This window comes from Streptomyces sp. NPDC005931, from assembly GCF_042871235.1.
GTDB lineage: Bacteria > Actinomycetota > Actinomycetes > Streptomycetales > Streptomycetaceae > Streptomyces.
Genome location: NZ_JBIAIG010000023.1, coordinates 1 through 54,790 on the forward strand (window position 1 = coordinate 1; position 54,790 = coordinate 54,790).

Here is a 54,790-nt window from a genome sequence, read left to right on the forward strand (position 1 = left end):
TCGAGTTCTGGGACTGGGTCGGCGGGCGCTACTCCTTCGACTCGGCGATCGGCCTGTCGCTGATGATCGCCATCGGACCGGACCGGTTCCGCGAGATGCTCGACGGCTTCAGGACCGTCGACGACCACTTCCGTACCGCACCCGCAGAGTCCAACGTCCCGCTGCTGCTCGGGCTGTTGGGTATCTGGTACAACAACTTCCACGGCGCACAGTCGCACGCGGTACTGCCCTACTCGCACTACCTGTCGAAGTTCACCGCCTACCTCCAGCAGCTCGACATGGAGTCCAACGGCAAGTACGTCGGCCGGGACGGACGCGAGGTCGAGTGGCAGACGGGTCCCGTGGTGTGGGGCACGCCGGGCACCAACGGCCAGCACGCCTACTACCAGCTGATCCACCAGGGCACCAAGCTGATCCCCGCGGACTTCATCGGCTTCGCCGAGCCGGTCGCCGAGCTGAGCGAGGACCTCAAGGCCCAGCACGACCTGCTGATGGCCAACTTCTTCGCCCAGACGCAGGCGCTGGCCTTCGGCAAGACGCCGGACGAGGTGCGCGGGGAGGGGGTGCCGGAGGATCTGGTCCCGCACAAGACGTTCAAGGGCAACCACCCCACGACCACCATCCTCGCCCGCGAGCTGACGCCGTCGGTGCTCGGCCAGCTCGTCGCCCTCTACGAGCACAAGGTGTTCGTCCAGGGCGCCGTCTGGAACATCGACTCCTTCGACCAGTGGGGCGTGGAACTGGGCAAGGTGCTCGCCAAGCGGGTCGAGCCCGCGCTCACCGAGGGCGCCGAGGTACCGGACCTGGATGCCTCCACCACGGCACTGGTGGCCACGTACCGGGAGCTGCGCGGCCGGCAGTAGGGGACGGGCCGGGGTGCGGGCGGTGACGTCCGCCCGCATCCCGTAAACTCCCCGGCGATCACGGAACCGATCGCTCGGGGGAGCACAACGTGACGAGAACGCACGGGAGTTGGACCGGCGGCACGCTGACTGCCCGGTCCTTCCTGAAACCGAAGTCCGTGGCGTGGGCGGTCTTCCATCCCGCCTGGATCCCCGAGCCGCTCGACCCGTCCGTGGAGCAGCTGAAGCGGCTGAGGGTCGCGGTGGGGGCGATCGCCTCGTTCGGCGTCTACACCTTCATCGAGGGCGGTTTCTCCTTCGACGAGCTGGTGGAGAACGCGCTCACCGCCTCCGCCGTGCTGCTGCTCATCACCCCGCTGACGGTCGGCGTGATGCTCTTCGTCTGGCGGCGCGGCGGCGCCCTTCGGCAGTTGCGGCACCAGCTGTTCAACGCGCTGAAACTGCTGCTGCTGTTCATCGGTTCCGTGGTCCTCACGGTGCTGCTGCTGCAGTCCGCCGGCGCGCTCAGCGGGCTGCTGCTGCTACCGGTCACGCTCATGGCCCTGTGGATGATCGGCTTCGTGGTCGTCGGGGCGATCAGGGTCTCCGGCAACTTCTTCGGCTCGGCCGCCGTCCACCGCTGTCTGCCGCCGCTGCTGGCCATGGTGACGACCTGGCTGATGGCCATCCCCGACCTCGTCACGGGAGACCTGCACGGGCTCAGCCTCACCATGGGGTTCGTGTTCATCCTCGGCGCCCCGATCACGGTCACGGGGATCGCCCTGCTGGAGATGGGCCGGCTGAAGCGCCGGTACGGCATCCGGCTGGGCGCGCACCCGGCGACCCTGCCCCCGGTCCCCGGCCACACCCCGCCGGCACCGCCGACGGGCCGCGTGCACGTCCCCGCACAGGGTCACCCCTACGGCAGCCCGCATCCGGCCCACGCCTACGGCACCCCGTACCCCACGGCGGGCGGCAACCCGTACGCCCCGCCGCAGCCGCCCCATGCTCCCGGCGCCGGGCCGGGGCCCCAGCCCTACGCGCCGCCGAACCCCTGTTCGCCCGGATACGCCCCGCCGCCGGGCCACCCCTACGCGCCGCAGCCGCCGCACACGCCGCAGTATCCCCCCGGCCCCTACGCGGGCTGACCGGCCCTCAGGTCACCGCGCCCAGCGTGTCGGCGAGCCTGCGGCGGGCCGCGCGGGAGGCGGGGAGGGCGGCCAGGCCCGCCGCGCCCACGACGGCAGCGGCGCCGAGCAGCAGCAGGAGCGCCGGGGACGGCCCCTGGGCGATCCCGGCGCCGATGCCGCTCGACCGGCCCTGGGCGTCGATCAGCCAGTGGGCGAGCGGCAGCCCCACGGCCGTCGCGAGGAGCACGGCCGCCAGGGCCGTACCGGCGGTGGCGGCCACCGTGATCGCGGTGATCTGGCGCGGCGACAGGCCGATGGCCTTCAGCGCCAGCAGGTCCCGTTCGCCCTCGCGCACCGTGCCGCCGATCGTGGTGAGCAGCTCGATCAGCCCGATGAGGGCGAGGACCACGATCAGCCCCAGGACGACCGCGCGCAGCGGGGAGAGCTCGTCGGCCGGGTTGGCCACGGTGTGGACGTCGAAGTGGCCGCGTCCCGCCTCGGCCAGCCGGGCGGCGACCGTGTGCGGGTCGGCGCCGGGGGAGAGCCGCAGCTGGTAGAGGGCCGGCCGCAGGCCCGGGTCGTTGGCGCGGAGGGTGTCGAGCGAGGTGGAGATGACCCGGCCGGCGTTCTCCGGTTCGATGCTGCGGCCGACGATGTGCAGGATCTGCGGCCGGTCGCCGACCGTCATCCGCACCCAGTCGCCGACCTCCACGTGCAGCAGGTCGAGCAGCCCCTGCCCGGCCACCGCCTCGTCGGGCCCGCGCGCGATCCGGCCCTCGGCGAGCGTGAACGGATACGGCTCCCGGTGGGTGCCGAGCCCGCGCAGGGCGATCGTGGCCGTCTGGCCGGGGACCAGCGCAGCCACCTCCACACCGGGGTGGGCGGCGGCGACCTGCGGATCGCGTTCGAGCAGCGCGCGGGCCTCCCGGTCGCCCAGCCCGGCGTCCGCGCGCACGCTGAGCGCGGTGGGCAGCCCCATGTGCTCCGGGCTGGCGTGGAAGCGGTCGAGGGTGGTCCACGCGCTCATCGCCACCACGATCAGCAGCAGCGGCAGTGCCAGCCTGGCCACCGCCGCCAGGGACCGGGGGCGGCGCGTGAACGCCTTGTGCCAGCCGAGGACGAGCGCCGGCGGAACCCGTGACCCCAGCGCCCGCCGGGCCACGCCGGTCAGCCGCCCGGCCGGGGGAGCCGCCGGCCGCGGCACCGGCACCGGCGGCACCCGCCCGGCCCGCCACGCGGCGAGCCCGGTCGTCGCCCCGATGAACAGCACCGCTCCCACCGGCACCGCGACCAGCGCGGCCGTGTGCCCGGGCAGGCCCTGCCACACCCCCACTGCGTCCCCGAGCCGCCCCGGTATCCCGCTGCCCAGTGCCTCGGTCAGCACGGCGGCGGTCACGGCGCCCAGCAGGGCGTACAGGAGATGCTGGATCACGAAGACGCGGACGACCTGGCCGGGTGTGAAGCCGATCGCCTTGAGGATGGAGATGTCGCGCAGGTGGCCGCGGATCCGGGTGCCGATCGCCCCGTGCACGGCGAACCCGGCGGCGACCAGCGCACCCAGCCCGAACAGACCCAGCACCTGGCCGAGCAGCCGGTTGTCGCCCTGTGCCTCGGCACGCGCCTGCTGCCAGGTGGAGACCTCGCCGATCGCCCCGGCGCCCAGCACGGTCACCGCCCGTTGCACGGCGTAGTCGGTGTCGCGGGGGTCGCTCAGCCTGAGCCCGATCACCTGGCCGCCCGGGTCCGGTACGGCCGACGGCAGGGCCCACACCAGGCCCGGCCGCTCGCCCGGCCGGTACCGCGGCTCGGCGCTGTCGGCGACGCCCACGACGCTCACCGTGCGCCCGCTGCCCGGCACGGTGAGCGTGTCGCCGGGCGCGGCGAGCAGGGCGTCGGCGAGTCGGCCCTCGAGGACCACGCCGTCGGGGGCCGCGGGGTCCAGCCAGCGCCCCGAGGTGAGCAGCGGGCGGCCGACGCCGGGCCGCTCTGCGGTGCCGCGCAGCTCGGCGGAGGCGCGGCTGCCGCGCGAGGCGAGGGTGACGGAGGCGGTGGGGTAGGGCCCGGCGACGGAGTCCACGCCGTCCAGGCCGGCCAGCTTCCCGGCGTCTGCCGAGGCGGTGGTGTGCAGGGTGACGTGGGCGCCGTGTGCCTGGGTGAAGACGCGCTGCCAGGGGTTCGTGGCGTATCCGAACAGGGCCGTGGCCAGCAGCAGGGACGCCACGATGCCCGCGGTGGCGAGGACCAGGAACAGGGCCTCGCCGCGGTGGGTGCGCAGATCGGAATGCGCCCAGCGCAGAGTCGCTCGCACCGGCGTCAGCCCCTTCGCTCGCGCCGGCCGTCCGGACGGTCGTACACCCGCATGTCAGTCCTTGAGCTCCAGCACCCCGGAAATGCCCCTGCCGCGCGGCGGTGCGCCGTCGAGTTCGGCGTCGTCGACGATCCGGCCGTCGAAGAAGCTGATCACCCGGTCCGCAGCGCTCGCCAGCCGGGCGTCGTGGGTGACCAGGAGGATCGTCTGGCCGCGCTGGTGGAAGCGGGACAGCAACCGCATCACCTCGCGGGTTCCCTTGCTGTCCAGACTGCCCGCGGGTTCGTCGGCCAGCAGCAGCGGCGGGTGGTTGACCAGGGCGCGGGCCAGCGCGACCCGCTGCTGCTCGCCGCCGGACAGCTCGCCCGGCATGCTGCGCTCCTTGCCCTGCAGACCCAGCTCGGCGAGCAGCTCCTGGCGCTCGGCGCGGGCCTTCCTCGGCGGTGCCCCGGCGAGCAGGGCGGGCAGCTCCACGTTGTCGGCGACGGACAGGTCGGAGACGAGGTTGAAGAACTGGAAGACGATGCCGATCCGCTTGCGGCGCTCCACCGCCCAGCGGGCCTCGCTGTAGGTGTCGGTGCACTCGCCGTCCAGCCAGATGCTGCCGGCGTCCGGCCGCTGGAGGCCGCCGAGCAGGTGCAGCAGCGTCGACTTGCCGGCGCCGGACGGACCGGTGATCGCCACGAACTCGCCCGGTGTCACCCGCAGGTCGACCCCGCGCACGGCGTGCGCCGGAGCGCCCTCGCCGTGGTGCGTCTTGACCAGGCCCTCGGCGCGCAGCACGGGAGTGGGGGCCTCGCTCACTCCAGCTCCTCCAGCTCTTCCTGGCACCGCTCCAGCCAGTCGAGATCGGCCTGCAGGTGCAGCATCGCGCCCTCGATGAGCAGCTGCGCGATGCGGTTGTCGCGGTCTTCGGCGGCGGCCAGCCTGGACAGCTGCCGCATGGTGTTGAGGTACTGGCGCCGCTGCCTGTTGATCAGCGCTATCTGGTCGGCGAGTCCGGTCTGCGGGGCGAGGGCCAGCTTCATGAAGAACTCGTCCCGCACCCGCGGCTCGTCCGCCGTCTCCTCGTACCAGGCGCGCAGCGCCTCCCGCCCGGCGTCGGTGAGGTGATAGACCTTCTTGTTGGGCCGGCTGGACTGCTCGATGTCCTCGCCCTCGATCAGTCCCGACTTCTCGAGGCGGCCGAGGGTGACGTAGATCTGGCCGACGTTCGGCTGAGGGTACGCCGAGCCCAGCAGTTGCTCAAGGTCCTGCTTGAGCTCGTAGCCGTGGGCCGGACCGCGGGCGAGCAGGGCCAGGAGGGGCAGCCGCACTCGTGCTCTCCTCCTCGCATCCTGGGTAATGTGCCGCAGGCCCTAGTATCGCCCATACCTAACGGGTATACATGGCCTCTGACCCCGGCGAGGGTGCCCGGGTGCCGGTGTACAGGGAGGAACCTATGCGGTGGATCCATGCCGCGGGTAGGGGCCTTCTCGTCCTCGTCGTGGTCCTGACCGGTTACGTCGCCTCCGGGGCGCAGGCGGAGCAGGCCGCTCCGGGCGGTCGCGGTCCGCTCACCCTGGCCACCGCGGGAGACCTCACCGGCTATCTCGGCCCGCTGCTGGAGGGCTGGAACCGCGCCCACCCCGGCGAGCGGGTCAGCCTCGTCGAACTGCCCGACTCGGCCGACGAGACCCGCGCGCAGATGATCACCGACCTGCGTGGCGGCGACCGCGGCCGGTTCGACGTGCTCAACATCGACGTCAGCTGGACCTCGGAGTTCGCCGCGGCCGGCTGGATCCGCCCGCTGCCGCGCGACCGCTTCCCGCTCGATGCCTTCCTGCGCCCGGTCGTGAGCACCGCGACCTACGACGACCGGCTCTACGCCGTCCCGTACGTCACCAACGCCGGACTCCTGCTGTACCGCAAGGACGTACTGGCCGAGGAGGGCGTGCCGCCGCCACGCACCTGGACCGAGCTGGAGCGTGCGGCACGGACGATCGCGCCGAGGCACGGGCTCGACGGCTACGCCGGCCAGTTCCTGCCCTACGAGGGCCTGACCGTCAACGCCGCCGAGGCCGTCTACTCGGCGGGCGGCACCATCCTCGGCGACGAGGGCGAGCGGGTCACCGTGAACTCGCGGGCCGCGCGGGAGGGCATCGGCTTCCTCGCCCGGGGGGTGCGCGACGGCTGGATCCCGAGGCGGGCGCTCGCGTACAAGGAGGAGGAGTCCAAGCAGGCGTTCCAGGACGGCCGGCTGCTCTTCCTGCGCAACTGGCCCTACGCCTACGTCGCGGCCTCCGCGCCGGATTCGAGGGTCGCCGGCAAGGTCGGCGCCGTGCCGCTGCCCGGGCCCGACGGGCCGGGGACCAGCGTCCTCGGTGGCTCCAACCTGGCGGTCGGCACCCACGCCCGGCACCCGGACTCCGCCGCGCGTCTGATCGCGTACCTCACCAGCGAACGGGTCCAGCGTCAGGTGCTCACGCGCGGCGCCCTGCCACCGGTGCGGGCCGCCCTGTACGACGATCCGGAACTGGTCCGGCGCTTCCCCTATCTGCCGACCCTGCGCGAGAGCGTGCTCGCCGCCGAGCCGCGCCCCAAGAGCCCGCACTACGACCAGGTGAGCCTGGTGGTGCAGGCGGTCGTGCACGACGCGATGACCGGGCGGCAGACGCCCGAGGCCGCGGTGCGCCGGCTCGCGACCGAGCTGGCCGGCGTCTCCTCCCGCTAGTCCCGGCGCCCCTCCGGCTCGAACCACCTAGTTACATGTTAGGTAACGCGGACGTCTCAACTGTGTCCGTTCTGTCCAAGTAGTGCCTGATTCTGCCTGGCCAACTCCACGGTAGCTTCCGTACATTCGTTGACACCCTCACGACACCCCTACTTAACATGCATGCATAACCGTCAGCCCGGGAATCCCCGGGCCTCCGCACGCACAGACAGGTCGACGGGGTGAGTCTCAAGCGCATCGACAGCCGCCGCTGGTGGCGCGACGCAGTGATCTACCAGGTGTACGTCCGCAGCTTCCTGGACAGCACCGGTGACGGCATCGGCGATCTCGCCGGGGTCAGGGCGGGGCTGCCGTACCTGAAGAAGCTCGGCGTGGACGGGATCTGGCTGAGCCCCTTCTATCCCTCGCCGCAGCACGACCACGGCTACGACGTGGCCGACTACTGCGACGTCGACCCCGTCTTCGGCGACCTCGCCGAGTTCGACGGGCTGGTGGGCACCGCGCGGCGGCTCGGCATCAAGGTGCTGCTGGACATCGTCCCCAACCACTGCTCCAGCGAGCACCCCTGGTTCCGCGAGGCACTCGCCGCGGCGCCCGGCAGCCCCGAGCGGGCCCGTTTCCACTTCGCCGACGGCCGCGGAACGGACGGGACCGAGCCGCCCAACAACTGGCACGCCATGTTCGGCGGACCCGCCTGGACCCGCGTCACCGAGCCCGACGGCCGGCCCGGCCAGTGGTACCTGCACATGTTCACGCCCGAGCAGCCCGACTGGAACTGGCGCAATCCCGAGGTCGCCGCCGAGTTCGACCGCACCCTGCGGTTCTGGCTCGACCGGGGTGTCGACGGCTTCCGCATCGACGTCGCCGCGGGCCTGTACAAGCACCCCGAACTGCCCGACTCCCCGGACCCCGAGGCCGACGCCCGCACCCGGGACTCGGTCAACCCGCTCGCCTGGAACCAGCCCGAGGTGCACGACGTGTGGCGGCACTGGCGCGCGGTGTGCGAGGAGTACACCGCCCGCGACGGCCGCGAACGCCTCCTGGTCGGCGAGGTCTCCGTGCCCACCGCCCGCGAGCACGCCCAGTACGTCCGCCCGGACGAACTGCACCAGGCGTTCTTCTTCGACCTGCTCGGAGCCCCCTGGGACGCCGACGCCTTCCGCAAGGTCATCGGCGAGGCCATGGAGGACATAGCCGGCACCGGCTCCACCGTCACCTGGGTCCTCAACAACCACGACCAGGTCCGCACCGTCACCCGCTACGGCGAGCCCACCCCCGAGGGCAGCGGCCTCGGTCCCGCCCGCGCCCGCGCCGCCGCCCTGCTGATGCTGGCGCTGCCCGGAGCGGCGTACATCTACCAGGGCGAGGAGCTGGGCCTGCCCGAGGTCGTCGACCTGCCCGACGACGTGCTCACCGACCCGATCTTCCGCCGCACCGGCAGCCGGGCCCGCATCCGCGACGGCTGCCGCGTGCCGCTGCCCTGGTCGGGACAAGCCTCGCCGTTCGGCTTCACCTCCGGCACCGAGGGCGCCAAGCCCTGGCTGCCGCAGCCGGAGTGGTTCGCCGAGCACGCCACCGAGCGCGCCCTCGCCGACACCCGCTCCTTCTGGCACCTGTACCGCGACGGCCTGCAACTGCGGGCCGCGCTGCCCCAGCTGGGCGAGGGAACCCTGCGCTGGCTGGACACCCAGCCCGGCGTCCTCGCCTTCGTCCGCGGCGACGACCTGCTCTGCGCCGTCAACTTCGGCACCGCCCCCGTACCCGCCCCGGTCCCCGGCACCCCGCTGCTCGCCAGCGGACCGTGCCCGCCCGGGGTGCTCCCCGGCTCCACCGCCGCCTGGTGGATCAACGGCTCCTGATCCCCGTCACCTCCCGAACCCCTTTGAAGGGACATCAACGATGATGCGACGACGCTCCACCCTGCTCGCCGGATGCACCGCCCTCGTCCTCGCCCTCGGCGCGACCGCCTGCGGCGGCGGCGAGCCCGTCTCCGCCGGCGGCGGCGACAAGGCCCTCGACGGCCAGACCGTCACCGTCGCCGGCGTCTGGTCCGGCAGCGAGCAGAAGAACTTCCAGAAGGTGCTGGACGCCTTCGCCGAGAAGACCGGCGCCAAGACGCAGTTCGTGTCCACCGGCGACAACGTCTCCACGGTCGTCGGCAGCAAGATCGAGGGCGGCAACGCCCCCGACGTCGTCATGGTCCCGCAGGTCGGCGTGCTCAAGCAGTTCGCCGAGCAGGGCTGGCTCAAGCCGCTGGACAAGAAGGTCCAGGGCACCGTGGACGCCAACTTCGCCGACGTCTGGAAGAACTACGGCACCGTCGACGGCACCCTGTACGGCCTGTACTTCAAGGCCGCCCACAAGTCGACCGTCTGGTACAGCCCCGAGGCCCTCGAGCAGGCCGGGGTCACCCCGCCCAAGACCTACGACGCCATGCTGAAGGACGGGCGGACCGTCTCCGACTCCGGTCTCGCCGCCTTCTCCGTCGCCGGACAGGACGGCTGGACGCTCACCGACTGGTTCGAGAACATCTACCTCTCCCAGGCCGGACCCGAGAAGTACGACGCCCTCGCCGCGCACGAAATCAAGTGGACAGACCCGACGGTGGTCGAGGCACTCACCACGCTCGGCAAGCTCTTCAAGGACAAGCAGCTGATCGCGGGCGGCCAGAAGGGCGCCCTGAACACCGACTTCCCCGGCTCGGTGGAGAAGGTGTTCGGACCCAAGGCCGAGGCCGCCATGGTCTACGAGGGCGACTTCGTCGCGGGTGTCGCCAAGGACCAGTTCGGCAAGAGCATCGGCACCGACGCCGACTTCTTCCCCTTCCCGCCGGTCGGCTCCGGCAAGGCACCCGTGGTCAGCGGCGGCGACGCGGCCGTCGTCCTCAAGGACGGCAAGAACGCCAAGGCCGGCATGGCGCTCCTGGAGTACCTGGCCACGCCCGAGGCCGCGGCCGTGTGGGCCGAGGCGGGCGGCTTCCTCTCCCCGAACAAGAAGCTCGACCTCGCCTCCTACGGCGACGACGTCACCCGCGCCACCGCCAAGTCCCTGATCGCCGCGGGCGACTCGGTCCGCTTCGACATGTCCGACCAGGCCCCGGCGGCCTTCGGCGGCACCAAGGGCACCGGTGAGTGGAAGATCCTCCAGGACTTCCTGCGCGACCCGTCCAACCCCGAGAAGACCGCGGCCGCGCTCGAGGACGCCGCGGCCAAGGCCTACGGGAGCTGACGGCCATGACCGCCACCCTGGTGAAAGAGGCGAGCCCCCCGGCGCCCGCGCACCCCGCCGGCGCCCGCGCCGGGCGCCCGCGCCGGCGCGGGCGGGTCATCGCCGTGCTGTTCGTGCTGCCGGCGCTGCTCCTGCTGGGCGCGCTGGTGGTGTACCCGGTGCTGTTCTCCGTCGGCCGCAGCCTCTTCGACGCCTCCGGGAACCGCTTCGTGGGCGGCGACAACTACACCGAGATGTTCCGCGACCCGGCCACCCTCAAGGCCATCCGGAACACCGCGATCTGGGTCGTCGTCGCTCCCACCCTGCTCACCGGCCTCGGCCTGATCCTCGCGGTGCTGGTGGAGAAGGTCCGCTGGGCCACCGCCTTCAAGCTGCTGCTGTTCATGCCGATGGCGGTGTCCTTCCTGGCCGCCGGCATCATCTTCCGGCTCGCCTATGACGAGGACCCCGACAAGGGCGTGCTCAACGCCGCCGCCGTCTCCCTCCACGACACCTTCAAGGGCACCTCCTCCTATCCGACCGCCCGCGCCCGCGACGGCGAGGGGCTGACGCAACAGGCGGACGGCGGGTACGTCACCGGGGCGGACGTGTCGCCCGGCGGCACGGCGGCCCTCGGCCTGGTCGGCGTCGCCCCCAAGGACCTGCCCGAGGGGGCGGAACCCGCCCACCGGGCGGCGTCCCGCTCGGCCGCCTCCGGCGAGATCGGCGGCGTCGTGTACCTCGACTTCACCCCCGGCGGAGGAGGCGAGCCCGGCCGGGTCGACCGCCGCGAGAGCGGGCTGCCCGGGATGACCGTCGAGGCGGTCCGCGACGGCAGGACGGTCGCGAGCACCACGACCGCGTCCGACGGCTCCTTCCGCTTCACCGGCCTGGACGACGGCCCGTACACGCTGAAGCTGCCCTCCGGCAACTTCGCGCCGCCCTACGACGGCATCTCCTGGCTCGGACCGGCCCTCGTGACCCCGGCCATCATCGGGGCCTACCTGTGGATCTGGACCGGCTTCGCGATGGTCCTGATCGGGGCCGGCCTGTCCACCCTGCCCCGGGACGCGCTGGAAGCGGCGCGGATGGACGGCGCCAACGAGTGGCAGATCTTCCGCCGGATCACGGTCCCCCTGCTCGCGCCGGTGCTCACCGTCGTCTTCGTGACCCTGGTGATCAACGTGATGAAGGTCTTCGACCTCGTCTACATCATCGCGCCCGGTCCCGTGCAGGAGGACGCGACCGTGCTCGCCACCCAGATGTGGCTGGTGTCGTTCGGCGGCGGCAACAACCAGGGCCTGGGCAGCGCCCTCGGCGTCCTGCTCCTGCTCCTCGTCATCCCGGCCATGGTCTTCAACGTCCGCCGTTTCCGAAGGAGTCAGCGATGAACGCGGTCCGGCGCGGCCTGGGCAACGCGGTGGTGCAGGCCTTCCTGGTGGTGATCGGGCTGGTGTGGATGACCCCGCTGGCCGGTCTGTTCCTGTCCTCGCTGCGGTCCGCCGAGGACACGGCCCAGGGCGGCTGGTGGACCGTGTTCACCAGCCCGGGGCAGTTGTCCTTCGACAACTACTCGGCCCTGCTGGAGAACACGGGGATGACCCAGGCGTTCTGGAACACGGTGCTGATCTCGGTGCCGGCCACCGCGCTGGTCGTGGTCGTCGCCGCGCTCGCCGGATACGCCTTCGCCTGGCTGGACTTCCCCGGACGCGAGCCGGTCTTCCTCGTCGTGGTGGCGCTGCTGGTCGTACCCGTGCAGATCGGCCTGCTGCCGGTCGCGAAGCTCTTCGGGCAGCTGGGTCTGTTCGGCACCATCCCCGGGGTCGTGCTCTTCCACGTGGCGTACGGGTTGCCGTTCGCGGTGTTCCTGCTGCGGAACTACTTCGCCGAGATGCCCAAGGAGATGCTGGAGGCCGCCCGGATGGACGGCGGCAGCGAGTGGCGGATCTTCACCCGGCTCGTCCTGCCCGTGGGCCGGCCGGCCATCGCCAGCCTCGCCATCTTCCAGTTCCTCTGGGTCTGGAACGACATGCTGGTCGCCCTGCTCTTCGCGGACAGCTCCTCCCAGCCGCTGACCGTGCAACTCCAGTCGCAGATACGCCAGTTCGGCAGCAACATCGACGTCCTGGCGCCGGGTGCGTTCCTGTCGCTCGTCGTGCCGGTGGTCGTCTTCTTCGCCTTCCAGCGGCACTTCGTCCAGGGAGTGATGGCCGGATCGGTGAAGTGACGCCGACCGCCCCGGAAGAGCAACGGGCCCCCGCTTCCTCGCGAAGCGGGGGCCCGGCGCGTGGATCAGGCCGACGCCGGCGGATACAGCGACCGCGGCAGTCGTGAGGCCGCCGCCGCGTCCAGCAGCCACAGGGTGCGGGCGCGCCCGTACGCCCCCGCCGCGGGGGCCTGGACCTCGCCCGCCCCGGACAGCGCGATCGCCGCCGCCCCCGCCTTGTCCTCGCCGGCCGCCAGCAGCCACACCTCGCGGGCCGCCCGGATCGCCGGCAGGGTGAGCGTCACCCGGGTCGGTGGGGGCTTGGGCGCGCCGTGCACGCCGACCACCGTGCGCTCGGTCTCCCGGACCGCCGGGAGCTCCGGGAACAGGGAGGCCACATGGGTGTCCGGGCCGACGCCCAGCATCAGGACGTCGAACGCCGGGACGGCGCCGTGGTTCTCCGGACCCGCAGCACGGGCCAGTTCGTCGGCGTAGGCCGCCGCCGCCGTGTCCACGTCGGCCCCGTACGGGCCGTCCGACGCGGGCATGGCGTGCACGCGCTTCGGGTTCAGCGGCACCGCGTCGAGCAGCGCCCGACGGGCCTGGGTGACATTGCGCTCCGGGTCGCCCTCCGGCAGGAACCGCTCGTCGCCCCACCACAGGTCGAGCCGCCCCCAGTCGATCGCGTCCCGGGCCGGCGCCGCGGCCAGCGCGGCCAGCAGGCCGTTGCCGTTGCGGCCGCCGGTCAGCACCACGGACGCCGAACCCCGCGAGGTCTGCGCGTCCACGATCTTCGTGATCAGCCGGGCCGCCGCAGCCTGCGCCATCAGCTCCTTGTCGCGGTGCACGACCAGCTGAGGTGCCGTACTCACTTCGCCGCCGCCTTCTTCACCGGGGCCTGCGCCGTCGCCTCGGACGCGGGAGCTTTCGCAGCCGACTCGACCGGCGCGGGGACCGCCCGGGGTGCCGGCTCTCCTTTGGCCGGAGCGGCGCCCGGCGCGTCACCTGCCGCCGTCTCCGGCCCGCCCGGCGTCTTCAGCCGCTCCACCCCGTACCGCAGCGCCGAGGCGTAGGTGTCGTCCGGGTCGAGCCGGCGCAGCTCCTCGGCGATCAGCTCCGCCGTGTCCCGGCGCTTGAGCGCCACCGCCCGCTTCGGCTGCCCCTGGATGGACAGCGTGGCGAGCGAACCGTCGGCCCGGTCCAGCACGACCGGGCCGCAGTCGGTGTCCATGCGGACCGCCGTGAGCCCCGGCCCGTTCGACAGCGAGCGCTTCACAGGCACGTCCAGCCGCTTCGCGAGCCACATCGCCAGCAGCTCGCAGCTCGGGTTGAACTCCTCGCCCTCCACCTCGACCGCCAGGACCTTGCAGGTGACCTGGTCCAGGGCCGCCGCCAGCATCGAGCGCCAGGGCGTGATCCGGGTCCAGGACAGGTCCGTGTCGCCCGGGGTGTAGGCCTCGGCACGGGCCGCGAGCTCCCGCACCGGCTGCTCGCAGGCGTAGGTGTCGGTCACCCGGCGCTGGGCCAGCGCGCCCAGCGGGTCCTTCGCCGGGTCCAGCGGGGCGTTGACCGGCCACCAGACCACCACCGGGGCGTCCGGCAGCAGCAGCGGCAGCACCACCGACTGGGCGTGGTCCACGACCTCGCCGTACAGCCGGAGCACCACCGTCTCGCCGGTGCCCGCGTCCGCGCCCACCCGCACCTCGGCGTCGAGCCGGGACTGCGTGCGGTCGCGGGGCGAGCGGGAGACGCGCTTGATGACGACCAGCGTGCGCGAGGGGTGCTCGTGCGAGGCGTCGTTCGCCGCCTTCAGCGCGTCGTAGGCGTTCTCCTCGTCCGTCACGATGACCAGCGTGAGCACCATGCCGACGGCCGGCGTGCCGATGGCCCGGCGACCCTGCACCAACGCCTTGTTGACCTTGCTGGCCGTGGTGTCCGTGAGGTCTATCTTCATGGCCGGCGCCAGCTCCGTCCGTCTCGCTCGAGCATTTCGTCCGCCTCGACGGGTCCCCACGTGCCGGCCGGGTACTGGGCCGGCCTGCCGTTGCGGTCCCAGTACTCCTCGATGGGATCGAGGATCTTCCAGGACAGCTCGACCTCCTCGGTGCGCGGGAAGAGGTTGGAGTCGCCGAGCAGGACGTCGAGGATCAGCCGTTCGTACGCCTCCGGGCTGGACTCGGTGAAGGACTCGCCGTAGGCGAAGTCCATCGACACGTCCCGGATCTCCATCGACGTGCCCGGCACCTTGGAACCGAAGCGCACGGTGACGCCCTCGTCCGGCTGGACCCGGATCACGATGGCGTTCTGGCCGAGCTCCTCGGTGGCCGTGGTGTCGAAGGGGGAGTGCGGCGCCCGCTGGAAGACCACCGCGATCTCCGTCACGCGGCGACCGAGCCGCTTGCCGGTGCGCAGGTAGAAGGGGACGCCCGCCCAGCGGCGGTTGTCGATGCCCAGCTTGATCGCCGCGTAGGTGTCGGTCTTCGAGGAGGGGTCGATGCCCTCCTCCTCCAGGTAACCGACCGCCTTCGCGCCGCCCTGCCAGCCGGCCGCGTACTGCCCGCGCACCGTGTCGCGGCCCAGGTCCTTCGGCAGCCGCACGGCACCGAGCACCTTGGTCTTCTCCGCGGCCAGCGCGTCCGCGTCGAAGGAGGCGGGCTCCTCCATGGCGGTCAGGGCCAGCAGCTGGAGCAGGTGGTTCTGGATGACGTCCCGGGCGGCGCCGATCCCGTCGTAGTAGCCGGCCCGGCCGCCGATGCCGATGTCCTCGGCCATCGTGATCTGCACGTGGTCCACGAAGGACCGGTTCCAGATCGGCTCGAACATGGTGTTGGCGAAGCGCAGCGCCAGGATGTTCTGGACCGTCTCCTTGCCCAGGTAGTGGTCGATGCGGAAGACCTGGTCCGGGGCGAAGACCTCGTGGACGATCGCGTTGAGCTCCTCGGCCGACCTCAGGTCGTGCCCGAACGGCTTCTCGATCACCGCGCGCCGCCAGGAGCCGCCGGTCTGGTCGGCCAGCCCGTGCTTCTTCAGCTGCTGGATGACCACCGGGAAGGAACGCGGTGGCACCGACAGGTAGAAGGCGAAGTTGCCGCCCGTGCCCTGGGCCTTGTCCAGCTCCTCGATGGTGCCGCGCAGCCGCTCGAACGCCTCGTCGTCGTCGAAGGTGCCCTGCACGAAGCGCATCCCCTGGATGAGCTGCTGCCAGACCTCCTCGCGGAAGGGGGTGCGGGCGTGCTCCTTGACCGCGTCGTGGACCTCCTGCGCGAAGTCCTCGTGCTGCCACTCGCGGCGGGCGAAGCCGACCAGCGAGAAGCCCGGCGGCAGCAGACCCCGGTTGGCGAGGTCGTACACCGCGGGCATCAGCTTCTTGCGCGACAGATCACCCGTGACACCGAAGATGACGAGGCCCGACGGCCCCGCGATACGCGGGAGCCGTCGGTCCGCGGGGTCACGAAGCGGGTTGGCTCCGGAACCGGAAAGCGGGGTCAAGGTGTCACCCCTCCGAGGGGGCGAGACGCTTGAGCTCGGCCTCGGTCGACTTCAGCAGGTCGTTCCAGGACGCCTCGAACTTCTCGACGCCCTCTTCCTCCAGCAGCTGCACGACGTCGTCGTACTTGATCCCGAGCTTCTCGACGGCGTCGAGGTCGGCGCGGGCCTGCTCGTAGCTCCCGGCGACGGTGTTGCCGGTGATCTCGCCGTGGTCCTCGGTGGCCAGCAGGGTGGCCTCGGGCATGGTGTTCACCGTGTTCGGCGCCACCAGCTCGGTGACGTACATGGTGTCGCTGTACGCCTTGTCCTTCACCCCGGTCGACGCCCACAGCGGACGCTGCTTGTTGGCGCCCTCGCGCTCCAGCGCCGCCCAGCGGTCCGAGCCGAAGACCTCCTCGTACGCCTGGTAGGCGAGGCGGGCGTTGGCGACCGCGGCCTTGCCGCGCAGCGCCTTGGCCTCGTCGGTGCCGAGCGCGTCGATCCGCTTGTCGATCTCGGTGTCCACACGGGAGACGAAGAAGGACGCCACCGAGTGGATCTGCGAGAGGTCCAGGCCGCGCTCCTTCGCCTTCTCCAGGCCGGTCAGGAACGCGTCCATGACCTTGCGGTAGCGCTCCAGGGAGAAGATCAGCGTGACGTTGACGCTGATGCCCAGGCCGATGACCTCGGCGATGGCGGGGATGCCGGCCTCGGTCGCCGGAATCTTGATCAGGGTGTTGGGCCGGTCCACCAGCCAGGCCAGCTGCTTGGCCTCGGCGACGGTGGCCCTGGTGTTGTGGGCCAGGCGCGGGTCGACCTCGATCGAGACCCGGCCGTCCTGGCCGTTGGTGGCGTCGAAGACCGGGTGCAGGATGTCCGCGGCGTCACGGACGTCCGCCGTCGTGATCATGCGGATGGCCTCTTCGACCGTGACCTCGCGGGCGGCGAGGTCGGAGAGCTGCTGGTCGTAGCCGTCACCCTCGGAGATCGCCTTCTGGAAGATCGTCGGGTTGGTGGTGACGCCCACGACGTGCTGCTGGTCGATCAGCTCGGCGAGGTTGCCGGACGTGATCCGCTTGCGGGACAGGTCGTCCAGCCAGATCGCGACGCCTTCCTCGGAGAGGCGCTTGAGTGCGTCTGTCATGGAAAATGCATCTCCTACGTGTCGTATACGGGCGTCAGCGCTGGGCTGCGGCGATCGATTCCCGGGCGGCGGCGGCCACGTTCTCGGCAGTGAAGCCGTACTCCTTGAACAGCACCTTGCCGTCCGCCGACGCACCGAAGTGCTCCAGGGACACGATGCGGCCGGCGTCCCCCACGTACTTGTGCCAGGTGAGACCGATGCCGGCCTCGACCGCGACGCGTGCCTTCACGGACGGCGGCAGGACGCTGTCCCGGTACCCCTGGTCCTGCTCCTCGAACCACTCCACCGACGGCATGGACACGACCCGCGTCGGCACACCGGCGGCCTGCAGTTGCTCGCGCGCCTCGACGGCGAGGTGCACCTCGGAACCCGTGGCGATGAGGACGACCTGCGGCTCCGTGCTCCGCCCGGAGGACTCTTCGGCCTCGAACAGCACGTAGCCGCCGCGGGCCGCGCCCTCGTTGGGCTCGTAGGTCGGCACGCCCTGGCGGGTGAGGGCCAGTCCGTGCGGGGCGCCCTTGCCGAACTCCTTGGTCCAGCGCCTGAGGATCTCGCGCCAGGCGACGGCGGTCTCGTTGGCGTCGGCCGGGCGCACGATGTTCAGGCCGGGGATGGCGCGCAGCGAGGCCAGGTGCTCGACCGGCTGGTGGGTCGGGCCGTCCTCGCCGAGGCCGATGGAGTCGTGCGTCCACACGTACGTCACCGGCAGGTGCATCAGCGCGGACAGCCGCACCGCGTTGCGCATGTAGTCGGAGAACACCAGGAAGGTGCCGCCGTAGACGCGGGTGTTGCCGTGCAGCGCGATGCCGTTCATCTCCGCGCCCATGGAGTGCTCGCGGATGCCGAAGTGGATGGTGCGGCCGTACGGGTTCGCCTCCGGCAGCGGGTTGCCCTCGGGGAGGAACGACGACGTCTTGTCGATCGTGGTGTTGTTGGAGCCGGCCAGGTCGGCCGAGCCGCCCCACAGCTCCGGGATCACCGCGCCGAGCGCCTGGAGCACCTTGCCGGAGGCGGCACGGGTGGCCACCGCCTTGCCCGGCTCGAACACCGGGAGCTTGTCCTCCCAGCCCTTGGGCAGCTCGCCGGCCGCGATGCGGTCGTACTCGGCGGCGCGCTCGGGGTTGTTGTCCCGCCACTGCTGGAAGGACTTCTCCCACACGGCACGGGCCGCCTGGCCGCGCTCCACCGCCTTGCGGGTGTGGCCGATGACCTCGTCGGAGACCTCGAAGCTCTGGCCGGGGTCGAAGCCGAGGACGCGCTTGGTGGCCGCGACCTCGTCGTCGCCGAGCGCCGAGCCGTGCGCGGCCTCGGTGTTCTGCGCGTTCGGGGCCGGCCAGGCGATGATCGAGCGCATCGCGATGAACGACGGCCGGTCCGTGACCGCCTCGGCCTCCTGGATCGCGGCGAAGATTGCCGCCGGGTCCAGGTCGCCGTTCTCCTGCGGAGCCACCCGCTGCACGTGCCAGCCGTAGGCCTCGTAGCGCTTGACGGTGTCCTCGGAGACGGCCGTCTCGGTGTCGCCCTCGATCGAGATGTGGTTGTCGTCCCACAGCAGGATCAGGTTGCCGAGCTTCTGGTGGCCCGCCATCGAGGACGCCTCGGCGGAGATGCCCTCCTGGAGGCAGCCGTCACCGGCGATGCAGTAGACGAAGTGGTCGAACGGGGACTCGCCGACCGGGGTCTCGGGGTCGAACAGGCCGCGCTCGTAGCGGGCGGCCATCGCCATGCCGACGGCGTTGGCGACACCCTGGCCCAGCGGGCCGGTCGTCGTCTCCACGCCCTTGGTGTGCCCGTACTCCGGATGACCGGGGGTCTTCGAGCCCCAGGTCCGGAAGGCCTTCAGGTCGTCCAGCTCCAGACCGAAGCCGGCCAGGTACAGCTGGGTGTAGAGGGTCAGGGACGAGTGGCCGGCGGACAGCACGAAACGGTCGCGTCCGACCCAGTCCGGGTCCGCGGGGTCGTGCCGCATCACCTTCTGGAAGAGGGTGTAGGCGGCAGGTGCCAGGCTCATCGCCGTACCCGGATGGCCGTTGCCGACCTTCTGTACGGCATCGGCGGCCAGGACGCGGGCGGTGTCGACGGCCCGCTGGTCCAACTCGGTCCACTCGAGGTCTGTGGTGGTCGGCTTGGTGCTCACCCTGGGTCAGGGCTCCTCTCCACATGTCGGATACCGGCGGAAGCCCACCGGCGACGTTGAGCCTACCCCCGTAGGACGTGCGTTCTTTCGACTCGTGACCAGACTGACGGGCCGGACTTCCCTTCGCTCGTCGGCCTGGTCACGGGCCATTTGGCAGATGAATACGGAGCCGCTCATCCGGGTGCTCAATCGAGCTTTCGCCCGCACCTCGGAGGGCCCCGGACAACACGAGCGGACCCCCGCGAATGCCCGGGTCTGGGCAACGTCTACAGTGGCGTGGTACGCGCGAGCCTTTACCCACGCTTCACACAGGGGTGGCTCGCTGGGATGTCTCTGTAGGGGTGTGCGTGACGGCCGTTGAATCCCGTCCAGCGGGGATGCTCGGGACGAGCCAGAGCCCGGCCCACCGGCCGTTCGGGGCCCGTGTCAAGGGGTTCGTGGCGCTGACCAAGCCACGGATCATCGAGCTGCTGCTCATCACCACCGTGCCGGTGATGTTCCTCGCGCAGCAGGGGGTGCCCGACCTGAAGCTGGTGCTGCTGACCTGCGTCGGCGGATACCTGTCCGCGGGCGGCGCCAACGCGCTGAACATGTACATCGACCGCGACATCGACGCCCTGATGGACCGCACCTCGCAGCGGCCGCTGGTCACCGGCATGGTGAGCCCGCGCGAGTGCCTGGCCTTCGGCATCACCCTGGCGGTCGTCTCCACCCTGCTGTTCGGCCTCACCGTCAACTGGCTCTCCGCCTGGCTCGCCCTCGGCGCGCTCCTGTTCTACGTGGTCGTCTACACGATGATCCTCAAGCGCCGCACCTCGCAGAACATCGTGTGGGGCGGCATCGCCGGCTGCCTGCCGGTGCTGATCGGCTGGTCCTCGGTCACCAACTCGATGTCGTGGGCGCCGATCGTCCTCTTCCTCGTCATGTTCTTCTGGACGCCGCCGCACTACTGGCCCCTGTCCATGAAGGTCAGGGACGACTACGCGCGCGTGGGCGTGCCGATGCTGCCGGTCATCGCCTCCAACAAGGTGGTCGCCAAGCAGATCGTGATCTACAGCTGGGTCATGGTCGCGGTGTCGCTCCTGCTCACCCCGCTCGGCTACACCGGCTGGTTCTACCTCGCGGTTGCCCTGGCCGCGGGCGGTTGGTGGCTGTGGGAGGCGCACGCGCTGCTGAACCGCGCCAAGGCGGAGGTCACCGGCGCCAAGCTCAAGGAGATGCGCCTGTTCCACTGGTCCATCACCTATGTGTCGCTGCTGTTCGTGGCGGTCGCGGTGGACCCCTTCCTGCGCTAGGCACCCGCGCGCGGACGCCCCGGTACGCACCGGACGGGCGGGCTACGTGGTCAAGGCCACGGACCCCGCCCGTCGCCGTTCGATCTACCCGTGGGTAGCATCCTGGCCATGGCAGACACGCAGCAGGCGGACCCGAAGGCCGAGCAGAAGGCGGCCCGGCTCGCCAAGCAGATCAGCAGCTTCGCCCGCGCACACGGCGGCGCCGAGGGACAGGTCGCGTACCTCGGGCAGCGCGGCGCCCGGATCGTGCTCGTCGGCGAGGACGGCGCATGGGGCGACCTGGTCGCGCCCTCCTACGAGATCGCCGAGAAGGCGGTCGGGAAGGCGGGGATCACCGTCCACGAGAACTTCGACGGCGAGTTCGCGGCCAAGGTCAGGACCGGCCCGTACGAGTGGTCCCGCATGGCGGGCATCCAGGTCGGCGGCCCGAGCAACACCTGAGGCCGGGTTCCCCCGTTAGGACCGTAGGAGCGCGGGACCCGGCGACGGGTCCGCGCGAAGCGCACGGTCCCGTCGGGGGGAGCCCGGATGATCGACACGCCGTCCCTCGTGGACCAGTACTGCCACGGCGTACTGCGCACCGAGCTGGGCCTCGGCACGTTCGAGGCCCAGCTGGCCCGCACCGAGGGCCCGCCCGCCCCGGGCACCACCCTCTTCGACACCCAGACCGGGTTCGCCGTACGCCGCTGGTGCCCGCCCCTGCTCGGCATGGAGCCGCACGCCCCGCCCGCCCGCTATCTGGCCCGGCGCCGGGAGCTGGGCGTCCTGGAGGCGGGGCGGCTGCTGCTGCGGGGCAGCGGCATCACCACCTACCTGGTCGACACCGGGCTGCCCGGTGACCTCACCGGACCCGGCGAGCTGGCCACGACCGGGGGCGCCGAGGCCCGGGAGATCGTGCGCCTGGAGCAGCTCGCCGAACAGGTCGCCGACACCTCCGGCACCGTCGACTCCTTCCTCGCCAACCTCGCCGAGTCCGTGCACGGGGCCGCCGCGCACGCCGTGGCCTTCGCCTCCGTCGCCGGCATACGCCACGGGCTGGCGCTCGCGCCGGAACCGCCCGGGCCCGGGGAGGTGCGCGGCGCGGCGGGACGCTGGCTGGCCGCACGCGGGGTCGGGGACGAGCTGAGCGACCCGGTCCTGCTGCGGCACCTGCTGTGGATCGCGGTCGCCTCCGGGCTGCCGCTCCAGCTGCACGCCGGGCTCGCCGCCCCGGGCGCCCGCGTCGACCGCACCGACCCGGTGCTGCTGACCGACTTCGTCCGTGCCACCGCGGGGCTCCGCACCGACCTCGTGCTGCTGCACGGGTACCCCTACCACCGCCACGCCGCCCACCTGGCCGGTGTCTTCCCGCACGTCCACGTCGACTCCGGCGCCGCCCTGGTCCGCACCGGGGCCCGCGCGGCGACCGTCCTCGCGGAGATCCTGGAGCTCGCCCCCTTCGGCAAGATCCTCTTCTCCAGCGGCGCACGGGGCCTGCCGGAGCTGCACGTCGTGGGGGCCCGGCTGTTCCGCGAGGCGCTGGGCCGCGTACTGGGCGGCTGGGTCGCCGACGGCGCGTGGGCGCGGGCGGACGCGGAGCGGGTGGCGGGGATGCTGGCGGCGGGGAACGCGCGACGGGTGTACGGGCTGGAGTGAACGGGCCACGGGAACCGACGGGCCGCCCCCGCCGACCCACTTGACCGCTGCGTACCGACGGGCCGCGCTTCCGTACCCACGGGCCGCGCCTGCGCGCGGTGGGGCCACGCTCATGCACCGCCCGCGGCCGCGCCTGCGCGCAACGGGCCGTGCCCGTGTGCACCGCCGGACCTTGCCCGTGCGTCCGGCGCGGCTGCGCCCGCCGCACGCCCGCGCGGGGACGGCACTCCGCCGGCCGTGCCTGTGCGCCGCCGGGCCGTGGCTGCGTACTTTCGGCCGTGCCCATGTACCGCCGGACGACGTCTACGCGCCGCCGGACCCTGCCCACGTACCGCCGACGGTGCTTCTGTGCCGCCGGGCCTGCTCGCGTACCGCTCCGGGCCGTGCCCATGCACCGCCGGGTCCGCGCCCGCGTCCCGCGTCTCGCGTCCACACGCTGCGGGGTCGTGCTCACGCACCGTGGGGCCGGGCCCATGCGCCGCCGGGCCGTGCCCGTGTACCTCCGGGCCCTGCCCACGTGCCTCGGGGCCGTGCCCGTGTACCGCCGGACCTGCTCACGTGCCGCCGGGCTGTGCCCGCGTGGCGCCGCCCGCGTCTGCCGGCCGACCGGGCCGGTGACGGCGCGGTGCCGGGTTCAGGCCGTCAGTGTCGCCTCGGGTGCCGGGCCCGGCACGCCGGCCGTCGCGGCCTCGGGGCGCTCGCGCAGCGACAGCAGGACGCGCACCACCCAGATCCACATCACGCACGAGCCGAGCATGTGCAGGGCCACCAGCACCTCGGGCAGGTCCGTGAAGTACTGGACGTAACCGATCACGCCTTGGGCGAGGAGCACGACGAACAGCTCGCGCGTCCGGTGCAGGGGCCCCTGGGGCGCGTCCACCGCCTTGAGCACGAACCACAGCGCGAACGTGAGCGTGACCACGATCCACGCCAGCACGGCGTGCAGCTTGCTGACCGTCTCCCAGTCCAGCGGCATCCGCTCGACCTCGCTGGAGTCACCCGCGTGCGGGCCCGCGCCGGTCACCACCGTGCCGACCACGATCAGCAGCACCGAGGCGGCCACCATGAACCACACCAGCTGCTGCACGGCCTTGCCGACCAGCGGCCGGGGCTCCCCGTCGCCCTCCCGGGTGCGCTGCCACATCACGGTGGCGACCGCGATCAGCGCCGAGGAGAGCAGGAAGTGCGCCGCGACCGTGTACGGGTTCAGGCCGACGAGGACCACGATGCCGCCGAGCACCGCGTTGCCCATGACCAGCCAGAACTGGGCCCAGCCCAGCCGGGTGAAGCTGCGCCGGAAGGGCTTCTGGGAGCGTGCGGCGACGATCGCCCAGCCGACGGCGGCGCACAGCACATAGGTGAGCAGACGGTTGCCGAACTCGATCACACCGTGCAGGCCCATCTCCCTGGTCGCGGCGATCGAGTCGTCGGTGCACTTCGGCCAGGTGGGGCAGCCCAGGCCCGAGCCGGTCAGCCGGACGGCACCGCCGGTGACCACGATGACCACCGACATGACGAGCGCGGCGAGTGCCGCCCGCCGGACCGTCCGGGGATCCGGGGTCCAGCGTGCGGCGATGAAGGCGAGCGGATTGCGCACAGCCGCCTGGGCGTCGGCGCGGGTCACGTTTGGCACGCGCACCATGGTAGGCGGGCCGCTTGTGCACGCTTTCACGAGGGTGCCGTTTCCGGAACCTGTGCCACCGCGCCGCCCGTGGGCCCAGGACCGCTCCGCTCCCCGCTACTCCCAGCGGAAGAGACGCCCGGCCGCCGCGAGTCCCGCGACCGCCCACACGGCGAGGATCGCGAGGTTGCCCCACGGCATCCCCGCCCCGTCCCGGAGCACGTCCCGCAGTCCCTCCGAGAGCGCCGAGATGGGCAGCAGGCCGAGCACGTCCTGGGCGGCGTCCGGGAACTTGTCCAGCGGCACCACCACCCCGCCGCCGACGAGCAGCAGCAGGAACACCAGGTTGGCGGCGGCCAGGGTCGCCTCGGCCTTCAGGGTGCCCGCCATCAGCAGCCCCAGCCCGGAGAACGCCGCGGTGCCCAGCACCAGAAGGAGCAGCACCGTCAGCGGGTTGCCGCGCGGTGACCAGCCCAGCGCGAAGGCGATCACCGTGAGCAGGACGATCTGGAGCACCTCGGTGACCAGCACGGACACCGTCTTCGCGGCCATCAGGCCCCAGCGCGGCAGCGGCGAGGAGGCCAGCCGCTTCAGTACCCCGTAGCGGCGTTCGAAGCCGGTGGCGATGGCCTGCCCGGTGAACGCCGTCGACATCACCGCGAGAGCCAGGATGCCCGGGGTGAGGAAGTCCACGGCCTCGCCCTCGCCGGTGTCCACGATGTCCACGGTGCCGAAGAGCACCAGCAGCAGGGTCGGGATGACCACGGTGAGCAGCAGCTGTTCGCCGTTGCGCAGCAGCATCCGCGTCTCCAGCGCGGCCTGGGCGGCGATCATGCGGGCCAACGGCGCGGCCCCCGGCGCGGGGGTGTAGGTCCCGGTGGTCATGAGCGCAGCTCCTTGCCGGTCAACTCCAGGAAGACGTCCTCCAGCGTGTGCCGCTCCACCGAGATCCGGTCCGGCATCACCCCGTGCTGGGCGCACCAGGAGGTGACGGTGGCCAGCAGCTGCGGGTCGACCTTGCCGACGACCCGGTAGGAGCCGGGGGAGAGCTCCGCGGCGGTGCAGTCGGCGGGCAGTGCCTTGAGCAGCGAGGCCACATCCAGGCCCGGCCGCCCGGTGAAGCGCAGGGTGTTCTCCGCGCCGCCGCGGCACAGCTCCTCGGGCGAGCCCTGGGCGATCACCCGGCCGGCGTCGATGATCGCCACGTCGTCGGCGAGTTGCTCGGCCTCGTCCATGTAGTGCGTGGTGAGGATCACGGAGACACCGTCGGTGCGCAGGTCCCGCACGAGGTCCCAGGTGGCGCGGCGGGCCTGCGGGTCGAGCCCGGCGGTCGGCTCGTCGAGGAACACCAGCTCGGGGCGTCCGACCACGGCCATCGCCAGGGCGAGCCGCTGCTGCTGCCCGCCGGAGAGCCGACGGTAGGGCGTGCGGCCGCAGGAGCCGAGCCCGAGCCGCTCGACCAATGCGTCCACGTCCAGCGGATGCGCGTGCAACCTGGCGACATGCCGCAGCATCTCCTCGGCCCGCGCGCCGGAGTAGACGCCGCCGGACTGGAGCATCACACCGACGCGGGGCCGCAGCGCGGCCGACTCGCGCACCGGGTCGAGCCCGAGGACGCGCACCGTGCCGGAGTCCGGCCGCCGGTACCCCTCGCAGGTCTCGACCGTGGTCGTCTTGCCCGCGCCGTTGGGGCCGAGCACGGCGGTCACGCCCTGCCGGGCCACCAGGTCCAGGCCGTCCACCGCGGTCTTCGTGCCGTACCGCTTCACCAGGGCCTGCACCTGGACCACGGGCTCACTTCGCATGGTTCACGAGTCTAGGGACGTGTCCGCGGCGCGGGACGCGCGGGTCGGTGATCCCTTCCCTCCCGTGGACCTTCTCACCCGGTGACAGGACCGCGGGACCCGCTCGCCGCGGGGCCCGGGGCGCCGCTCGTCCGCCGCGCGGGGTGAGCCGTCCGTGTGAACCGGCCGCATCCGGACCCTGCGGTCCGGCCGGCGGTGTTTCACTGGCCCTCGTTTCCGCCGGCGTCCCGCGCGGCCCTCTTCTCCCTTGCACGGAAGGGAATCTGACACATGATCAGTATCGTTCTGCGTCTCCGGGGGAGGGCCGCCGCCGCGCTCGTCGCCTGGGGGCTGCTGTTCGTCGGCCTGGTCGTCCTTCCCGCTCCGCGAGCGGCCGCCCAGCCCGTCGGGCCGGCGCTGTTCGACGACTTCAACTACACCGGCTACACGGATCCACGGCTCGCCCAGCGCGGCTGGACCCTGCGGTCCGGCCAGGGCGGCCCGGGCGTGGCCGGAGCCACCTGGCGACCCCAGAACATCAGCTTCGCCATCGGGTCCGGCAACTCCGTCATGACGCTGCGGTCCGGTACCAACGGCACGGCGGCCGGCACCCAGCACACCGAGATCCAGCAGCAGCGGAAGTTCTTCCAGGGCACCTACGCCGCGCGGGTCCGCTTCAGCGACGCGCCCGTCTACGGACCGGACGGCGACCGCATGGTGCAGGCGTTCTTCACCATCTCGCCGCTGAACCACTCCATGGACCCGTCCTACAGCGAACTCGACTTCGAGTACCTGCCCAACGGAGGCTGGGGCATCCCCGGCAGCGCCCTGCTCGCCACCTCGTGGGAAACCTACTCCGAGGATCCGCCGCAGGAGGAGAACGTCTCCACCCAGGAGCGGGCGAGTTTCGCCGACTGGCACGACCTGGTCGTCACGGTGGACGGCACGTCCGTCACCTACTACATCGACGGCCGGCTCTTCGCCACGCACGGTGAGCCGTACCTGCCGGAAACTACGATGAGCATCCGGTTCAACCACTGGCTGATCAACCTGACGGGGATCAGCAGCCGGGTGTCACGGGCGTACGAACAGAAGGTCGACTACGTCTACCACGTCCAGGACCAGCTGCTCACACCGGCCGAGGTGCAGGCCGCCGTCGCCGACTACCGGGCGCGGGGAGTGACCTTCGAGGACACCGTCTGAGGTGCCGGGCACGGCGGCGGCGGATCAGCGGGAGGCCGCCCCGTCCGGGCAGGCCGGCAGGCGGACGGTGAAGGTGGTGCCGCTGCCCTCCTCGGAGTGCACCTCCATCTCGCCGCCGTGGTTCGCCACAATGGTGCGCACGATGGTCAGGCCCAGTCCGGTGCCCGGAATGGCCGCTTCAGTGGCGTTCGAGGCCCGGAAGAACCGCTGGAAGAGCCTGTCCCGTTCGGCTTCGGGAATGCCGATGCCGGTGTCGCTGACGCACAGCACCGCCTCGCCGTCCCGGGCCTCGGCGCTGACGGTGACCCTGCCGCCCCGCGGTGTGAACTTCACGGCGTTGGACAGGAGGTTCATCAGCACCCGGTCGAGCTGGTCGCTGTCCGCCTCCAGCACCAGCGGCCGGGAGGGGCAGCGGGTCTCCAGGACGACGGACGCGGCCTCGGCGGCCGGCCGGACGGCGTCGACCGCGGACGTCGTCAGCCGACACAGGTCGACGGGTTCCTTGCTGGACCCGAACGCTCCCGACTCGATGCGCGAGAGGGTGAGGAGGTCCTCGATGAGCGCCCGCAGGCGATTGGCATTGCGGTCGACCACCTCCAGCATCCGCTGCTGCGGCGGCGTGAGCGGCCCGGTCTCCTCGTCCTTCAGCAACTCGACGTACCCCACGATGCTGGTCAGCGGAGTGCGCAGTTCGTGGGAGACGGTGGACAGGAAGTCGCTCTTGGCCTTGTCCAGCGCCTGCAGCTTCTCCACCAGGTGCGTCTCCTGCTTGTAGAGCGACGCGGTGTGCAGGGCGCGGGCCGTGCCGGCCGCCATGGACTCGGCGATCTCGATCTCCGCGGGGCGCCAGGGCCGGTCCCGCCGCGTCCGGGCGAGGAAGACGGCACCCAGCGGTTCGTCGCCGAGGCCGACCGGGACCACCAGCACGCTCACCAGGTGCAGAGCCTCGGCCGCCGCCCGCGCGTCGGGCGGCAGGCCGCTCCTGCCGAAGGAACCGGGTCCCCCCGGCAGCGGCATCCCCTCGGCCAGCAGGGCGGGCAGGTCGTTGTGGCACCAGGCCGTCCCCCGCCGGTAGTGGTCGCGCAGCACCTCGAGGGGCACGGGCGGGATCGGCTCCTGCGGCGGGAGCAGCCCCGCGCCGGCTCTCCAGGCACGCGCCACGTGCACGGCGGTGCCTTCCTCCTCGACGAGGAGGAAGAAGGCGTGGTCGGCGTCCAGCCCCTCGCCGATCCCGGCACACGCGGTGTCGATCACCTGCTCCGTGTTGAGGGTCTCGCGGATGCGGACGCCGACGGCCCGCGCGGTGTCCGACAGTGTGGCGTGCTCCCGCTCGATCGCCCGCAGCCGGTCCCCCTCGTCGGCCAGGGCGTTCACCGACCGGGCCACCTCCCTGATCTCCTGAGGTCCGTCCTCCGGGGCTCGCGCCGCGTGATCGCCCGAGGCGAGCCGGCCGAGGGTCTCCACGGTGTTCCGCAGGGGACGGGTGAGGGCCCGGGTGGTGTGCACCGCCGCGAACACGGCCAGGGCACCGCCCAGCACCAGCAGGATGCCGATGGCCACCGTGCTCCTGTCGAGCAGGGCGTGGGCCCGGTCGTCCAGCCGCCGGATGTCGCGGTCGAGCCGTGCCTCGAGCGCCTTGTTGGTGCTCTCGAAGTCCACGAACAGCCGGCTCGCCTCGGTGGTCAGCCGGCGGGCCTCGGCGCCTCCCGGTCTGGCGCTCGCCTGCCGGTCGGCGACCCGCACGTAGGCACGCAGCCGGCGTTCCTGCGCGGCGAGACCGGGCCGGGCCGCGGGGACGGCGGTCCGCCGGGCCGCGGCCAGCGTGGTGAAGGGGTCGTCCCGCGCGGCGCGGTAGGCCGCCAGTGCGGCCTCGTCCCCGGTGAGCAGGTAGGTGCGCACGGCACGAGGCAGGGCGACCGCCTCGTCGCGCACCTTCGTGTTCTGCCGCAGGACCGGCTGCCACCGGCCGGTGACCCGGCTGTGCAGGTCGTCCGCCATCCGGGCGGTGATCAGTGAACCCGCTCCGACCAGCAGCAGCAGAGCGATCAGGAGCCCGAAGGTCATGGTGAGCCGGCGCGCCACGCAGTCGCCGGACCTCGCGATCAGTCTCATGGACGAGCACCCGGCTCCCTCTCACGGGGCGGCGCGCCGAACCCGCTGCGGTTCATCACGCCCCACACCTGGGGGGACCGCCGCACCGCGTCCCACATGCCGCGCAGCCGCCACCAGGCGGTGAACTGGCGGTAACCGACGTTCTCCACGATCACCCCGACCAGGGCGCCCCACACGTCGCGCCAGCGGGAGAAACGGTGGTAGGCGTACTCCTCCACCGCGACCGAGACCAGGCTGACGACCATGGCGTAGGCGTAGGCCGCCAGCAGGAAGCGCCACAGGAAGTCCACGTCGACCGCGCCGATCAGTACGCCCAGCGGCACCAGGACCAGACCGGCGAGTTCGACCAGCGGGGCCATCAGCTCGAAGAGCACGTAGAACGGCAGGGCCACCAGTCCGACGCGGCCGTACCGGGGATTGCCGATCATGCGGCGGTGCTTGAGCAGGATCTCCGTCAGGCCGCGCTGCCACCTGCGCCGCTGACGTCCCAGGACCCGCAGGCTGGCAGGCGCCTCGCTCCACGCGATCGGCTCGGTGACGAACACGACACGGTAGTCGCGGTGGCCGCGGCCCCGGTCGCGCAGGTGCCGGTGGAGCCTGACCACGAGTTCGGCGTCCTCCCCGATGCACCGGGTGTCCATGCCGCCCGCCGCCACCACCACGTCCCGCCGGAACAGACCGAACGCGCCGGAGATGATCAGCAGCCCGCCGAGCCGGGACCATCCGGTGCGGCCGAGGAAGAATCCCCGCAGGTACTCGACGACCTGCGCACGTCCCAGCAGATCGGGGGGCACGTGCGCGGCGACCACGCGCCCGGCCTCGATGGTGCAGCCGTTGGCGACGCCGACCACCCCGCCGGTGGCCACCACCCGCAGCGGGTCGTCGCTGAACGGCCGGGCCACCGCGAGCAGGGCCTGGGAGTCGAGGACGGAGTCGGCGTCCACCATGCACACCAGGGGGTAGCGGGCCAGGTTGACCCCCACGTTGAGCGCGTCGGCCTTGCCGCCGTTCTCCTTGCGGGCCACCACCAGGGGCACCGGTCCGCCGCGGGGAAGGTGCAGCGAGGTGACGCGGCCCCGCACGGGCACGTCCTCCGGGACGACGTGCTCCACCTCGGCCAGGTCGAAGGCCTCGGCGAGAGCTTCCAGCGTGCCGTCGCGGGAGCCGTCGTCCACGACGATGACCTCGAACACCGGATAGCGCAGCAGCAGCATGGCCCGCACGGCCTCCGCGATGCCCGCCGCCTCGTTGTACGCGGGCATGATCACCGACACGGGAGGGGTGAAGCGGCTGTCGCCGGCCTCGTCCAGGCCGATGAAGGCGGACCGGCGCATTCTCTTCACGAGTTCGGCCAGGGCCAGGACGATGAGCACCAGATAGGCGCTGTTGACGATCAGGAAGTAGAGGACGACGGCGGTGTCACACGCCGCGATCGCACCGCGCAGCAGGTCCAGCACCCCGTCCCACGCCCCGGTGCCCGCCGCGGTCACAACGCCACCCCCACGAGCAGGTCGTGGCGCACGCCTCCTACCGCCGCCTCCGCGAGCGCGGCCCTGGCCTGGGCGGCGGCCCGCGCGCCCAGACGGCCGTCCGCGGCCTCGCGCAGCGCTGCCCCGCCCGCCGGTCCGAGCCGCAGCAGCGCCCGGGTCGCGGCGGCCGCCACGTGTGGGTCCGTGTCGCCCAGCAGTTCCGTGAGGGAACCGGTTGCGGCGACGGCCCCCAGCTGGCCCAGCGCTCCCGCGGCCACGATGCGCAGGGCGACGGGCCGGCCGGGGAGGACGGCCGCCAGCAGCGGCTCCAGGCCGTCGGGCATGCCCAGCCTGCCCAGGGCGCGTGCCGCCCGGATCCGCACCTCGGCCTCGGGGTCCTCCCGCAGCGCGCGGACGATGTCCGGGACCCGTGCGATCGCGCCCGTCGCCCCGAGCACCTCGATGGCCACGGCCCTGACCAGGGACTGCGGATCGCGCAGTCCGGCCGTCACCGCGGGCCAGGCGTCGGCGCCGAGCGCGACCAGCGAGGCGGAGACCACCTTGGGAGGCACCGTCCGGGGCCCGTACAGGCTCGCCAGCAGGTGGGGAACGGCCGTCGGATCGCCGGTCCGGCCCAGTGCCCGTGCCGCGGCTGTCCGCACTTCCGGATCGCGGTCGTCGAGCAGACGGCACAGCGGTGCGGCCGCCTCACGGTGGCGCAGCTGCCCGAGCACGTGGGCGGCGCGCCCCCGCCGGACCGGGCTGCGACTGCCCAGGTCGCCGACCGCGTCCGCGGCGGCCCCGCGCACCTCGCACAGGCGGACCAGCGCCGTGCGGGCCGTCCCGGAGACCTTGCCGAGCATCGCTGTCACCGTCGGCTCCAGGGCGGCCCAGGTGCGCCGGTCGATCCGCGCCAGGTGGTCCAGGAGGTCCTGTTGTTCCTCTTCCGGAGCGCACAGCAGTTCCAGCAGCAGGCCACGCACGGGGGCCGCCATGCGTGCGCGCCTGCGGTCGCGGAGCGTGCGCGCTCCACGCATGCCCGTGATGAGGAGGCTCAGCAGCAGCCCGGCGGTGAGGAGGCACAGCAGCGCGCCGGTCACGACCCCGGCCGGGATCACCGCTCGACCCGGGTGAGCACCGCGGTGACCCGGCTGGACAGCTCCCGTGGGCTGAAGGGCTTGACGATGTAGTCGTCGGCGCCCGCCGCGAAGCCCAGCTCGACGTCCCCCTCCTGGGAGCGCGCGGTGATCAGGATCACGGGCAGGGAAGCGGTCCGGGCGGTCGCGCGCAGCTCGCGGCAGACGTCCAGTCCCGACATCCCCGGCATCCGTATGTCGAGCAGGACGAGGTCGAACGGCTCCTCGCGGGCCACCCGGAGCGCGGCCAGGCCGTCCTCCACGGTCGTGACGTGGTGGCCGTTCTGGTCCAGCTTGAACGCCACGAGGTCCCGGATGTCGGCGTCGTCGTCGGCTATCAGGACACGGGCCATCAGTCCTCCACCTCCACGGACTCCACTGAGCTCCGGTAGGAGGCGACGAGCCGCGCCACGGCCGCCTGCCGGAACGGTTTGGCGAGCAGGTCGTCCGTCCCGAGCCCGGACAGGTCCGCCGGGTCGAGCACGGACGACACGACGAGGTGACACCGCTTCGTCCGTTGGTCCGCGCGCAGTCTGCGGATGACCTCGCGGCCGTCCACCCCGGGCAGCAGCACGTCGACGATCACCATGTCCGGAGGATGGGCGTACGCCAGCTCGAGCCCCTTCTCGCCCGAGTCCGCGACGGTCACGTGACAGCCCAGGCCCACGAGATGCCGCCCCAGCAGGGCGCTCACGTCCGGGTCGTCCTCGATCACCAAGACGTGCACGAGTCCGTGCGGAGAGTTCATGACCATCCCGACGCAGAGGGTGTATTGAGGTACAAATTAGGATCATCCGTTCCCTCTCGCCACATCAGACCCGGCACTCCCAGGAGTCCGGCGGGGCGTCGGGTGATCGATCAAAGATCGTTTTCGCAGGTCGGATTAGGTTCACCTAAGTGATGCAGCGCACCTTCGGGCGGTCGGGGCGCGGCTTGCCGGGCTCGGAGGAATTACGCAACAATGGCGTTGTGAAAAACGTCGGCGAGGCTCCTGCTGAGGAACTGGCGACCGGGGAGCGGTCCACCCGCAACCGGGTCGCCCGCTCCATCCTGGACCACGGCCCGTCGACCGTCGCGGAGCTCGCCGAGCGGCTGGGTCTCACCCAGGCGGCCGTGCGCCGCCACCTCGACGCGCTGGCGGGCGACGGTGTCGTGGAAGCACGCGAACGACGCGTCTACGGGGCGCGCACGCGCGGGCGCCCGGCCAAGGTGTTCGCGCTCACGGACTGCGGCCGGGACGCCTTCGACCAGTCGTACGACAAGCTCGCCGTGGACGCCCTGCGCTGGATCGGCGAACAGGAGGGCGGCGGCGAGGCCATCGCCGCGTTCGCCCGCGCCAGGATCGCGGCCCAGGCGAGCGCCTACCGCGCGGCGGTCGAGGCCGCGGCCCCCGAAGAGCGGACGGAAGCACTGGCCAAGGCGCTGAGCGCGGACGGGTACGCTGCAACCGCGCGCAGCGCACCGGTCGGCGAGCAGCTCTGCCAGCACCACTGCCCGGTCGCCCACGCCGCCGAACAGTTCCCGCAGCTGTGCGAGGCCGAGACGGAATTCTTCGCCGAGCTCCTCGGTACGCATGTACAGCGGCTGGCGACGATCGCGCACGGCGACGGCGTCTGCACGACGTTCATCCCCAAGATTTCCCACAACGCATCTGCAAGCACGGCCGGGAGGAACCCCGCATGACTCTCCCCACGGAGACTGCCCACCCTGAGCTCGAGGGTCTGGGCAAGTACGAATACGGCTGGGCCGACCGGGACGAGGCCGGTGCGTCGGCGCGTCGCGGCCTGGGCGATGACGTCGTCCGGGACATCTCCGCGAAGAAGAGCGAGCCGGAGTGGATGACCAAGCTCCGCCTCAAGGGCCTGCGCCTGTTCGAGAAGAAGCCCATGCCGAACTGGGGCTCGGACCTGTCCGGCATCGACTTCGACAACATCAAGTACTTCGTGCGGTCCACCGAGAAGCAGGCCCAGTCCTGGGAGGACCTGCCCGAGGACATCAAGAACACGTACGACAAGCTGGGCATCCCCGAGGCCGAGAAGAAGCGCCTCGTCGCCGGTGTCGCGGCCCAGTACGAGTCCGAGGTCGTCTACCACCAGATCCGCGAGGACCTGGAGGAGCAGGGCGTCATCTTCCTGGACACCGACACCGCCCTGAAGGAGCACCCCGAGCTCTTCAAGGAGTACTTCGGCACCGTCATCCCGGCCGGTGACAACAAGTTCGCCGCGCTGAACACCGCCGTGTGGTCCGGCGGCTCCTTCATCTACGTCCCGCCGGGCGTGCACGTGGAGATCCCGCTCCAGGCCTACTTCCGGATCAACACCGAGAACATGGGCCAGTTCGAGCGGACCCTGATCATCGTCGACGAGGGCGCCTACGTGCACTACGTCGAGGGCTGCACCGCCCCGATCTACAAGTCGGACTCGCTGCACTCCGCGGTCGTCGAGATCATCGTCAAGAAGAACGCCCGCTGCCGTTACACGACCATCCAGAACTGGTCGAACAACGTCTACAACCTGGTCACCAAGCGCGCCGTGGCCTACGAGGGCGCGACCATGGAGTGGGTCGACGGCAACATCGGCTCCAAGGTGACGATGAAGTACCCGGCCGTCTACCTCATGGGCGAGCACGCCAAGGGCGAGACGCTGTCCATCGCCTTCGCCGGCGAGGGCCAGCACCAGGACGCGGGCGCCAAGATGGTCCACATGGCCCCGAACACCTCGTCCAACATCGTCTCCAAGTCGGTGGCGCGCGGCGGCGGCCGTACCTCCTACCGCGGGCTGATCGAGATCGGTGAGGGCGCCCCGGGCTCGAAGTCCAACGTCCTGTGCGACGCGCTGCTCGTCGACACCATCTCCCGCTCGGACACCTACCCGTACGTCGACGTCCGCGAGGACGACGTGTCCATGGGCCACGAGGCGACCGTCTCCAAGGTCTCCGAGGACCAGCTCTTCTACCTGATGAGCCGCGGCCTGTCCGAGGACGAGGCGATGGCGATGATCGTGCGCGGCTTCGTCGAGCCGATCGCCAAGGAACTGCCGATGGAGTACGCGCTCGAGCTCAACCGGCTGATCGAGCTTCAGATGGAAGGCGCGGTGGGCTGACGCCCGCACGCCGCCCCATCACGCCACTTACGCAGGAAAGAGAGCACAACGACAGCCATGGCCGAGGCCCAGAACATCCCGGTGGGCTCCACCACCGCCGGCTCGATCGCGGTCGCCGCCGAGTCGACCGTCGCCACGCGCATGAGCGCGCCCCCGTCCTTCGACGTGGCGGACTTCCCCGTCCCCCACGGCCGTGAGGAGGAGTGGCGGTTCACCCCCCTGGAGCGGCTGCGCGGCCTGCACGACGGCACCGCCGTCGCCACCGGCGGCGTCAAGGTCGCCATCGAGGCCCCCGAGGGCGTCACCGTCGAGACCGTCGGCCGTGACGACGCCCGGCTCGGCCGCGCCGGCACCCCGGTGGACCGCGTCGCCGCCCAGGCGTACTCCTCCTTCGAGCAGGCCTCGGTCGTGACCGTGCCCAAGGAGACCGTCCTCACCGAGCCGATCCGCATCGCGGTGCACGGCGAGGGCGGCACCGCCTACGGCCACCAGGTGATCGAGCTCGGCGCGTTCGCCGAGGCCGTCGTGGTCATCGACCACACCGGTGACGCCGTGCTCGCCGCCAACGTCGACTACGTCCTCGGCGACGGCGCCAGGCTGACCGTCGTCTCCGTGCAGGACTGGGACGACAAGGCCGTGCACGTGGCCCAGCACAACGCCCTCGTCGGCCGCGACGCCGGCTTCAAGTCGGTCGTCGTCACCTTCGGCGGCGACGTGGTCCGGCTGCACCCCCGGGTGACCTACGCGGGCCCCGGCGGCGAGGCCGAGCTGTTCGGCCTGTACTTCACCGACAAGGGCCAGCACCAGGAGCACCGCCTCCTGGTCGACCACAACGTGGCGCACTGCAAGTCCAACGTCGTCTACAAGGGCGCCCTCCAGGGCGACCAGGCGCATGCCGTGTGGATCGGTGACGTGCTCATCGAGGCCGCCGCCGAGGGCACCGACACCTACGAGATGAACCGCAACCTGGTCCTCACCGACGGTGCCCGGGTCGACTCCGTGCCCAACCTGGAGATCGAGACCGGCGAGATCGTCGGCGCCGGCCACGCCTCCGCCACCGGCCGCTTCGACGACGAGCAGCTCTTCTACCTGATGGCCCGGGGCATTCCCGAGCACGAGGCCCGCCGACTGGTGGTCCGCGGCTTCTTCGCCGAGCTCGTCCAGCAGATCGGTCTCCCGGACATCGAGGAGCGCCTGATCGGCAAGATCGAGGACGAGCTGGAGGCGTCGGTCGCATGAGCTTCCAACGCGCCTGCGGGCTGAGCGAGCTGGAGGAGGACACCCCGAAGCGGGTGGAGCTCGACGGCACGCCGGTCTCCATCGTGCAGACCGAGGGTGAGGTGTTCGCGATCCACGACATCTGCTCGCACGCGAACGTCTCCCTCTCGGAGGGCGAGGTGGACGACTGCCACATCGAGTGCTGGCTGCACGGCTCGCGTTTCGACCTCCGTTCCGGCAAGCCCGACGCCCTTCCGGCGACGCGCCCCGTCCCCGTATACCCCGTAAAGATCGAAGGGGACGACGTGCTCGTCTCCCTCACCCAGGAGTCCTGAGGCACCCATGGCAACGCTTGAAATCCGAGACCTGCACGTCACCGTCGAGGCCGACAACGCCACGAAGGAGATCCTCAAGGGCGTCGACCTCACCGTGAAGCAGGGCGAGACGCACGCCATCATGGGCCCCAACGGCTCGGGCAAGTCGACCCTCGCCTACTCGCTCGCGGGTCACCCCAAGTACACGATCACCGGCGGCACCGTCACCCTCGACGGCGAGGACGTCCTGGAGATGTCCGTCGACGAGCGCGCCCGCGCCGGCCTGTTCCTCGCCATGCAGTACCCCGTCGAGGTCCCCGGCGTCTCGGTCTCCAACTTCCTGCGCACCTCCGCCACCGCCATCCGCGGCGAGGCCCCCAAGCTGCGCACCTGGGTGAAGGAGGTCAAGGAGGCCATGGAGCGCCTCAACATGGACCCCGCCTTCGCCGAGCGCAACGTCAACGAGGGCTTCTCCGGCGGTGAGAAGAAGCGCCACGAGATCCTCCAGCTGGAGCTGCTCAAGCCGAAGATCGCGATCCTCGACGAGACCGACTCCGGCCTGGACGTCGACGCCCTGCGCGTCGTCTCCGAGGGCGTCAACCGCGTCCGCGAGTCCGGCGAGGTCGGCACCCTGCTGATCACGCACTACACGCGCATCCTGCGCTACATCAAGCCCGACCACGTCCACGTGTTCGCCGCCGGCCGGATCGTCGAGTCGGGCGGCCCCGAGCTGGCGGACAAGCTGGAGAACGAGGGCTACGAGGCATACGTGAAGGGTGGCGCATCCGCGTGACACAGTTGCCGGGCCTCCTCGACGCCGAGGCGCTCCGCAAGGACTTCCCGATCCTGGACCGGGTGCTCCACGACGGTAAGAAGCTGGTGTACCTGGACAACGCCGCGACGTCCCAGACGCCGCGCCAGGTCCTCGACGTGCTCTCCGAGTACTACGAGCAGCACAACGCCAACGTCCACCGTGGTGTGCACGTGCTCGCCGAGGAGGCCACGGCGCTGTACGAGGGCGCACGCGACAAGGTCGCCGCGTTCATCAACGCGCCGAGCCGTGACGAGGTGATCTTCACCAAGAACGCCTCCGAGTCGCTCAACCTCGTGGCCAACATGCTCGGCTGGGCCGACGAGCCCTACCGGGTGGACTCCGACACCGAGATCGTCATCACGGAGATGGAGCACCACTCCAACATCGTGCCGTGGCAGCTGCTCGCGCAGCGCACGGGCGCGAAGCTGAAGTGGTTCGGCCTCACCGACGACGGCCGCCTCGACCTGTCCGACATCGACGCGATCATCACCGAGAAGACGAAGATCGTCTCCTTCGTGCTGGTCTCCAACATCCTGGGCACGCTCAACCCGGTCGAGGCGATTGTGCGCCGCGCCCAGGAGGTCGGCGCGCTGGTCTGCGTCGACGCCTCCCAGGCCGCGCCGCACATGCCGCTGGACGTGCAGGCCCTGCAGGCCGACTTCGTGGCCTTCACCGGCCACAAGATGTGCGGCCCGACCGGCATCGGCGTCCTGTGGGGCCGCCAGGAGCTGCTGGAGGACCTGCCCCCGTTCCTCGGCGGCGGCGAGATGATCGAGACCGTGTCGATGAGCTCGTCGACCTACGCCCCCGCCCCGCACAAGTTCGAGGCGGGCACCCCGCCGATCGCCCAGGCGGTCGGTCTGGGCGCGGCGATCGACTACCTCCAGTCGATCGGCATGGACAGGATCCTCGCCCACGAGCACGCGCTCACCGAGTACGCGGTCAAGCGCCTGAGCGAGGTCCCCGACCTGCGGATCATCGGCCCCACCACGGCCGAGGACCGCGGTGCCGCGATCTCCTTCACACTGGGCGACATCCACCCGCACGACGTGGGCCAGGTCCTCGACGAACAGGGCATCGCGGTCCGCGTCGGCCACCACTGCGCCCGCCCGGTCTGCCTTCGGTACGGAATTCCTGCGACCACGCGAGCGTCGTTCTATCTGTACTCCACGCCGGCGGAGATCGACGCGCTCGTCGACGGCCTGGAGCACGTACGGAACTTCTTCGGCTGAGGGGCTGGCTGGAATCGTGAAGCTGGATTCGATGTACCAGGAAGTCATCCTGGACCACTACAAGAACCCGCACGGGCGGGGCTTGCGGGATGGCGACGCGGAGGTGCATCACGTCAACCCGACGTGCGGCGACGAGATCACGCTGCGCGTGAAGTACGACGGCACGACGATCAGCGACGTCTCCTACGAGGGGCAGGGCTGCTCGATCAGCCAGGCCAGCGCCTCCGTGCTGAACGAGCTGCTGGTCGGCAAGGAACTCACCCAGGCGCAGAAGATCCAGGAGACCTTCCTGGAGCTGATGCAGTCCAAGGGGAAGATCGAGCCCGACGACGCGATGGAGGACGTCCTGGAGGACGCGGTCGCGTTCGCCGGGGTGTCCAAGTACCCGGCCCGGGTGAAGTGCGCCCTCCTCAGCTGGATGGCGTGGAAGGACGCGACGGCCCAGGCGCTGGGCGCCGACGCCGAAAGGACAACGGCATGAGCGAGACCGTGGAGATGAAGCCCGCCTCGGAGGAAGAGGTCCGCGAGGCCCTGATGGACGTGGTCGACCCCGAACTGGGTATCGACGTCGTCAACCTCGGCCTGATCTACGGCATCCACATCGACGACTCCAATGTGGCGACCGTCGACATGACTCTGACCTCGGCGGCCTGCCCGCTGACCGATGTCATCGAGGACCAGGCCAAGTCCGCCACGGACGGCCTCGTCAGCGAGCTGCGCATCAACTGGGTCTGGATGCCGCCGTGGGGCCCCGACAAGATCACGGACGACGGGCGGGAGCAGCTCCGGGCGCTCGGCTTCAACGTCTGAGACACACGGCATGTCCTCGGACCCGACGTCTACGTCTGAGAGGCACGGCACTTCCCGGTAACGGCGACGCCTTCGGGCGTCGCCGTTTCGCGTGCGCGGGGGAGGACCTCCGGTGGTGTCGCGGCCGTTGTGTACGCTCGTACACATGGGATACCTGCTGCTGGCCGGGGCCATCGCCGCCGAGGTCGTCGGGACCACCGCCATGAAGTACAGCGAGGGCTTCAGCAAGTGGGGGCCGTCCCTGCTGACCGTCGTCGGATACCTCGTCTCCTTCGGGCTGCTCGCCCAGACCCTGAAGACCCTCTCCGTCGGCACCGCCTACGCCATCTGGTCCGGCGTCGGCACCGCGGCCATCGCCACGATCGGGATCGTGTTCATGGGCGAGGGGATGACCCTGGTGAAGGCCGCCGGCATCGCACTGATCATCGTTGGAGTGGTGGTGCTGAACCTGGGAGGCGCGCACTGATGGCCCGGCGCCACGACCCCGAGCGGCGGCAGCGCATCATCGACGCGGCGATCCGGGTCGCCGGCCGGAGCGGTATCGCCGGGCTGAGCCACCGCAGCGTCGCCGCGGAGGCGGACGTCCCGCTCGGCTCCACGACGTACCACTTCAAGACCCTCGACGACCTCATGGTCGCCGCCCTGCGGCAGGCCAACGAGGGCTTCGCCGAGGCGGTCGCCGCGCGCGGCGGCCTGGAGGATCCGCGGACCGACCTGGCGGCCGAACTCGCCGCCCTGCTGGGCGAGTGGCTGGCCGGCGAGCGCACCGGCGTGGAACTGGAGTACGAGCTCTACCTGGCCGCCCTGCGCCGCCCCGCGCTGCGCCCCGTCGCCGCCGAGTGGTGCGAGGCCGTCGCGGTCCGCCTCGCCCACCGCACGGACCCGGTGACCGCCCGCGCCCTGGTCGCCCTGATGGACGGCATCTGCCTCCAGGTCCTGCTGACGGGCACGCCCTACGACGAGGCATATGCGCGGGAGGTGCTGGGGCGGCTCGTTCCAGGAGCGTGACGGCCGGTCGGCGGTGAGCCGGGGCTCGGTGAGGGGCTCGCGGCACGGTGAGCGCGGTGGCGGTGCCGGCCCCGCTCACCGGCCTGCCCGCTCGCCGACCGAGACGGCAGCCGCGCTGGTTCGCATCGCCGGTGCCGGGACGGTTAGGTTGCCCTCATGACCGACACGACTGCTCACAGCACCACCGGCGCAGTGGCCGCCGGCCTCGCCACCATCGCTGCCGACGGCACCGTCCTCGACACCTGGTTCCCCGCGCCCGTACTCACCGGCGAGCCCGGCCCCTCCGGCACCGAGCGGCTGTCCGCCGAGCGGGCCGCGGAGCTGCTCGGCGGCGGTGCCACCGCGGCGATCGGGCCCGACGCCCGCCGGGGTGTCGAGGTCGTCGCGGTCCGCACGGTCATCTCCTCGCTCGACGAGAAGCCGATCGACGCGCACGACGTCTATCTGCGCCTGCACCTGCTGTCGCACCGGCTCGTCAAACCACACGGCCAGAGCCTCGACGGCATGTTCGGCTTCCTCGCCAACGTCGCCTGGACCTCGCTCGGCCCGGTCGCCGTGGACGACCTCGAGAAGGTCCGCCTCAACGCCCGGGCCGAGGGGCTGCACCTCCAGGTGACGTCGATCGACAAGTTCCCGCGCATGACGGACTACGTGGCGCCCAAGGGCGTCCGGATCGCCGACGCCGACCGGGTCCGCCTCGGCGCGCACCTCGCCGAGGGCACCACCGTCATGCACGAGGGCTTCGTCAACTTCAACGCCGGCACGCTCGGCACGTCGATGGTCGAGGGCCGCATCTCCGCGGGTGTCGTCGTGGGCGACGGCTCGGACATCGGCGGCGGCGCCTCCACCATGGGCACGCTGTCCGGCGGCGGCAACGTGATCATCTCCATCGGCGAGCGCTGCCTGATCGGCGCCGAGGCGGGCGTCGGCATCGCGCTGGGCGACGAGTGCGTGGTCGAGGCCGGCCTGTACGTCACCGCGGGCACCCGCGTCACCATGCCCGACGGCCAGGTCGTCAAGGCCCGCGAACTCTCCGGCGCCTCCAACATCCTCTTCCGCCGCAACTCGGTCACCGGTGCGGTGGAGGCCCGGCCGAACAACGCGGTGTGGGGTGGGCTGAACGAGATCCTGCACAGCCACAACTGATCACAGGCGGCCGTGACCTGCAGCCGCCGAACCGATCAACGCCCTGACCTGCTGCTGAGCTGTCGGCACCTGTCGACGTTGGTCACCATTGAGCGCCCTTCCACGGCCCCAACACGGCCCGGGAGGGCGCTTCTGTTGACCAGGTGCTTAGAAGATGCGGGCATGCCGTGATGGGCCGGTCTGATCGTTCCGTGCCGCCACCATGTCAGGCCGCCGAGCGCTGCTGCCGTGCACGGTCGTTGCCGTCAGACGCTGAGACGATATCTAAACAGCGGTCGTTCGGCGGCGGATGACCTTGGACGGCCCGGGTGGGGCTGTCAGCACCAGTGATGTCATCTGAGCGCACAAGCGATGCACTCTTGTCTTCGCCTGTTGCCGTGCTTCCACCAGGACGCGTCTCACCGTCTTGACGCCCTCGCAGTCGTTGATGCGGCCCATTAACCTAATTGGACTAACACTCGTGGCCGTCACGGCGACCCCCTGTGAAGCTTGTCTTAGGGTCCTGTCTATCAAACGGACGACGGAGTTAGGGGTCGGCTATGCGGAGCACGTCAACACCTCGAAAGAATCGGCGAATAAACCTCATCTCACTGATCACGGTAGCACTTCTCGTCGTGGCGCCTTTGTATCTCCTTGCGGTCACTGTAGCCATTCGGTCCAACCTTTTTGATTTCGATAAGGGTGCCCTGGATGCCAACGACACCAAGGCATTGTGGGCATTCATAGGTTCCGGTATAGCTGCTGCGGTCACACTTACTGGGCTCCTCGTCACCGCAAATCATAACCGACAAGTTGAGAGGCGTCTCGGCCTGGATACTGCTGTTAAAGGGATCGCTCTGACGCACAGAGATGACGGAAGTTACGCACAGAAAGCGGTACTGGCGGGGGCCCTCTCGACTCTCGTCCACCTGTATCACCCTGTGATTGCCATGAGGATGCTTTCGGCGACCTGGCGTGAGGATGCAGCCGACACTGCAAGTGCAATCTGGATCATCGACGAAGTACTTGAGGACGGAACGCCCGAGAGCCAGATCGAAGCGGCAAGGCTTTTTTATCAGCACGCCGACCAGCTGTGCTACGCATCTCCCGGGCAATACGAGTTTCCGGCAATTCTAGAGAAAAAGTGGCCAGCTAAACTGCCTTGGGATGCACGCCTTGCACTGCTTACCGGACTTCCTAAATTCTTGACGTCTAAGCCGAAGCAGTGGTGGACCGACGGTCATCACTGGATATGCCCACTCCTTGAGGCGGTAATAAAAGACGACAACGATAAGAGCCTTAAGGCTTTCGCGCATGACATGCTCGGGAGATTGTTGTCTGATGTCGAGCCGTCGGACGCTGCTCATCGCCTGGGCAATAAGAAGAGAACCTTCAGGGAAATGAAGAAGACTATCGATGATTACACCCCGAAAGCGGGTGACAGATTTACTGATGCGGAGACACAGGGACTGCTGGCTAGGATTCAGGATTGGATGGAAGGGAAGACGCTCTGAGCGTGCGCGCTTACGCAAGGGCGGCGGAGCGGCTTTGGGCTGGAGCTGATTTGGCGCGAGTGATCATGGCCCATTACGCTAGCCAGCGAATCGGGCAGGTTTGTGAGCCTGCCCGTTAGTGCCCGATTTTGGGCCATGATCTTCGAGGCTCGCGCCAAATTGGCTGCCTAAAGCCGTGGAGTCGACCGGCCCCAGCCACAAAGAGTTTTTTGCCTTGGCCCGCATGCACGCAGCGCGCCGCCGGGCGCGGCCAGCCGGGGCGCAGACAGGAGGCAGGCCGCGCCGCAGAGGCGGCGCGCGCCCGCGCCGTGCGCGGGCCTTGATGAAGTAGGGAAAGTCTTACCGCACCCATGATCGGCAACCGCCCCGATCGTGGCCTGTCGGCTCTCTGCTCGCCTCGGCTAACGTTCCATGCATGCCTTCTGCACTGGACACGCCCCAGGGAGCGGCTGAACTCGCCGAATCCCTGCTCCCTCCACTCGGGAACCGCTGGCTGCACACTCAGGCCGTGGCCGCTCGGGCTCGCGAGGCTTCCGCGGCTGTGTCCGAGGCGGACCGGGATCTCCTCGTAGCTGCCGCGTGGCTGCATGACATCGGCTACGCCCCCGAGCTGCGTGACACCGGCTTCCATCCCCTCGACGGTGCCCGGTACCTCGAATCGCTGAGTGCGCCGGCGCGCCTGGTGCAGCTCGTCGCTCATCACTCCGGGGCCGTGTACGAGGCGGAGCAACGCGGGCTCTCGGCAGAGCTGGCTGTCTACGAGCGGGAAGACTCCCCGGTTCTGGACGCTCTGATCTTCGCTGACATGACGTCCGGCCCCGCCGGGCAGTCCTTCGACTTCGACACCCGGATTGACGAGATCCTGGTCCGTTACGAGCCCGGCAGCGAGGTGCACAACGCGATCAGCAAGGCACGGCCGTACCTCCAAGGGGCGGTCGAGCGGACTCGCGACCGCTTGGCGCATCAGCCGATGTAGGGCTCCGACCGGTCGGCCAGGCCATGCTCGATCCGCATGCGCATCGACGGGTGGATGTTCAGCTCGTCCAGCTTGCTCGGGTCGACGAACGCCACTTCCTTGCTCTCGCTGCTCGTCCGCAGCTCGCCGCCGGTGATGCGGGCGCGGAAACAGATGGAGAACTGCTGGCGGACCTCGCCGTCGTCGTACGCCATGACGTGGCCTGGGTTGGTGTAGATGCCGACGAGGCCGGTCACCTCAACGTCGAAGCCGGTCTCTTCCTTCGTCTCGCGTACGGCTGCGTCGGGCGCTGACTCGCCCAGGTCGATGCCACCTCCGGGCAGGGCCCAAAGGTCGTTGTCGGTCTTGTGGATCAACAAGACCTCTCCGGCCTCGTTGCGTGCAACGGCGGTCACGGAGGGGACGAGGCTGTTCGCCTTCGGGGCGTTGGGATCGTTGAAGTAGTCGACACGGGCCATGTGTTCAGCGTTGCACGTCCAGGGCTCGTTACGCCTCCCGGCCCCGCTCCCATGCGTAGTCGAAGCTCCGCATGTAGTGCCGGAAGGTCCGCGCTCCGGGGAGGTACCGGAAGTGCATCACCGGGTTCTGACCGGCGGGAGCTCCGAGGACGTGCGGGTTCACGAGAACGTCCTCGTCGAACCGGTAGATCGAGTTGTAGAGGATCGTGTCGTGCAGCCGGACTTCGACGCCGGGCGTCGACATGGCGGGCTCGAGGTAGCGCCGGGTGATGCGGGCACGTGCGGCCAGGTCACCGCCGATGCCCTCTTCTTCGCCTCGCTGGCGGACCGCTTCGGAGTCGGGGTCCCCGAGCAGGATGCGGACCTGGGCGCCGGCCTTCGCCTTCTCGGCCAGTTGGTCGGGCAGGTCCGGGTTGCTGTCGAAGAGGAAGAGTCCGGCGTACACGAGGATGTCGACCTGGTCCGTTGCCTTCTCGATCAGGGATGACCAGAGCGGGGCGGGCACCGCGCCACGGTGCGGGTAGTACGTGATCAGTTCGGACGTGCTGGCCTTCTCCGCTTGTTTCTCCACGGACGGCCAGAGGTAGACCTCGTCGACTCCGAGGAAGCTCGCCGCCTTCCACCGGTGCCCGCGGTGCGGAGTGCGGCCGGTGGTGATCCACCGCTCGACGCTCTTGGGGTCCACTCCGACGTGCTCGGCAACGGACTGGATTGTCTCGCCCTTCGCTGAAATCGCCGCGCGCAGACGCTCGTTCGCCATGACGTGCCCTTCACTCGGACGGCTAGGGACGTTTTGACGGTAGCTCAGACGTCCCCAAACGTCCATACGGGCGGTGATGCGTCCACCCCTCCTCACGGTCTCCTGATCTCACCGACGGGATGTCGGTCAACACCTCACCGCAACAGGAGACAAGACGATGCGTCAGATCCCCGTAGACACTGCCAACGCCACCGTGATGGTCGCCAAGGCCCCGCAGCCCAAGGTGAAGGATCGCCGGACCGGTGAGATCGCCCTCGACAAGGACGGTGCCACCCTGATGGTCGTGGAGGTCATGTTCTCCACGCCCGACGAGGTGGAGATCCTCAAGCTCACCGTTCCGCAGTCCGGCGTCTCCGAGGACCTGGACATGGGTACCCCGGTGGTCCTGACCGGCCTGGTCGCCTCGCCGTGGGAGAACGAGTTCAACGGCCAGAAGCGGCACGGCATCGCCTTCCGCGCGGTCGCGGTGACCTCGCTCACCGCTGCGGACTCGGCCTCGAAGGCGGCCTGAGCCATGACGTGGCTGATCGTCGCCCTGGTGCTGGTCGTCGCCGCTGCGGGTCTCCTGCGGTGGCGGCGCCCCGCCTGGTACTGGCTGACCTTCGGGGTCACCCTCGCCGCGCTGCGGGTCCTGGTCCGGTACGGCTCGGTCATGGACGCCTGCTGCCTCACCGTCCCGGCCCCTCGCTGGCGACTGGCCCTGGCCCGGATGACGAACCGCCCCGTTCCCGGACCCCGTGCCCCGCGCATCCTGCGGGTCCGAGTGACCCGGACCGGCCTGGTGCTCCGGCTCAAGCTCCGCCCCGGTCAGGACGCCTTCGACGTGGCCGCCTCGTGTGACCGGCTGCGGCACTCGTTCGCCATGTACGGCGTGACCTCTCGTGAGCTGCGCTCGGGTGTGGTCGAGCTGCGCATGACCGGCTACGACGTACTCAAGCGCGTGCAGATGCCTGCCGTGGTCGACACCCGACCGATGCGGGTCCCGGTTGCCCTGCGTGAAGACGGGGCCGTCCACTACCGCGACTACCGAGCCGTGCCCCACGCGCTCACCCTCGGTGCGACGGAGTCCGGGAAGTCGGTCTATCAGCGCAATCTCGTCGCCGCCCTCGCGCCGCAGCACGTCGCCTTGATCGGCATCGACTGCAAGCAGGGTGTCGAGCTGTTCCCGCTGGTCCGCCGGTTCTCCGCGCTCGCCGACAACCCCGACACCGCCGCTGAACTCCTCGACGCGCTGGTGTCCCACATGGAGGACGTCTACCAGCTCATCCGGGCCGAACAGCGGATCACCGCCGACGTGCCGGATGCGGAGATCGCCGCCGACATCTGGGACCTGCCCGAAGACCTGCGTCCGGTACCCATCGTGGTCCTGGTCGACGAGGTCGCCGAACTCGCCCTCTTCGCGACCAAGGAGGAGGAGAAGCGGCGGGACCGCATCATCACCGCCCTGGCCCGGCTCGCCCAACTCGGCCGCGCGGCCGGCATTTACCTGGAAGTCTGCGGGCAGCGCTTCGGCTCCGAACTCGGCAAGGGCATCACCATGCTCCGCGCCCAGCTCACCGGTCGCACCGCCCACCGCGTCAACGACGAATCCTCCGCCAATATGGCCCTCGGCGACATCGCCCCGGACGCCGTCCTCGCCGCGATTCAGATCCCCACGGACACCCCCGGCGTCGCCATCACCGGCGACTCGACCGGCGGCTGGGCCCGCATCCGCGCCCCGCACACCTCGCTGCGGCAGGCCGTGAACATCTGCAACCGGCACGCCGACCTGACCCCGGACCTTCCCGCCCTGGCCCCGTTCAGGCCCGCGCTCGGCACCCTCACACCGGTTCCGGCCCCGGCTGTCGAGTCCGCCCCGGCCGCTGCCTGAGCCACACCCCCTGATCGGTCGGCGTGACCGCTCTTCGCGCCAAGTCCCTACCCCTGCCATGCCAGAAACCGGAGGTGAACCCGTGGACACCCGCGAGGACTTCAACCGCACGGTGCAGCTGCTCAGCGCCCTGGCCCTGTACGCCCACACCTATGGAGCCGACCCCGCCTTCGTCGACGCCATCGGCCCCTCCCTGGCCGTCTCCCTCCCCGAACCCCCGCCCGGCATCTTCCCGCCCGGCTACGACCCCACCGACGGCCCCCAGTACCCGGGAGGGCAGCCGTGATGGCCCGCCTCCGCGTCGACGCCGTCCTGGTCCAGGCCGTCATCGCCGGGGCGCTGTCCTTCGCGCACCTGCACGACCTCGCCGCCGCTGCCGGACAGGACGGCTGGAAGGCCTGGGCCTATCCGGTCTCGGTCGACCTGCTCCTGGTCGCCGCCTGGCGTCGACTGCGCACGGACGGGCCCTCCCGGCTCGCCTGGTCCTGGTTCCTCATCGCCCTGGTCGCATCCCTCGGCGCCAACGTCGCCACCGCCGGACTCCTCGACCTGGACGACGTCCCGGCCTGGCTGCGCATCCTCGTCGCCGCCTGGCCCGCCCTGGCCTTCATGGGCGGCACCCTCCTTGCCCACTCACCTACTCGGCAGGAGCCGGAAGCGCCGGCACCCTCCGCCCCGGATCCGGAACATGAGCCCAAACCGGTCACCGTTGTTGAGCCGGACCCGGAACCTCCAGCCGTAGCGGTCCCGGCGGCCGAGGAAGCCCCGGCGCTGCCCACCGCGAAGCCTCGTCCGGTGGTGCCGGTCCCGGCCGCGCTGGTCGACCACGCTCGCAAGGTCGCTGCCGACCACCAGGAGCGCACCGGAGCCCGGATCGACACCGACACCCTCCGCGCCCGCCTCGGAGTCCCGCCCCAGCTCGCCGACGCCATCGCCGCCCAGCTCACCTGACCCGAGAGGAGACCCCGTCATGCCCGCCCGCGACTTCTTCCACTCCGTGATGCGCATCGGCCCGGTGCAGATCGGCACCCACCGCGACCGCAACGGCCAGACCAAGCACGCCGCCGTGTGCAGCTCGGACGGCTGCGGCTGGTCCGCCGACTACTCCAGCCAGTCCGCCGCCCAGCTCGCCGCCCGCACCCACCGCTGCAAGGTCCGCTAGGAGGCCCCGTGGACGTCCCCCTCTGGTTCGCCCTGGTCGTCGTCGGCTGGCTCGGCGTCAAGCTCATCCGCCCGCCGCTCTGGCTGGTCCTGGTGCTGCTGCTGGGCGGCTACCTCCTCGCCGACAGCCTCCTGTCCCCGGTCATCGACACCGCCGTCAAGTAAGGAGACCTGCTCATGTTCCGGCCCAAGCTCCCGACCATGCCCCAGCCCACCGGCACGGCCACACCTCCCACCGTGGTGGAGCCGACCGCCATCACCCCGGGCACCTCGGTTTCGCCGCCCGCCCCGGCCCCGGTCGCTGCTGCCTCCGCCCGGCCCACGGTCCAGCTCACCCCCGGCACCGCGCTCGCCCTGGTCGGCGGCGGCACCGCCGTGGTCCTGGTCGTCGGCGCCGTCCTGGTCTCCATGCTCCTGGCCGTCGCCATCACCGCCGCCTCGGTCGCCGTCTGCGCCGTCGTCCTGCGCTCGCTGCTCTCCTCCCAGCACCGCCGCTGACCGGTCCCGAAGACGTCGCACAAGCCGCCAAGCACGCCGCCGCCGGGACCGCACTCGGCAACCGCCATCGCTGAAGGGAGAACGTCATGGATCTGCAGATAGCCGCCATCCTGGTGCCGTTACTGGGCTGGGCCGTGCACGGGAGCGTCCTCGCTTACCGGCTCGCCTCGGCCCGCCGTGACCCGCTGACCGGTCTGCACACCCGCGCCGGGTGGACCGCCCGCGCCGAACACTGCATCCGCCGGCACCCGTCCACGGCCGTGCTCTTGGTCGACCTCGACCGCTTCAAGACGCTCAACGACACCCACGGCCATGCCGCCGGGGACGCCGCCCTCGTCGCCACCGCCGACCGTCTCCGGGCCTGGTGCGGCCGTCACGGCACTGCCGGGCGTCTGGGAGGAGATGAGTTCGTCGCCGTCGTCCGGGACCTGGCCGCCGCCGACCTCGATGCGCTGACCGCCGCACTCAACCGGCCGCTTTCCTACAACGGCGTCTCACTCCCGCTGGCCGCCTCCGTCGGCGTCTGCCACCTACCCGAGCTGCCGGTACCGCTGCTGACCGATGCGCTCGCTGCCGCCGACGCGGCCATGTACGCGACCAAGGGCCGTGGCCGCCGGGGCTCACGCCTCTCACACTGAGAGGCCACCGGGTGGCGCACAAGCCGCCAAGCACGCCGCCACCCGGGGCCGTTCCTTCCAACCGCAATCGAAAGGAACCACCATCATGACCCAGCACACCCCGCCCGCGTCGCGTATCTGCCCGGCCTGCGACGGCTTCGCCACGGTCGCCGTCACCATCGGCGGCCGAGACCCGCGCGGCCACCTGCGCACCATCACCGCGCACTGCCCCGCCTGCCACGGCACCGGCACCGGCACCGTCACCGTCCGCCGCGTCTGGGAGGGCGCTGGTGCCTGAGACGCTGCTCGAACCGACCACCCTCGGCGACCTGCTGAGGGTGGCTTCGGCTTCCGACTACCACCGCTGGGAAGAACAGATCCGCCGAACCGGCGGCTGCGCCGACCCCATCCACCTGACCGGCTGGACGATCCATAAGGACAAGACCACCGGCGAGATCCTGCACCACTACTCCACCGAGGGCGAGCCGGGCGGCCGTCTCCGCGTCGCCTGCGGCAACCGGCGTGCCTCCCGCTGCCCCTCCTGTGCCTGGACCTACGCGGGCGACACTTACCACCTCATCCGCGCCGGTCTCGCCGGGGACGACCGCCGCGACATCCCCGCCACCGTCCGCGATCACCCCCGGGTCTTTGCCACTCTCACCGCACCCTCGTTCGGCCCGGTGCACAACCGCCCCGACCGCGGCGTCTGCTGCTGCGGCACTCGCCACGCCACGGACGCCCCCGAGCTGGGCACTGCCCTTGACCCGGCCACGTACGACTACGCGGGCGCGGTGCTGTTCAACAACCACGCGGGGCAGCTCTGGCAGCGCTTCACCAACCGGCTCCGCCGCGAGATCGCCGCCCGCGCCGGCCTCACCCAGCGCGAGCTGAAAGAGCGTGCCCGGTTGTCGTACGGCAAGGTCGCCGAGTTCCAGAAGCGCGGTGCTCTGCACTTTCACGCCGTGATCCGCCTCGACGGCCCGGACGGCCCGGACACTGCGCCGCCCTCCTGGGCCACCGTGCAGCTGCTCGCCGATGCGATCCGGGCCGCCGCCGCGCACTCCTACACCTCGGTCTCCGTCCCGGCCTCCGCCGACCAACCTGCCCGGACCTTCCGCTGGGGCACCCAGCTCGACGTCCGGCCCGTGAAGGCTTTCGGGGACGGCTCCGACATCACCGAACAGGCGGTCGCCTCCTACGTCGCCAAGTACGCCACCAAGGCCGCCGAGAACACCGGCACCCTGGACCGCCGCATCGGCGAACTCTCCGAACTCGACCGCCACCAGATCCCGGACCACACCCGCCGCCTGATCGAAGCCTGCAAGACGCTCGACCCGCTCTACCCGGACCGACGGCTGTGGGCCTGGGCTCACATGCTCGGCTTCCGCGGCCACTTCTCCACCAAGTCCCGCCGCTACTCGACCACCCTCGGCGCCCTCCGCCAGGCCCGCGCCGACTACCGGGCAGCCCAGGAGCACGCCGCCCTCGGCCTCGAGGACGCCGAGCCGGACACCGTCCTCGTCCTCGCCGACTGGCAGTACGCCGGACACGGCCACACCCCCGGCGAATCCGTCCTCGCCGCCACCATCGCCCGCGACTTCCAACTCAACCGCGAAACCGCCCGCGAGGAACTCGCCCTGCTGCCAGACGAGAAGGAATGGTGACCATGCCAACCCGACTGCCCGACCGCTACCTCACCCCCGAGGACCTGGTCCGGCTCTTCGAGCTGCCCAGTGTCGAGACCGTCTACCAGTGGCGGAGGAAGCGCATGGGGCCCCGAGGCTTCCGGGTCGGCCGGCACCTCCGGTACGACCCCGCAGAGGTGCAGGCATGGGTGAGGTCCCGCACGGAAGGGGCCGCCGCCTGATGGCCGGACACGTTCAGGACCGCTGGTACAAGACCGTCCCCGGGCCGGACGGCAAGACCGTCAGGGCCAGGACCGACCGCTACGGTGTCGGCCACCGCTACCGCGCCCGGTACATCGCGCCGGACGGCTCCGAGAAGTCCAAGAGCTTCCCGGACAAGCAGAAGCGCAAGGCCGAAGCCTGGCTGTCCAACATCGAAGCGGACATGTCCCAGGGGCGGTACATCGACCCGGCTGCGGGCTCGGTGACCTTCGCGCAGTACGCCAAGGAATGGATGGCGGCGCTCACCATCGACCCGGTGACCCGTGAGAGCGTAGAGATCCGCCTGCGGGTCCACGCCCTTCCGTACCTCGGTGATCGGCCCATGGCGTCCTTCCGGCCCTCGCACCTGCGCGCGTGGATGCGTCAGCTGGAGGCGACCGGGCGCGCGGCCTCCTACCGGCGGTCGATCTTCGCCAACGTGTCTGCCGTGTTCACGGCGGCCGTGGAAGACCGGATCATCGCCGAGAACCCCTGCCGGGCTCGCTCGGTGCGGGCGCCCTCGCTCGACGGCCGGAAGATCAAGCCCTGGTCCGTCGACCGCGTCATGGCCATGCACGAAGCCACACCGGACGCCTACCGGGAGATGATCTCCCTGGGGGCGGGCTGTGGCCTCCGTCAGGGCGAGATCTTCGGCCTCGCTCTTGAGGACATCGACTTCCTCGGCGGTACGGTCCACGTCGTCCGGCAGGTCAAGCTCATCCGCGGCGTGCAGGCTGTCTTCGGTCCGCCCAAGGGCGGAAAAGAGCGGCACGTCCCGCTGCCCGAGTCCGTCTCCTTCGCACTGGCGGCGCACATCACGAAGCATGAGCCGGTAGCGGTCACCTTGCCTTGGAAGACCCCGGACGGCCCGCCCGTCACGGCCTCGCTGCTCTTCGTCAATGCTCGGCGCCAATGGCTCCACCGGTTCCGCTTCAACCGGTCCGTATGGCGTCCGGCTCTCACTTCGGCCGGCATACCGCTCGGACGCGAGAACGGCATGCATGCCCTCCGTCACTTCTACGCCTCCGTGCTCCTGGACGCGGGGGAGAGCATCAAGGCCCTGAGCGAGTACCTGGGGCACCACGACCCGAGCTTCACGCTCCGCACGTACACGCACCTGATGCCGAACAGCGAGGCGCGCACCCGGGCCGCCGTGGATCGCGTCTTCCGGGACCCGGAGAGCACCGAGGACGGCCCCGAAACGGCCCCCGGGGCAAGCTGACCCCCTGACCTGCATGCCAATCAGAACAGCCACAACTGAACGGTGGTCGGCCTGAGCGCCCTTTCCGAGCCGGGGACGGTTCGGGGAGGGCGCTTCGTGTCGTGCGCGGTGGGTGTGGTTCCTCTTTCGGCTCGTCTTCTCCTCCTCTTCTCCTTGGCGGTCCGGTTCTCGCTGGATGTACCGGTTCTTCCTTGCTGTTCCGGTTTCTTGGTTCCGCTCTCCTCGTCCGGGTTGTTTCGCGTGACCTCATGGGGGTGCGGGGCGATGAACTGGTGGACGCAGAGTCCGATCAGAGGTCGAGCCTATGAAACGAGGGATCCGGGATGAGGGACGAACGGGTGAGGGGCACGGCGCGTCGACTGGCCGGTGTGGTGGCGGTGGTCGGGGTGTGCTGCTGGGCCGGGGCCGGGGTCGCGTGCGCGGATGAGACCAACGCGGCGTCGCACAACGGGCCCCGGGTCGCTCTGGTCAACATGGGTCAGGTCGACGATCCGATGGAGGACGTGCTGGAGCACACGCTCTTGTTCGGGGACGGGTACGCCTGGAGTTGACACCTACGCGGCCCGGTCCGCCAGTGCCTCGTACGCCGACCGGAGTTCGTCGGTCGCGCGGCGGTCGGCCGGCCTCAGCGGGGGGCGTGGTGGGCCTGCCGGGAGGCCCAGGGTGGACAGGAGGGCCTTCGCGGTGACCGCGCCGGGGAGGCCGTTCGCCATCATCGCCTCGATGAGGGGGACGGCCTGCTGCTGGAGGCGGGCCGCCGTCGTCGTCCGGCCCGCGTCGAAGGCGTCAAGGACGGCGCGGAAGTGGGCCGGGACGGCGTTCGCGACCGTGCTGATGTAGCCCGTGGCGCCGACCGCGTAGAGGGCCAGGACGTGTTCGTCGCATCCGGCGTAGTACGCCAGGTCTGTGCGGGCGAGGATCTTCTGGGTGGTCAGGAAGTCGTAGGAGCAGTCCTTCACCGCCGTGATCCTCGGGTGCTCGGACAGGCGCAGGATCGTGTCGGGCTCGATCCGGGTGCCCGTGCGGGCCGGGATGTCGTACAGCGTGACGGGCAGGTCCGTGGCGCCCGCGATCTCACGGAAGTGTGCCTCGATCGCGTCCTGTGGGGGCCGGCTGTAGTACGGGGTGACCGCCAGCAGGCCGTCCGCGCCCGCCTCCTGTGCGGCCCGGGCGAGCCTCGTCGTGTGGCGGGTGTCCGGGGTGCCCACGCCGGCGACGATGCTCGGGCCGGGGCCCACGGCCTCTCGTACCGCCCTGATGAGGGCGGCCTTCTCCTCGTCCGTGGTGGTCGGCGATTCCCCTGTCGTGCCGGACAGGACGACGCCGTCGCAGCCGTTCGTCACCAGGTGGTGGGCGAGGCGCTGGGCGGCGGGGAGGTCCAGGGCGCCGGTGGGGGTGAAGGGGGTGATCATGGCGCAGAGGGCGCGGGGGGTGGGGGGCGTCGGTGTTGAGGTCATGCGGGTAGTGTCCGGGAGCGTGATCGTGAAGTTCCACTTAAATTTGCTGTCTGGTATTGGTTAGGGATGCTTTGCATTCCATGGGGGCTGGAAGGGGCTGGGGAGCGAGCGGGCCTTGGGTGGGGCTCCGGGGAAGCGGGCCTTGGGTGGGGCTCGGGGGAGTGCTCTTGCTTGCGTGGGGGCACGGTGAGGTGCGGCGAGGAGTGGTGAGGTGCGGTGGGGTGGGGTGCCGGTCGTGGGGGTACTCGGCAGGTCCGTGACCGAGAGGAGGCGGAACCGTGACCGGAACCATCAACCAGCGGCCGGTCCGCGACGAGCACCACAGCGTCGGGGAACTCGTCGGGCAGGCCACCGAACAGCTTTCCCGACTCGTACGGCAGGAGATGGCCCTCGCGAAGGAGGAGCTGGCCGAGAAGGGCCGGCGTGCGGGCAGGGGCGGAGGGCTGCTGGGCGCGGCGGGGGCGTTCGCCTACGCCGGTCTGCTGGCGTTGGCGGGGACCGGGGTGGCCGCCCTGGCGCTGGTGCTGCCCGTCTGGGCCGCGGCGCTGATCGTGACGGCGGTGCTGTTCGTCATCGCGGCGGTGCTGGGGGCGATGGGGCGGGGGCAGTTGCGCAGGGCCACGCCGCCGACGCCGCAGGCGGCGCTGGGGAGCGTCAAGGCCGACGTCGAGGAGATCAAGGGAAGGGCTCACCGATGACCGATGAGGCGATGGGTGCGGGCGCGGGCGCCGGTGCGGGCGCCGGTGCGCGGGCGGGTGCGGGTGCGGGTGCCGGGGCAGGCGCTGGTGCCGGCGGGAGTGCCGGGGCCAAGGGGCCGGACGAGTTGCGGCGGCAGATCGAGCGGACTCGGCACGAACTGGGCGACACGGTGGAGCAGTTGGCGGGGAAGATGGATGTGAAGGGGCGGGCTCGGGCGCGGGCGGAGGACCTGCGGGACAAGGCCGGGGCGATGACCGTGCAACTGCGGAGCACGGCCGCGCACGCCGGTCATGCCGTGCAGGACAGGGCGTCGCATGCGGGGCACGGGGCGCGGCGGCCCGTGCTGCTCGCGGGGGCGGCGGCGGGGGCCGCCGTGGTGGCCGCGGGTGTGGTGATGCGGTGGCACGGGGGGCCCGGGGGGCAATGGGGGCACTGGGGGTATCGCGGTGGGCCCGTGCGTCGTGGCGGGCTGCTGGGTGGGGGTGCGCGTCGGATGCCTGCGGCGCCTGTGCGGGTTCGGTGGGGGCGGGTGTAGCGCCCTCGGTTCGGTGGTGGGGCGGGGCCGGGGGGGGGGGGGGGGGGCGCGGGGGGGGGGGGGGAAGGGGGGGCGGGGGGCGGGGGGGGGGTGGCGCCGGGCGCC

At 71.0% G+C, this 54,790-nt stretch carries 57 protein-coding genes and 1 pseudogene; 39 read left to right on the forward strand and 19 right to left on the reverse strand.

The window, feature by feature from the left end; all coding sequences use genetic code 11:
- Positions 1-863 (forward strand): annotated as a pseudogene (locus ACFYOV_RS31840) (glucose-6-phosphate isomerase); the annotation flags it as partial.
- A gap of 89 nt (positions 864-952) precedes the next feature.
- Entirely contained in the window at positions 953-1,990 is a 1,038-nt protein-coding gene (locus ACFYOV_RS31845) for a hypothetical protein (protein WP_389093777.1), read from the forward strand.
- 7 nt (positions 1,991-1,997) lie between these two features.
- On the opposite strand, the gene ACFYOV_RS31850 is transcribed toward ACFYOV_RS31845, so the two are convergent.
- The 3 genes from ACFYOV_RS31850 to ACFYOV_RS31860 are packed head-to-tail and all read right to left on the reverse strand — an operon-like array spanning position 1,998 to position 5,596.
- Positions 1,998-4,280 carry an FtsX-like permease family protein gene (locus ACFYOV_RS31850; protein ID WP_389093779.1) on the reverse strand — a complete coding sequence of 761 codons (2,283 nt, stop codon included), beginning with the start codon at positions 4,278-4,280 and terminating at the stop codon, positions 1,998-2,000.
- A 54-nt stretch (positions 4,281-4,334) separates the two neighbouring features.
- On the reverse strand, positions 4,335-5,084 hold the full coding sequence (locus tag ACFYOV_RS31855; RefSeq protein ID WP_389093781.1) for an ABC transporter ATP-binding protein: 750 nt from the start codon (positions 5,082-5,084) through the stop codon (positions 4,335-4,337).
- Positions 5,081-5,596 carry a PadR family transcriptional regulator gene (locus tag ACFYOV_RS31860; RefSeq protein ID WP_389093783.1) on the reverse strand — a complete coding sequence of 172 codons (516 nt, stop codon included), beginning with the start codon at positions 5,594-5,596 and terminating at the stop codon, positions 5,081-5,083. The genes ACFYOV_RS31855 and ACFYOV_RS31860 overlap by 4 nt, the downstream gene beginning before the upstream one ends.
- Before the next feature lie 125 nt (positions 5,597-5,721).
- Here ACFYOV_RS31860 and ACFYOV_RS31865 point away from each other — a divergent pair, with 125 nt between their 5' ends.
- The 5 genes from ACFYOV_RS31865 to ACFYOV_RS31885 all read left to right on the forward strand — a co-directional run bounded on the left by ACFYOV_RS31865 (position 5,722) and on the right by ACFYOV_RS31885 (position 12,427).
- Positions 5,722-6,993 carry an ABC transporter substrate-binding protein gene (locus ACFYOV_RS31865; RefSeq protein WP_389093786.1) on the forward strand — a complete coding sequence of 424 codons (1,272 nt, stop codon included), beginning with the start codon at positions 5,722-5,724 and terminating at the stop codon, positions 6,991-6,993.
- A 221-nt stretch (positions 6,994-7,214) separates the two neighbouring features.
- A complete protein-coding gene (locus tag ACFYOV_RS31870) occupies positions 7,215-8,852 on the forward strand; it encodes a glycoside hydrolase family 13 protein (RefSeq protein WP_389093788.1) in 1,638 nt (545 codons plus the stop codon).
- Positions 8,853-8,892: 40 nt separating this feature from the next.
- A complete protein-coding gene (locus ACFYOV_RS31875; RefSeq protein WP_389093789.1) occupies positions 8,893-10,221 on the forward strand; it encodes an ABC transporter substrate-binding protein in 1,329 nt (442 codons plus the stop codon).
- Between the two features lie 5 nt (positions 10,222-10,226).
- A complete protein-coding gene (locus ACFYOV_RS31880; protein ID WP_389093792.1) occupies positions 10,227-11,591 on the forward strand; it encodes an ABC transporter permease subunit in 1,365 nt (454 codons plus the stop codon).
- A complete protein-coding gene (locus ACFYOV_RS31885) occupies positions 11,588-12,427 on the forward strand; it encodes a carbohydrate ABC transporter permease (RefSeq protein ID WP_389093794.1) in 840 nt (279 codons plus the stop codon). The genes ACFYOV_RS31880 and ACFYOV_RS31885 overlap by 4 nt, the downstream gene beginning before the upstream one ends.
- Before the next feature lie 65 nt (positions 12,428-12,492).
- Here ACFYOV_RS31885 and pgl read toward each other — a convergent pair whose 3' ends face one another.
- Genes pgl through tkt form a run of 5 tightly spaced genes read right to left on the reverse strand, consistent with a single transcriptional unit; the run spans position 12,493 to position 19,155 of the window.
- The gene (pgl, locus tag ACFYOV_RS31890) at positions 12,493-13,278 is read right to left on the reverse strand and encodes a 6-phosphogluconolactonase (RefSeq protein ID WP_389093796.1); all 786 of its coding nucleotides are present in this window, start codon (positions 13,276-13,278) and stop codon (positions 12,493-12,495) included.
- The gene (gene opcA / locus ACFYOV_RS31895; RefSeq protein WP_389093799.1) at positions 13,275-14,360 is read right to left on the reverse strand and encodes a glucose-6-phosphate dehydrogenase assembly protein OpcA; all 1,086 of its coding nucleotides are present in this window, start codon (positions 14,358-14,360) and stop codon (positions 13,275-13,277) included. Before opcA ends, pgl begins: the two co-directional genes overlap by 4 nt.
- Positions 14,357-15,895: a glucose-6-phosphate dehydrogenase gene (zwf, locus tag ACFYOV_RS31900; protein ID WP_389093801.1), complete on the reverse strand. Its 1,539-nt coding sequence runs from the start codon at positions 15,893-15,895 to the stop codon at positions 14,357-14,359. Before zwf ends, opcA begins: the two co-directional genes overlap by 4 nt.
- A gap of 4 nt (positions 15,896-15,899) precedes the next feature.
- Positions 15,900-17,018 carry a transaldolase gene (tal, locus tag ACFYOV_RS31905; RefSeq protein WP_389093804.1) on the reverse strand — a complete coding sequence of 373 codons (1,119 nt, stop codon included), beginning with the start codon at positions 17,016-17,018 and terminating at the stop codon, positions 15,900-15,902.
- A gap of 34 nt (positions 17,019-17,052) precedes the next feature.
- Complete coding sequence (gene tkt, locus ACFYOV_RS31910; protein WP_389093806.1) at positions 17,053-19,155, reverse strand: transketolase; 2,103 nt, start codon at positions 19,153-19,155, stop codon at positions 17,053-17,055.
- A 341-nt stretch (positions 19,156-19,496) separates the two neighbouring features.
- Between tkt and ACFYOV_RS31915 the strand changes: the two genes are divergently transcribed.
- The 3 genes from ACFYOV_RS31915 (at position 19,497) to ACFYOV_RS31925 (ending at position 22,085) form a co-directional block, all read left to right on the forward strand.
- Positions 19,497-20,450, forward strand: a complete 954-nt coding sequence (locus tag ACFYOV_RS31915; RefSeq protein WP_389093887.1) for a heme o synthase — start codon at positions 19,497-19,499, stop codon at positions 20,448-20,450.
- Between the two features lie 108 nt (positions 20,451-20,558).
- Positions 20,559-20,891: a hypothetical protein gene (locus tag ACFYOV_RS31920; RefSeq protein ID WP_389093808.1), complete on the forward strand. Its 333-nt coding sequence runs from the start codon at positions 20,559-20,561 to the stop codon at positions 20,889-20,891.
- Between the two features lie 87 nt (positions 20,892-20,978).
- Entirely contained in the window at positions 20,979-22,085 is a 1,107-nt protein-coding gene (locus ACFYOV_RS31925; protein ID WP_389093809.1) for an amidohydrolase family protein, read from the forward strand.
- 634 nt (positions 22,086-22,719) lie between these two features.
- Here the strand turns inward: ACFYOV_RS31925 and ACFYOV_RS31930 are convergent.
- From ACFYOV_RS31930 to ACFYOV_RS31940, 3 genes are all read right to left on the reverse strand, one after another.
- Complete coding sequence (locus tag ACFYOV_RS31930; RefSeq protein ID WP_389093811.1) at positions 22,720-23,727, reverse strand: heme A synthase; 1,008 nt, start codon at positions 23,725-23,727, stop codon at positions 22,720-22,722.
- A 96-nt stretch (positions 23,728-23,823) separates the two neighbouring features.
- Complete coding sequence (locus ACFYOV_RS31935; RefSeq protein WP_389093814.1) at positions 23,824-24,591, reverse strand: ABC transporter permease; 768 nt, start codon at positions 24,589-24,591, stop codon at positions 23,824-23,826.
- Positions 24,588-25,511, reverse strand: coding sequence for an ABC transporter ATP-binding protein (locus ACFYOV_RS31940; protein WP_389093817.1), 924 nt, complete (start codon positions 25,509-25,511; stop codon positions 24,588-24,590). The genes ACFYOV_RS31935 and ACFYOV_RS31940 overlap by 4 nt, the downstream gene beginning before the upstream one ends.
- 270 nt (positions 25,512-25,781) lie before the next feature.
- Between ACFYOV_RS31940 and ACFYOV_RS31945 the strand changes: the two genes are divergently transcribed.
- Complete coding sequence (locus tag ACFYOV_RS31945; protein ID WP_389093819.1) at positions 25,782-26,693, forward strand: glycoside hydrolase family 16 protein; 912 nt, start codon at positions 25,782-25,784, stop codon at positions 26,691-26,693.
- 24 nt (positions 26,694-26,717) lie between these two features.
- On the opposite strand, the gene ACFYOV_RS31950 is transcribed toward ACFYOV_RS31945, so the two are convergent.
- Genes ACFYOV_RS31950 through ACFYOV_RS31970 form a run of 5 tightly spaced genes read right to left on the reverse strand, consistent with a single transcriptional unit; the run spans position 26,718 to position 32,158 of the window.
- Complete coding sequence (locus ACFYOV_RS31950) at positions 26,718-28,805, reverse strand: ATP-binding protein (protein WP_389093821.1); 2,088 nt, start codon at positions 28,803-28,805, stop codon at positions 26,718-26,720.
- Complete coding sequence (locus tag ACFYOV_RS31955; RefSeq protein ID WP_389093824.1) at positions 28,802-30,295, reverse strand: glycosyltransferase family 2 protein; 1,494 nt, start codon at positions 30,293-30,295, stop codon at positions 28,802-28,804. The genes ACFYOV_RS31950 and ACFYOV_RS31955 overlap by 4 nt, the downstream gene beginning before the upstream one ends.
- On the reverse strand, positions 30,292-31,392 hold the full coding sequence (locus tag ACFYOV_RS31960; RefSeq protein ID WP_389093827.1) for a HEAT repeat domain-containing protein: 1,101 nt from the start codon (positions 31,390-31,392) through the stop codon (positions 30,292-30,294). The genes ACFYOV_RS31955 and ACFYOV_RS31960 overlap by 4 nt, the downstream gene beginning before the upstream one ends.
- Positions 31,389-31,763 carry a response regulator transcription factor gene (locus ACFYOV_RS31965; protein ID WP_389093830.1) on the reverse strand — a complete coding sequence of 125 codons (375 nt, stop codon included), beginning with the start codon at positions 31,761-31,763 and terminating at the stop codon, positions 31,389-31,391. The genes ACFYOV_RS31960 and ACFYOV_RS31965 overlap by 4 nt, the downstream gene beginning before the upstream one ends.
- Positions 31,763-32,158, reverse strand: a complete 396-nt coding sequence (locus ACFYOV_RS31970) for a two-component system response regulator (RefSeq protein WP_389093832.1) — start codon at positions 32,156-32,158, stop codon at positions 31,763-31,765. Before ACFYOV_RS31970 ends, ACFYOV_RS31965 begins: the two co-directional genes overlap by 1 nt.
- Positions 32,159-32,379: 221 nt before the next feature.
- Between ACFYOV_RS31970 and ACFYOV_RS31975 the strand changes: the two genes are divergently transcribed.
- The 13 genes from ACFYOV_RS31975 to ACFYOV_RS32035 all read left to right on the forward strand — a co-directional run bounded on the left by ACFYOV_RS31975 (position 32,380) and on the right by ACFYOV_RS32035 (position 43,522).
- Positions 32,380-33,093 (forward strand): helix-turn-helix transcriptional regulator, encoded by a 714-nt coding sequence (locus ACFYOV_RS31975; RefSeq protein WP_389093833.1) that lies wholly within the window; start codon positions 32,380-32,382, stop codon positions 33,091-33,093.
- Positions 33,090-34,511 carry a Fe-S cluster assembly protein SufB gene (gene sufB / locus ACFYOV_RS31980; protein ID WP_389093835.1) on the forward strand — a complete coding sequence of 474 codons (1,422 nt, stop codon included), beginning with the start codon at positions 33,090-33,092 and terminating at the stop codon, positions 34,509-34,511. Before ACFYOV_RS31975 ends, sufB begins: the two co-directional genes overlap by 4 nt.
- A gap of 57 nt (positions 34,512-34,568) precedes the next feature.
- Positions 34,569-35,750, forward strand: a complete 1,182-nt coding sequence (gene sufD / locus ACFYOV_RS31985; RefSeq protein WP_389093837.1) for a Fe-S cluster assembly protein SufD — start codon at positions 34,569-34,571, stop codon at positions 35,748-35,750.
- Positions 35,747-36,064 carry a non-heme iron oxygenase ferredoxin subunit gene (locus ACFYOV_RS31990; protein ID WP_389093839.1) on the forward strand — a complete coding sequence of 106 codons (318 nt, stop codon included), beginning with the start codon at positions 35,747-35,749 and terminating at the stop codon, positions 36,062-36,064. Before sufD ends, ACFYOV_RS31990 begins: the two co-directional genes overlap by 4 nt.
- 7 nt (positions 36,065-36,071) lie before the next feature.
- Positions 36,072-36,836: a Fe-S cluster assembly ATPase SufC gene (gene sufC, locus ACFYOV_RS31995; protein WP_389093842.1), complete on the forward strand. Its 765-nt coding sequence runs from the start codon at positions 36,072-36,074 to the stop codon at positions 36,834-36,836.
- Positions 36,833-38,089, forward strand: coding sequence for a cysteine desulfurase (locus ACFYOV_RS32000; RefSeq protein ID WP_389093844.1), 1,257 nt, complete (start codon positions 36,833-36,835; stop codon positions 38,087-38,089). The genes sufC and ACFYOV_RS32000 overlap by 4 nt, the downstream gene beginning before the upstream one ends.
- A gap of 16 nt (positions 38,090-38,105) precedes the next feature.
- Positions 38,106-38,570 carry a Fe-S cluster assembly sulfur transfer protein SufU gene (sufU, locus tag ACFYOV_RS32005; RefSeq protein WP_389093846.1) on the forward strand — a complete coding sequence of 155 codons (465 nt, stop codon included), beginning with the start codon at positions 38,106-38,108 and terminating at the stop codon, positions 38,568-38,570.
- On the forward strand, positions 38,567-38,899 hold the full coding sequence (locus ACFYOV_RS32010) for a metal-sulfur cluster assembly factor (protein WP_389093849.1): 333 nt from the start codon (positions 38,567-38,569) through the stop codon (positions 38,897-38,899). The genes sufU and ACFYOV_RS32010 overlap by 4 nt, the downstream gene beginning before the upstream one ends.
- A gap of 145 nt (positions 38,900-39,044) precedes the next feature.
- Positions 39,045-39,365: a DMT family transporter gene (locus ACFYOV_RS32015; protein ID WP_389093851.1), complete on the forward strand. Its 321-nt coding sequence runs from the start codon at positions 39,045-39,047 to the stop codon at positions 39,363-39,365.
- On the forward strand, positions 39,365-39,907 hold the full coding sequence (locus ACFYOV_RS32020; protein WP_389093853.1) for a TetR/AcrR family transcriptional regulator: 543 nt from the start codon (positions 39,365-39,367) through the stop codon (positions 39,905-39,907). Before ACFYOV_RS32015 ends, ACFYOV_RS32020 begins: the two co-directional genes overlap by 1 nt.
- Positions 39,908-40,063: 156 nt before the next feature.
- Positions 40,064-41,053, forward strand: a complete 990-nt coding sequence (gene dapD / locus ACFYOV_RS32025; protein ID WP_389093855.1) for a 2,3,4,5-tetrahydropyridine-2,6-dicarboxylate N-succinyltransferase — start codon at positions 40,064-40,066, stop codon at positions 41,051-41,053.
- Between the two features lie 539 nt (positions 41,054-41,592).
- Positions 41,593-42,546, forward strand: a complete 954-nt coding sequence (locus ACFYOV_RS32030; RefSeq protein ID WP_389093856.1) for a hypothetical protein — start codon at positions 41,593-41,595, stop codon at positions 42,544-42,546.
- Positions 42,547-42,961: 415 nt separating this feature from the next.
- Complete coding sequence (locus ACFYOV_RS32035; RefSeq protein WP_389093858.1) at positions 42,962-43,522, forward strand: HD domain-containing protein; 561 nt, start codon at positions 42,962-42,964, stop codon at positions 43,520-43,522.
- On the opposite strand, the gene ACFYOV_RS32040 is transcribed toward ACFYOV_RS32035, so the two are convergent.
- Entirely contained in the window at positions 43,510-43,980 is a 471-nt protein-coding gene (locus ACFYOV_RS32040; protein WP_389093860.1) for an NUDIX hydrolase, read from the reverse strand. The genes ACFYOV_RS32035 and ACFYOV_RS32040 overlap by 13 nt on opposite strands.
- Positions 43,981-44,008: 28 nt before the next feature.
- Entirely contained in the window at positions 44,009-44,740 is a 732-nt protein-coding gene (locus ACFYOV_RS32045) for an XRE family transcriptional regulator (protein WP_030767829.1), read from the reverse strand.
- Positions 44,741-44,897: 157 nt separating this feature from the next.
- Between ACFYOV_RS32045 and ACFYOV_RS32050 the strand changes: the two genes are divergently transcribed.
- The 13 genes from ACFYOV_RS32050 to ACFYOV_RS32110 all read left to right on the forward strand — a co-directional run bounded on the left by ACFYOV_RS32050 (position 44,898) and on the right by ACFYOV_RS32110 (position 52,545).
- On the forward strand, positions 44,898-45,251 hold the full coding sequence (locus ACFYOV_RS32050) for a hypothetical protein (protein WP_030767832.1): 354 nt from the start codon (positions 44,898-44,900) through the stop codon (positions 45,249-45,251).
- 3 nt (positions 45,252-45,254) lie between these two features.
- Positions 45,255-46,610 carry an FtsK/SpoIIIE domain-containing protein gene (locus ACFYOV_RS32055; RefSeq protein WP_389093863.1) on the forward strand — a complete coding sequence of 452 codons (1,356 nt, stop codon included), beginning with the start codon at positions 45,255-45,257 and terminating at the stop codon, positions 46,608-46,610.
- 82 nt (positions 46,611-46,692) lie between these two features.
- Positions 46,693-46,896 carry a hypothetical protein gene (locus ACFYOV_RS32060; RefSeq protein WP_246532156.1) on the forward strand — a complete coding sequence of 68 codons (204 nt, stop codon included), beginning with the start codon at positions 46,693-46,695 and terminating at the stop codon, positions 46,894-46,896.
- Positions 46,896-47,561 carry a DUF2637 domain-containing protein gene (locus ACFYOV_RS32065; RefSeq protein ID WP_389093864.1) on the forward strand — a complete coding sequence of 222 codons (666 nt, stop codon included), beginning with the start codon at positions 46,896-46,898 and terminating at the stop codon, positions 47,559-47,561. Before ACFYOV_RS32060 ends, ACFYOV_RS32065 begins: the two co-directional genes overlap by 1 nt.
- A 19-nt stretch (positions 47,562-47,580) precedes the next feature.
- Positions 47,581-47,772 carry a mobile element transfer protein gene (locus tag ACFYOV_RS32070; protein WP_019527587.1) on the forward strand — a complete coding sequence of 64 codons (192 nt, stop codon included), beginning with the start codon at positions 47,581-47,583 and terminating at the stop codon, positions 47,770-47,772.
- Between the two features lie 8 nt (positions 47,773-47,780).
- Positions 47,781-47,936 (forward strand): hypothetical protein, encoded by a 156-nt coding sequence (locus tag ACFYOV_RS32075; RefSeq protein ID WP_106412442.1) that lies wholly within the window; start codon positions 47,781-47,783, stop codon positions 47,934-47,936.
- A gap of 12 nt (positions 47,937-47,948) precedes the next feature.
- Positions 47,949-48,269, forward strand: a complete 321-nt coding sequence (locus ACFYOV_RS32080; RefSeq protein WP_389093866.1) for a SpdD-like protein — start codon at positions 47,949-47,951, stop codon at positions 48,267-48,269.
- Positions 48,270-48,355: 86 nt separating this feature from the next.
- Positions 48,356-48,907, forward strand: coding sequence for a GGDEF domain-containing protein (locus ACFYOV_RS32085; protein ID WP_389093869.1), 552 nt, complete (start codon positions 48,356-48,358; stop codon positions 48,905-48,907).
- Positions 48,908-48,992: 85 nt separating this feature from the next.
- Complete coding sequence (locus ACFYOV_RS32090; RefSeq protein WP_389093871.1) at positions 48,993-49,184, forward strand: hypothetical protein; 192 nt, start codon at positions 48,993-48,995, stop codon at positions 49,182-49,184.
- The gene (gene repSA / locus ACFYOV_RS32095; RefSeq protein ID WP_389093873.1) at positions 49,177-50,550 is read left to right on the forward strand and encodes a replication initiator protein RepSA; all 1,374 of its coding nucleotides are present in this window, start codon (positions 49,177-49,179) and stop codon (positions 50,548-50,550) included. Before ACFYOV_RS32090 ends, repSA begins: the two co-directional genes overlap by 8 nt.
- The gene (locus ACFYOV_RS32100) at positions 50,544-50,753 is read left to right on the forward strand and encodes a helix-turn-helix transcriptional regulator (RefSeq protein WP_389093875.1); all 210 of its coding nucleotides are present in this window, start codon (positions 50,544-50,546) and stop codon (positions 50,751-50,753) included. Before repSA ends, ACFYOV_RS32100 begins: the two co-directional genes overlap by 7 nt.
- The gene (locus tag ACFYOV_RS32105; protein ID WP_389093877.1) at positions 50,753-51,994 is read left to right on the forward strand and encodes a tyrosine-type recombinase/integrase; all 1,242 of its coding nucleotides are present in this window, start codon (positions 50,753-50,755) and stop codon (positions 51,992-51,994) included. Before ACFYOV_RS32100 ends, ACFYOV_RS32105 begins: the two co-directional genes overlap by 1 nt.
- 323 nt (positions 51,995-52,317) lie before the next feature.
- Complete coding sequence (locus ACFYOV_RS32110; RefSeq protein WP_389093880.1) at positions 52,318-52,545, forward strand: hypothetical protein; 228 nt, start codon at positions 52,318-52,320, stop codon at positions 52,543-52,545.
- A gap of 3 nt (positions 52,546-52,548) precedes the next feature.
- On the opposite strand, the gene dapA is transcribed toward ACFYOV_RS32110, so the two are convergent.
- Positions 52,549-53,451 (reverse strand): 4-hydroxy-tetrahydrodipicolinate synthase, encoded by a 903-nt coding sequence (gene dapA / locus ACFYOV_RS32115; RefSeq protein ID WP_389093882.1) that lies wholly within the window; start codon positions 53,449-53,451, stop codon positions 52,549-52,551.
- A gap of 278 nt (positions 53,452-53,729) precedes the next feature.
- On the opposite strand from dapA, the gene ACFYOV_RS32120 reads away from it, so the two are divergent.
- Complete coding sequence (locus tag ACFYOV_RS32120; RefSeq protein WP_389093885.1) at positions 53,730-54,149, forward strand: phage holin family protein; 420 nt, start codon at positions 53,730-53,732, stop codon at positions 54,147-54,149.
- Between the two features lie 11 nt (positions 54,150-54,160).
- Positions 54,161-54,685, forward strand: a complete 525-nt coding sequence (locus tag ACFYOV_RS32125) for a DUF3618 domain-containing protein (protein WP_389093889.1) — start codon at positions 54,161-54,163, stop codon at positions 54,683-54,685.
- Positions 54,686-54,790: the final 105 nt, after the last annotated feature.

Excerpts from the sequence above, each read along its gene's own strand:
- ACFYOV_RS32070 (WP_019527587.1), top strand. The coding sequence starts at position 47,581 with ATGCCCGCCCGCGACTTCTTCCACTCCGTGATGCGCATCGGCCCGGTG.
- ACFYOV_RS32015 (WP_389093851.1), top strand. The coding sequence starts at position 39,045 with ATGGGATACCTGCTGCTGGCCGGGGCCATCGCCGCCGAGGTCGTCGGG.
- ACFYOV_RS31885 (WP_389093794.1), top strand. The coding sequence starts at position 11,588 with ATGAACGCGGTCCGGCGCGGCCTGGGCAACGCGGTGGTGCAGGCCTTC.
- ACFYOV_RS31970 (WP_389093832.1), bottom strand. The coding sequence starts at position 32,158 with ATGAACTCTCCGCACGGACTCGTGCACGTCTTGGTGATCGAGGACGAC.
- ACFYOV_RS31865 (WP_389093786.1), top strand. The coding sequence starts at position 5,722 with ATGCGGTGGATCCATGCCGCGGGTAGGGGCCTTCTCGTCCTCGTCGTG.
- sufB (WP_389093835.1), top strand. The coding sequence starts at position 33,090 with ATGACTCTCCCCACGGAGACTGCCCACCCTGAGCTCGAGGGTCTGGGC.
- ACFYOV_RS32010 (WP_389093849.1), top strand. The coding sequence starts at position 38,567 with ATGAGCGAGACCGTGGAGATGAAGCCCGCCTCGGAGGAAGAGGTCCGC.
- ACFYOV_RS31880 (WP_389093792.1), top strand. The coding sequence starts at position 10,227 with ATGACCGCCACCCTGGTGAAAGAGGCGAGCCCCCCGGCGCCCGCGCAC.
- ACFYOV_RS32040 (WP_389093860.1), bottom strand. The coding sequence starts at position 43,980 with ATGGCCCGTGTCGACTACTTCAACGATCCCAACGCCCCGAAGGCGAAC.
- ACFYOV_RS31920 (WP_389093808.1), top strand. The coding sequence starts at position 20,559 with ATGGCAGACACGCAGCAGGCGGACCCGAAGGCCGAGCAGAAGGCGGCC.
- ACFYOV_RS32055 (WP_389093863.1), top strand. The coding sequence starts at position 45,255 with ATGACGTGGCTGATCGTCGCCCTGGTGCTGGTCGTCGCCGCTGCGGGT.
- ACFYOV_RS32090 (WP_389093871.1), top strand. The coding sequence starts at position 48,993 with ATGACCCAGCACACCCCGCCCGCGTCGCGTATCTGCCCGGCCTGCGAC.
- opcA (WP_389093799.1), bottom strand. The coding sequence starts at position 14,360 with ATGAAGATAGACCTCACGGACACCACGGCCAGCAAGGTCAACAAGGCG.
- dapA (WP_389093882.1), bottom strand. The coding sequence starts at position 53,451 with ATGACCTCAACACCGACGCCCCCCACCCCCCGCGCCCTCTGCGCCATG.
- ACFYOV_RS32045 (WP_030767829.1), bottom strand. The coding sequence starts at position 44,740 with ATGGCGAACGAGCGTCTGCGCGCGGCGATTTCAGCGAAGGGCGAGACA.
- ACFYOV_RS31945 (WP_389093819.1), top strand. The coding sequence starts at position 25,782 with ATGATCAGTATCGTTCTGCGTCTCCGGGGGAGGGCCGCCGCCGCGCTC.
- ACFYOV_RS32080 (WP_389093866.1), top strand. The coding sequence starts at position 47,949 with ATGTTCCGGCCCAAGCTCCCGACCATGCCCCAGCCCACCGGCACGGCC.
- ACFYOV_RS32020 (WP_389093853.1), top strand. The coding sequence starts at position 39,365 with ATGGCCCGGCGCCACGACCCCGAGCGGCGGCAGCGCATCATCGACGCG.
- dapD (WP_389093855.1), top strand. The coding sequence starts at position 40,064 with ATGACCGACACGACTGCTCACAGCACCACCGGCGCAGTGGCCGCCGGC.
- ACFYOV_RS31940 (WP_389093817.1), bottom strand. The coding sequence starts at position 25,511 with ATGCGAAGTGAGCCCGTGGTCCAGGTGCAGGCCCTGGTGAAGCGGTAC.
- ACFYOV_RS32125 (WP_389093889.1), top strand. The coding sequence starts at position 54,161 with ATGGGTGCGGGCGCGGGCGCCGGTGCGGGCGCCGGTGCGCGGGCGGGT.
- ACFYOV_RS32100 (WP_389093875.1), top strand. The coding sequence starts at position 50,544 with ATGGTGACCATGCCAACCCGACTGCCCGACCGCTACCTCACCCCCGAG.
- ACFYOV_RS31965 (WP_389093830.1), bottom strand. The coding sequence starts at position 31,763 with ATGGCCCGTGTCCTGATAGCCGACGACGACGCCGACATCCGGGACCTC.
- ACFYOV_RS32105 (WP_389093877.1), top strand. The coding sequence starts at position 50,753 with ATGGCCGGACACGTTCAGGACCGCTGGTACAAGACCGTCCCCGGGCCG.
- ACFYOV_RS31875 (WP_389093789.1), top strand. The coding sequence starts at position 8,893 with ATGATGCGACGACGCTCCACCCTGCTCGCCGGATGCACCGCCCTCGTC.
- ACFYOV_RS32050 (WP_030767832.1), top strand. The coding sequence starts at position 44,898 with ATGCGTCAGATCCCCGTAGACACTGCCAACGCCACCGTGATGGTCGCC.
- sufD (WP_389093837.1), top strand. The coding sequence starts at position 34,569 with ATGGCCGAGGCCCAGAACATCCCGGTGGGCTCCACCACCGCCGGCTCG.
- sufC (WP_389093842.1), top strand. The coding sequence starts at position 36,072 with ATGGCAACGCTTGAAATCCGAGACCTGCACGTCACCGTCGAGGCCGAC.
- ACFYOV_RS31925 (WP_389093809.1), top strand. The coding sequence starts at position 20,979 with ATGATCGACACGCCGTCCCTCGTGGACCAGTACTGCCACGGCGTACTG.
- ACFYOV_RS32030 (WP_389093856.1), top strand. The coding sequence starts at position 41,593 with ATGCGGAGCACGTCAACACCTCGAAAGAATCGGCGAATAAACCTCATC.
- ACFYOV_RS31935 (WP_389093814.1), bottom strand. The coding sequence starts at position 24,591 with ATGACCACCGGGACCTACACCCCCGCGCCGGGGGCCGCGCCGTTGGCC.
- ACFYOV_RS32085 (WP_389093869.1), top strand. The coding sequence starts at position 48,356 with ATGGATCTGCAGATAGCCGCCATCCTGGTGCCGTTACTGGGCTGGGCC.
- ACFYOV_RS32065 (WP_389093864.1), top strand. The coding sequence starts at position 46,896 with ATGGCCCGCCTCCGCGTCGACGCCGTCCTGGTCCAGGCCGTCATCGCC.
- ACFYOV_RS31990 (WP_389093839.1), top strand. The coding sequence starts at position 35,747 with ATGAGCTTCCAACGCGCCTGCGGGCTGAGCGAGCTGGAGGAGGACACC.
- ACFYOV_RS32035 (WP_389093858.1), top strand. The coding sequence starts at position 42,962 with ATGCCTTCTGCACTGGACACGCCCCAGGGAGCGGCTGAACTCGCCGAA.
- tal (WP_389093804.1), bottom strand. The coding sequence starts at position 17,018 with ATGACAGACGCACTCAAGCGCCTCTCCGAGGAAGGCGTCGCGATCTGG.
- ACFYOV_RS31930 (WP_389093811.1), bottom strand. The coding sequence starts at position 23,727 with ATGGTGCGCGTGCCAAACGTGACCCGCGCCGACGCCCAGGCGGCTGTG.
- ACFYOV_RS32110 (WP_389093880.1), top strand. The coding sequence starts at position 52,318 with ATGAGGGACGAACGGGTGAGGGGCACGGCGCGTCGACTGGCCGGTGTG.
- ACFYOV_RS31950 (WP_389093821.1), bottom strand. The coding sequence starts at position 28,805 with ATGAGACTGATCGCGAGGTCCGGCGACTGCGTGGCGCGCCGGCTCACC.